At 62.4% G+C, this 56,585-nt stretch carries 51 protein-coding genes (2 of these 51 cut by a window edge); 30 read left to right on the top strand and 21 right to left on the bottom strand.

The genetic code is table 11. From position 1 onward, the window contains the following. On the top strand, window positions 1-763 hold the 3' portion of the coding sequence (locus ABI582_RS14915) for an MOSC domain-containing protein (RefSeq protein WP_442119552.1). It extends 41 nt beyond the left edge of the window; only the last 763 of its 804 coding nucleotides appear in the window; its start codon lies off the left edge, out of view; its stop codon occupies window positions 761-763. Window positions 764-890: 127 nt separating this feature from the next. Here the strand turns inward: ABI582_RS14915 and ABI582_RS14920 are convergent, their stop codons facing one another. Further along, window positions 891-2,816 (bottom strand): transglycosylase SLT domain-containing protein, encoded by a 1,926-nt coding sequence (locus tag ABI582_RS14920; RefSeq protein ID WP_442119553.1) that lies wholly within the window; start codon window positions 2,814-2,816, stop codon window positions 891-893. Between the two features lie 221 nt (window positions 2,817-3,037). On the opposite strand from ABI582_RS14920, the gene ABI582_RS14925 reads away from it, so the two are divergent. Continuing rightward, complete coding sequence (locus ABI582_RS14925) at window positions 3,038-4,966, top strand: ATP-binding cassette domain-containing protein (RefSeq protein WP_442119554.1); 1,929 nt, start codon at window positions 3,038-3,040, stop codon at window positions 4,964-4,966. A gap of 128 nt (window positions 4,967-5,094) precedes the next feature. On the opposite strand, the gene ABI582_RS14930 is transcribed toward ABI582_RS14925, so the two are convergent. After that, window positions 5,095-5,535 (bottom strand): universal stress protein, encoded by a 441-nt coding sequence (locus ABI582_RS14930; protein ID WP_016500748.1) that lies wholly within the window; start codon window positions 5,533-5,535, stop codon window positions 5,095-5,097. A gap of 110 nt (window positions 5,536-5,645) precedes the next feature. Here ABI582_RS14930 and ABI582_RS14935 point away from each other — a divergent pair, with 110 nt between their 5' ends. From ABI582_RS14935 to ABI582_RS14965, 7 genes are all read left to right on the top strand, one after another. Continuing rightward, the gene (locus ABI582_RS14935; RefSeq protein WP_442119555.1) at window positions 5,646-6,083 is read left to right on the top strand and encodes a hypothetical protein; all 438 of its coding nucleotides are present in this window, start codon (window positions 5,646-5,648) and stop codon (window positions 6,081-6,083) included. 622 nt (window positions 6,084-6,705) lie between these two features. Then, a complete protein-coding gene (gene fadB / locus ABI582_RS14940; RefSeq protein ID WP_442119556.1) occupies window positions 6,706-8,853 on the top strand; it encodes a fatty acid oxidation complex subunit alpha FadB in 2,148 nt (715 codons plus the stop codon). A 31-nt stretch (window positions 8,854-8,884) separates the two neighbouring features. Next, window positions 8,885-10,060, top strand: a complete 1,176-nt coding sequence (gene fadA, locus ABI582_RS14945; RefSeq protein WP_012271343.1) for an acetyl-CoA C-acyltransferase FadA — start codon at window positions 8,885-8,887, stop codon at window positions 10,058-10,060. A gap of 75 nt (window positions 10,061-10,135) precedes the next feature. Further along, the gene (locus tag ABI582_RS14950) at window positions 10,136-10,387 is read left to right on the top strand and encodes a DUF1653 domain-containing protein (protein ID WP_016485639.1); all 252 of its coding nucleotides are present in this window, start codon (window positions 10,136-10,138) and stop codon (window positions 10,385-10,387) included. Between the two features lie 100 nt (window positions 10,388-10,487). Further along, a complete protein-coding gene (gene topA / locus ABI582_RS14955) occupies window positions 10,488-13,097 on the top strand; it encodes a type I DNA topoisomerase (RefSeq protein WP_442119557.1) in 2,610 nt (869 codons plus the stop codon). 172 nt (window positions 13,098-13,269) lie between these two features. Further along, entirely contained in the window at window positions 13,270-13,785 is a 516-nt protein-coding gene (locus ABI582_RS14960) for a DUF6586 family protein (RefSeq protein ID WP_442119558.1), read from the top strand. A 50-nt stretch (window positions 13,786-13,835) separates the two neighbouring features. Continuing rightward, on the top strand, window positions 13,836-14,069 hold the full coding sequence (locus tag ABI582_RS14965) for a hypothetical protein (RefSeq protein WP_003248777.1): 234 nt from the start codon (window positions 13,836-13,838) through the stop codon (window positions 14,067-14,069). Between the two features lie 50 nt (window positions 14,070-14,119). Here the strand turns inward: ABI582_RS14965 and sulA are convergent, their stop codons facing one another. Both sulA and lexA read right to left on the bottom strand, forming a co-directional pair. After that, window positions 14,120-14,596, bottom strand: a complete 477-nt coding sequence (sulA, locus tag ABI582_RS14970; RefSeq protein ID WP_063425182.1) for an SOS-induced cell division inhibitor SulA — start codon at window positions 14,594-14,596, stop codon at window positions 14,120-14,122. A 13-nt stretch (window positions 14,597-14,609) separates the two neighbouring features. Next, entirely contained in the window at window positions 14,610-15,218 is a 609-nt protein-coding gene (lexA, locus tag ABI582_RS14975; protein ID WP_016500740.1) for a transcriptional repressor LexA, read from the bottom strand. A 215-nt stretch (window positions 15,219-15,433) separates the two neighbouring features. Between lexA and ABI582_RS14980 the strand changes: the two genes are divergently transcribed. Genes ABI582_RS14980 through nagZ form a run of 3 tightly spaced genes read left to right on the top strand, consistent with a single transcriptional unit; the run spans window position 15,434 to window position 17,727 of the window. After that, window positions 15,434-16,141, top strand: coding sequence for a TetR/AcrR family transcriptional regulator (locus ABI582_RS14980; RefSeq protein ID WP_016500739.1), 708 nt, complete (start codon window positions 15,434-15,436; stop codon window positions 16,139-16,141). 40 nt (window positions 16,142-16,181) lie between these two features. After that, complete coding sequence (locus ABI582_RS14985) at window positions 16,182-16,706, top strand: L,D-transpeptidase family protein (protein ID WP_442119559.1); 525 nt, start codon at window positions 16,182-16,184, stop codon at window positions 16,704-16,706. Window positions 16,707-16,728: 22 nt separating this feature from the next. Continuing rightward, a complete protein-coding gene (nagZ, locus tag ABI582_RS14990) occupies window positions 16,729-17,727 on the top strand; it encodes a beta-N-acetylhexosaminidase (protein WP_197899347.1) in 999 nt (332 codons plus the stop codon). A 196-nt stretch (window positions 17,728-17,923) separates the two neighbouring features. On the opposite strand, the gene ABI582_RS14995 is transcribed toward nagZ, so the two are convergent. Genes ABI582_RS14995 through mfd form a run of 3 tightly spaced genes read right to left on the bottom strand, consistent with a single transcriptional unit; the run spans window position 17,924 to window position 25,277 of the window. Continuing rightward, entirely contained in the window at window positions 17,924-21,241 is a 3,318-nt protein-coding gene (locus tag ABI582_RS14995) for a DEAD/DEAH box helicase (RefSeq protein WP_442119560.1), read from the bottom strand. Between the two features lie 4 nt (window positions 21,242-21,245). Next, window positions 21,246-21,818: a CsiV family protein gene (locus ABI582_RS15000; RefSeq protein ID WP_063425188.1), complete on the bottom strand. Its 573-nt coding sequence runs from the start codon at window positions 21,816-21,818 to the stop codon at window positions 21,246-21,248. A gap of 9 nt (window positions 21,819-21,827) precedes the next feature. Then, entirely contained in the window at window positions 21,828-25,277 is a 3,450-nt protein-coding gene (gene mfd / locus ABI582_RS15005) for a transcription-repair coupling factor (protein ID WP_442119561.1), read from the bottom strand. A gap of 167 nt (window positions 25,278-25,444) precedes the next feature. Here mfd and ABI582_RS15010 point away from each other — a divergent pair, with 167 nt between their 5' ends. The 3 genes from ABI582_RS15010 to sthA all read left to right on the top strand — a co-directional run bounded on the left by ABI582_RS15010 (window position 25,445) and on the right by sthA (window position 29,701). Further along, on the top strand, window positions 25,445-26,908 hold the full coding sequence (locus tag ABI582_RS15010; RefSeq protein WP_442119562.1) for a glyceraldehyde-3-phosphate dehydrogenase: 1,464 nt from the start codon (window positions 25,445-25,447) through the stop codon (window positions 26,906-26,908). 196 nt (window positions 26,909-27,104) lie between these two features. After that, entirely contained in the window at window positions 27,105-28,103 is a 999-nt protein-coding gene (locus ABI582_RS15015) for an FAD:protein FMN transferase (protein WP_442119563.1), read from the top strand. Between the two features lie 203 nt (window positions 28,104-28,306). Then, window positions 28,307-29,701 carry a Si-specific NAD(P)(+) transhydrogenase gene (gene sthA, locus ABI582_RS15020; protein WP_442119564.1) on the top strand — a complete coding sequence of 465 codons (1,395 nt, stop codon included), beginning with the start codon at window positions 28,307-28,309 and terminating at the stop codon, window positions 29,699-29,701. A 48-nt stretch (window positions 29,702-29,749) separates the two neighbouring features. Here the strand turns inward: sthA and ABI582_RS15025 are convergent, their stop codons facing one another. Together ABI582_RS15025 and ABI582_RS15030 are read right to left on the bottom strand one after the other, a co-directional pair. Continuing rightward, complete coding sequence (locus tag ABI582_RS15025) at window positions 29,750-30,466, bottom strand: glycerophosphodiester phosphodiesterase (RefSeq protein WP_016500730.1); 717 nt, start codon at window positions 30,464-30,466, stop codon at window positions 29,750-29,752. A 31-nt stretch (window positions 30,467-30,497) separates the two neighbouring features. Further along, a complete protein-coding gene (locus tag ABI582_RS15030; RefSeq protein WP_041167812.1) occupies window positions 30,498-31,082 on the bottom strand; it encodes a PilZ domain-containing protein in 585 nt (194 codons plus the stop codon). 93 nt (window positions 31,083-31,175) lie between these two features. On the opposite strand from ABI582_RS15030, the gene ABI582_RS15035 reads away from it, so the two are divergent. The 3 genes from ABI582_RS15035 (at window position 31,176) to ABI582_RS15045 (ending at window position 34,420) form a co-directional block, all read left to right on the top strand. Then, window positions 31,176-32,426: a lipoprotein-releasing ABC transporter permease subunit gene (locus ABI582_RS15035; protein WP_016500727.1), complete on the top strand. Its 1,251-nt coding sequence runs from the start codon at window positions 31,176-31,178 to the stop codon at window positions 32,424-32,426. 7 nt (window positions 32,427-32,433) lie between these two features. Next, complete coding sequence (gene lolD, locus ABI582_RS15040; protein ID WP_169725112.1) at window positions 32,434-33,117, top strand: lipoprotein-releasing ABC transporter ATP-binding protein LolD; 684 nt, start codon at window positions 32,434-32,436, stop codon at window positions 33,115-33,117. A gap of 61 nt (window positions 33,118-33,178) precedes the next feature. Next, window positions 33,179-34,420, top strand: coding sequence for a lipoprotein-releasing ABC transporter permease subunit (locus ABI582_RS15045; protein WP_442119565.1), 1,242 nt, complete (start codon window positions 33,179-33,181; stop codon window positions 34,418-34,420). Window positions 34,421-34,561: 141 nt separating this feature from the next. On the opposite strand, the gene ABI582_RS15050 is transcribed toward ABI582_RS15045, so the two are convergent. Beyond that, on the bottom strand, window positions 34,562-35,914 hold the full coding sequence (locus ABI582_RS15050; RefSeq protein ID WP_442119566.1) for a heavy metal sensor histidine kinase: 1,353 nt from the start codon (window positions 35,912-35,914) through the stop codon (window positions 34,562-34,564). Next, complete coding sequence (cinR, locus tag ABI582_RS15055; RefSeq protein ID WP_442119567.1) at window positions 35,911-36,591, bottom strand: two-component system response regulator CinR; 681 nt, start codon at window positions 36,589-36,591, stop codon at window positions 35,911-35,913. The genes ABI582_RS15050 and cinR overlap by 4 nt, the downstream gene beginning before the upstream one ends. A gap of 159 nt (window positions 36,592-36,750) precedes the next feature. Between cinR and ABI582_RS15060 the strand changes: the two genes are divergently transcribed. Together ABI582_RS15060 and queF are read left to right on the top strand one after the other, a co-directional pair. Next, window positions 36,751-37,257: a cupredoxin domain-containing protein gene (locus ABI582_RS15060; RefSeq protein WP_442119568.1), complete on the top strand. Its 507-nt coding sequence runs from the start codon at window positions 36,751-36,753 to the stop codon at window positions 37,255-37,257. Window positions 37,258-37,325: 68 nt separating this feature from the next. Beyond that, the gene (gene queF / locus ABI582_RS15065; RefSeq protein WP_442119569.1) at window positions 37,326-38,156 is read left to right on the top strand and encodes an NADPH-dependent 7-cyano-7-deazaguanine reductase QueF; all 831 of its coding nucleotides are present in this window, start codon (window positions 37,326-37,328) and stop codon (window positions 38,154-38,156) included. Between the two features lie 143 nt (window positions 38,157-38,299). On the opposite strand, the gene ABI582_RS15070 is transcribed toward queF, so the two are convergent. After that, entirely contained in the window at window positions 38,300-38,563 is a 264-nt protein-coding gene (locus tag ABI582_RS15070; RefSeq protein WP_019471256.1) for a DUF4404 family protein, read from the bottom strand. 122 nt (window positions 38,564-38,685) lie between these two features. Further along, entirely contained in the window at window positions 38,686-39,252 is a 567-nt protein-coding gene (locus tag ABI582_RS15075; RefSeq protein ID WP_442119570.1) for a phosphonoacetaldehyde phosphonohydrolase-related protein, read from the bottom strand. A 201-nt stretch (window positions 39,253-39,453) separates the two neighbouring features. Between ABI582_RS15075 and ABI582_RS15080 the strand changes: the two genes are divergently transcribed. Beyond that, a complete protein-coding gene (locus ABI582_RS15080; protein ID WP_258655970.1) occupies window positions 39,454-40,161 on the top strand; it encodes an MlaA family lipoprotein in 708 nt (235 codons plus the stop codon). Window positions 40,162-40,192: 31 nt separating this feature from the next. Here ABI582_RS15080 and ABI582_RS15085 read toward each other — a convergent pair whose 3' ends face one another. After that, on the bottom strand, window positions 40,193-40,492 hold the full coding sequence (locus ABI582_RS15085) for a PilZ domain-containing protein (protein ID WP_049273494.1): 300 nt from the start codon (window positions 40,490-40,492) through the stop codon (window positions 40,193-40,195). A 271-nt stretch (window positions 40,493-40,763) separates the two neighbouring features. On the opposite strand from ABI582_RS15085, the gene rssB reads away from it, so the two are divergent. Next, on the top strand, window positions 40,764-41,945 hold the full coding sequence (gene rssB, locus ABI582_RS15090) for a two-component system response regulator RssB (RefSeq protein ID WP_442119571.1): 1,182 nt from the start codon (window positions 40,764-40,766) through the stop codon (window positions 41,943-41,945). Next, the gene (gene rssC / locus ABI582_RS15095; RefSeq protein WP_013971741.1) at window positions 41,942-42,424 is read left to right on the top strand and encodes an anti-sigma factor antagonist RssC; all 483 of its coding nucleotides are present in this window, start codon (window positions 41,942-41,944) and stop codon (window positions 42,422-42,424) included. The genes rssB and rssC overlap by 4 nt, the downstream gene beginning before the upstream one ends. A gap of 130 nt (window positions 42,425-42,554) precedes the next feature. On the opposite strand, the gene ABI582_RS15100 is transcribed toward rssC, so the two are convergent. The 5 genes from ABI582_RS15100 to ABI582_RS15120 all read right to left on the bottom strand — a co-directional run bounded on the left by ABI582_RS15100 (window position 42,555) and on the right by ABI582_RS15120 (window position 48,391). Then, entirely contained in the window at window positions 42,555-44,399 is a 1,845-nt protein-coding gene (locus ABI582_RS15100; protein ID WP_442119572.1) for an alkaline phosphatase D family protein, read from the bottom strand. Between the two features lie 206 nt (window positions 44,400-44,605). After that, window positions 44,606-45,532, bottom strand: a complete 927-nt coding sequence (tal, locus tag ABI582_RS15105) for a transaldolase (protein WP_442119573.1) — start codon at window positions 45,530-45,532, stop codon at window positions 44,606-44,608. 307 nt (window positions 45,533-45,839) lie between these two features. Then, a complete protein-coding gene (dusA, locus tag ABI582_RS15110) occupies window positions 45,840-46,841 on the bottom strand; it encodes a tRNA dihydrouridine(20/20a) synthase DusA (RefSeq protein WP_442119574.1) in 1,002 nt (333 codons plus the stop codon). 134 nt (window positions 46,842-46,975) lie between these two features. Beyond that, window positions 46,976-47,845 carry an AraC family transcriptional regulator gene (locus ABI582_RS15115; RefSeq protein ID WP_442119575.1) on the bottom strand — a complete coding sequence of 290 codons (870 nt, stop codon included), beginning with the start codon at window positions 47,843-47,845 and terminating at the stop codon, window positions 46,976-46,978. Window positions 47,846-47,989: 144 nt separating this feature from the next. Further along, window positions 47,990-48,391 carry a GFA family protein gene (locus ABI582_RS15120; RefSeq protein ID WP_442119624.1) on the bottom strand — a complete coding sequence of 134 codons (402 nt, stop codon included), beginning with the start codon at window positions 48,389-48,391 and terminating at the stop codon, window positions 47,990-47,992. A 216-nt stretch (window positions 48,392-48,607) separates the two neighbouring features. On the opposite strand from ABI582_RS15120, the gene ABI582_RS15125 reads away from it, so the two are divergent. From ABI582_RS15125 to ABI582_RS15145, 5 genes are all read left to right on the top strand, one after another. Further along, window positions 48,608-49,135: a DUF3455 domain-containing protein gene (locus tag ABI582_RS15125; protein WP_019472809.1), complete on the top strand. Its 528-nt coding sequence runs from the start codon at window positions 48,608-48,610 to the stop codon at window positions 49,133-49,135. Window positions 49,136-49,243: 108 nt separating this feature from the next. Beyond that, on the top strand, window positions 49,244-49,792 hold the full coding sequence (locus ABI582_RS15130) for a sigma-70 family RNA polymerase sigma factor (protein ID WP_442119625.1): 549 nt from the start codon (window positions 49,244-49,246) through the stop codon (window positions 49,790-49,792). Continuing rightward, window positions 49,789-50,496 (top strand): anti-sigma factor, encoded by a 708-nt coding sequence (locus ABI582_RS15135; protein WP_442119576.1) that lies wholly within the window; start codon window positions 49,789-49,791, stop codon window positions 50,494-50,496. Before ABI582_RS15130 ends, ABI582_RS15135 begins: the two co-directional genes overlap by 4 nt. A gap of 94 nt (window positions 50,497-50,590) precedes the next feature. Continuing rightward, window positions 50,591-51,070, top strand: coding sequence for a MerR family transcriptional regulator (locus ABI582_RS15140; protein ID WP_442119577.1), 480 nt, complete (start codon window positions 50,591-50,593; stop codon window positions 51,068-51,070). Window positions 51,071-51,157: 87 nt separating this feature from the next. After that, entirely contained in the window at window positions 51,158-52,387 is a 1,230-nt protein-coding gene (locus ABI582_RS15145) for an NADH:flavin oxidoreductase/NADH oxidase family protein (protein WP_442119578.1), read from the top strand. A 102-nt stretch (window positions 52,388-52,489) separates the two neighbouring features. Here the strand turns inward: ABI582_RS15145 and ABI582_RS15150 are convergent, their stop codons facing one another. Then, window positions 52,490-53,407: a transporter gene (locus ABI582_RS15150; RefSeq protein ID WP_338746661.1), complete on the bottom strand. Its 918-nt coding sequence runs from the start codon at window positions 53,405-53,407 to the stop codon at window positions 52,490-52,492. Window positions 53,408-53,469: 62 nt separating this feature from the next. Beyond that, window positions 53,470-55,425, bottom strand: coding sequence for an alkyl/aryl-sulfatase (locus ABI582_RS15155; protein WP_442119579.1), 1,956 nt, complete (start codon window positions 55,423-55,425; stop codon window positions 53,470-53,472). 259 nt (window positions 55,426-55,684) lie between these two features. Between ABI582_RS15155 and ABI582_RS15160 the strand changes: the two genes are divergently transcribed. Beyond that, window positions 55,685-56,476: a hypothetical protein gene (locus ABI582_RS15160; protein WP_442119580.1), complete on the top strand. Its 792-nt coding sequence runs from the start codon at window positions 55,685-55,687 to the stop codon at window positions 56,474-56,476. Window positions 56,477-56,510: 34 nt separating this feature from the next. After that, on the top strand, window positions 56,511-56,585 hold the 5' end (the start) of the coding sequence (locus ABI582_RS15165) for a DUF1254 domain-containing protein (protein ID WP_442119626.1). Its footprint extends 1,365 nt past the window's final position; the window shows 75 of its 1,440 coding nt (coding positions 1-75); it begins with the start codon at window positions 56,511-56,513; its stop codon lies beyond the right edge, outside the window.

Below are 56,585 nucleotides of genomic sequence, written 5' to 3' on the forward strand. Positions count from 1 at the left end.
CCAGGCGCAAAGCCTGCAGGCATCGAGGGTGGGGTTGTTGGGGTTGCAGGGCGACCGGCGCTGGATGGTGGTCGAGGAAGAAAATGGACGCTTCCTGACCCAGCGGGCCTGGCCGCAACTTGGCCAGTTGCAGGCGTGCGATGATGACAACGGCCAGTTGTTGCTGCAGGCGCCTGGGCGGGTGCCGTTGCGGGTGCCTGTGCCCGCTGCCGATGATGCCCTGCGCGGCGTGACGATCTGGCGCGACACCCTGCGTGTGCCCGACGCCGGCGACGCAGCGGCAGCCTGGTTGAGCGCGTTGCTGGGCAAGGCTGTGCGCCTGGTGCATTGCCCGGAGCAGCGTGCGCGTTATCTGCCCAATGGCTATGGCTACAACAGTGATCGGGCGGCGTTTCCCGACGGTTTTCCTTTGCTGCTGATTGGGCAGGGCTCGCTGGACGAGCTCAACCGGCGTATCGGCCGGCCCATGGAAATGCTGCGCTTTCGACCGAACCTGGTGGTGCAAGGAGCAGAACCGTTTGCCGAGGATGGCTGGAAGCGGGTCCGTATCGGCAACCTGGAATTTCGCGTGCTCAAGCCCAGTGTGCGGTGCATCTTCACAACAATTGACCCAGCAACCGGGGAGCGCAGTGCCGACCGCGAGCCGATGGCAACGCTCAAGACCTTCCGCGAAAAGGAGGGGGATGTGCTGTTCGGGCAGAACCTGGCGGTAGATGGGGATGGGTGGCTTGAGGTGGGGATGCAGGTGGAAGTCCTGGAGTGACAAGGTTGCTGTGCCGGCCTCTTCGCGGGTAAACCCGCTCCCACAGGTAATCCATTCTTCCCAGAAAAAAGGGAATCTTGTGGGAGCGGGTTCACCCGCGAAGAGGCCGGTTCAGGTTCAGCAGGCCTTACATGTCATCGAAATATCGCTCATGCCAATCCACCAGCGGCTGCGGCGAATTCAGCTTCTGCCCGTAGATCACAGAATACGACAGCACGTTCTGCACATATTGGCGCGTTTCGTCGAACGGGATCGATTCCACCCACACATCGAAGCTCAGGTGCTTGGCGCCTTTCAGCCACTGCCGCACGCGCCCGGGCCCGGCGTTGTAGGCCGCCGAGGCCAGCACCCGGTTGCCGTTGAACTGGCCGTGCACCTGGCTGAGGTAGGCCGCGCCCAGCTGGATGTTCTTGTCCGGGTTCAGCACCTGCGCCGGTGATGCCAGCGGGATGCTGAATTTGCGCGCGGTCTCTTTGGCGGTGGCCGGCATCAGCTGCATCAGGCCGCTGGCGCCCACTGGCGAACGCGCATCCTCCATGAATGCACTTTCCTGGCGGGTGATGGCGAATACCCAGCTCGAATGCAGGCCGCGGACCTTGGCTTCGCGCACAAGGGTGTCGCGATGGGCCATCGGGAAGCGGATGTCCAGGTCGTCCCAGTATTGCGCCTGGCTGATGGTGCGGATGGCCGGGAAGTACCAGCGCAGCTCATAGCCCAGGCGTGCCTGTGCAACCATTTCGTCGCGGGTGAAGTGGCGGCTGACGTGGTACCACTCGCGGCGGCCCTCGACGATCTGGCCGCGGGCGTGGAATTCCAGTGCACGCTGGATGCCGGGTGTGGTGCGGACCTTCTTGACCAGTTGCGGGCTCAGCAGCAATGGCTTGTTGTTCAACTGGTACGGCGTCTGTGCCCGGTCGGCGGCGAGGAAGCCGTAGAAGTCGCGTTCACGGGCCACGGTCTTGTACAGCAGCGGGATCTGCGGGTTGTTCGGCTGGGCCAGCTCCAGGCTGCGTGCCTGCCAGTATTTCCAACGGCTGCTGCTGGCCAGGTCCTGGGGCAGGCGCTTGGTCAGCTCGTAGGCGTCTTCCCAGCGGCCCAAGCGCAGCAGCAGGCGCAGGCGCCATTCGCTGACGGTGTTGTCGCGCAGCTCGGGGTCGTAGCGGGTCATCAGGTCGAGTGCGCGCGGGTCATAGCGGCGTGCCAGGGTCAGGCCGATTTCGCGGGCGATGGCCACCTTCTCGTCGCGAGAGAAGTGCATGCGCTGGGCGTAATCGTCGAGCAGTGCCATGGCCCGCTCCGGGTCCTGCCGGGCCAGGCGGCGCAGGCCGAGGCTGACCACATCGGACATGGCTTCGTTGGCCGGGGTAAAGCGCGACGGCTGGTTGAGCAGCTCTGGCTTTTGCGCCACGTCGACCAGCAGGCGCCCCTGAGGGCCGAGGGTGGTCAGGGTCTTGACCAGGTTGTTGGCCAGGGCGTAGTTGCGGGTCTGGGCCGCCAGCTTGGTGCGTTCCCAGCGCTTGGCTTCGGTCAGCTGGCCTTCGGCCGCCCACATGCCGAACAGGGTGTCGCAAGCGGCAGGCTGCGACTTGCCGACGTTCCACAGTTTGTCGGCGGTTGCGTAGCCCTCGGCGCGCAACCCATGGCTGAGCTGATACTGGCCGTTGAGGCAGTCCAGTTCGGTGAAGTTGAGCTTGGGGTCGTAGTATTTGACGAAGGTGTCCCATTCGCCGCGTTCGGCCAGCCAGCGTAGCCAGCGCAGTTTCATCCAGTTGGCTTGCGGCAGGTCGCCATGCTTGGCGAGGAAGCCTTCGATCTCCTGGTTGCTGGCAGTTTTGAGGCGGGCGGTAAGCTCGTCGTAGGCCAGGTAGGGTGTCAGCGGGTAGTCGCTCAGGGCTTGCGCATAGCGCAAGTAGGGGCCTTTGTCGCCCTTGGCCAGCGCGCGCTTGGCCTCGTCGTAGTACTGGCGTTGCTGGGTGAGGTCGGTAGCCTGCGCCGCGCAGGTGGCAGCGGTGAGCAGCAGGCAGGATGCAATGTGTAACAGGCGGCTGCGCATGATACGTCCGGGCAGTTGAACCATGGGGAAGTGACGGCGGAGCCAGCACTGTTGGAAGCAATTGCCTTAGCTTAGCTGTTTGCCGGCGGCGGGTGAAAGCACTGTGCTTGTATCGGGATATTAACTTCGACCGGATGTCGCAAAGCCCCCGTCGGATGGCGAGGCGGATGCTGTCGAGGGCCAAGTCAGGTAGAATGCGCGCCCGATTTATGGAGACCAACATGACCCTGCTCAAATTCAGCGATGTGTCCCTCGCATTCGGCGCCATGCCGCTGCTGGACAAAGTGTCCTGGCAGATCGCTCGTGGTGAGCGGGTGTGCATCATCGGCCGCAACGGTACTGGCAAATCCAGCATGCTGCGCCTGGTCAAGGGCGAGCAGAAGGGCGACGACGGTGAAGTCTGGCGCGCCCCGGGCCTGAAGATCGGCGAGCTGCCGCAGGAACTGCCGGTGGCGGACGAGCGCACGGTGTTCGATGTCGTGGCCGCAGGCCTGGATGGCGTCGGCGAGCTGCTGGCGCAGTTCCATCACCTGAGCATGAATATCCAGAACGACGAAGACCTGGAAAAACTCATGCACGTCCAGCACGAGCTGGAAGCCCGTGATGGCTGGCGCCTGCAGCAAGTGGTGGAGAGCACCCTCAGCCGCCTGCAGTTGCCGGCCGACAAGACCCTGGCCGAACTGTCCGGTGGCTGGCGCCGCCGTGTGCTGCTGGCCCAGGCGCTAGTGTCCGAGCCCGACCTGCTGCTGCTCGACGAGCCGACCAACCACCTGGACATCGGTGCCATCGCCTGGCTCGAAGAGGCCCTGCGCAGTTTCAACGGTGCGGTGCTGTTCATCACCCACGACCGGTCCTTCCTGCAGAACCTGGCCACCCGCATCCTTGAACTGGACCGTGGCGGCCTGATCGACTGGAACGGTGACTACGCCAGCTTCCTGGTACACAAGGAGGCCGCACTGGCCGCCGAAGAAACCGCCAACGCGCTGTTCGACAAGCGCCTGGCCCAGGAAGAAGTGTGGATCCGCCAAGGCATCAAGGCCCGCCGCACCCGTAACGAAGGCCGCGTGCGTGCGCTGAAAGCCTTGCGCGTGGAGCGTGGCGAGCGCCGCGAACGCCAGGGCAAGGCCAACATCCAGATCGAGTCGGCAGAAAAATCCGGCAAGCAGGTGATGGTGCTGGAAAACGTCAGCTTCCATCACGCCGGCGGGCCAATGCTGGTCAAGGACTTTTCCATGGTCCTGCAGCGCCAGGACCGTATCGGCCTGCTGGGCGCCAACGGTACCGGCAAGACCACCTTGCTCAAGCTGATGCTCGGCGGCCTGGAGCCCACTTCGGGCAAGGTCGAGCGCGGCACCAAGCTGGAAGTGGCCTACTTCGACCAGATGCGCCACCAGCTCGAGCTGGAAAAGACCGTGATCGACAACTTGGCCGAAGGCCGTGACTTCATCGAGATCGACGGCCAGAACCGCCACGTGCTGAGCTACCTGGGCGACTTCCTGTTCAGCCCGCAGCGTGCCCGCACGCCGGTCAAGGCACTGTCCGGTGGCGAGCGTGCGCGCCTGCTGCTGGCCAAGCTGTTCAGCAAGCCGGCCAACCTGCTGGTACTCGACGAACCGACCAACGACTTGGACGTGGAAACCCTCGAGCTGCTTGAAGAGGTGTTGTCTAACTACAAGGGCACCGTGCTGATGGTCAGCCACGACCGGGCCTTCCTCGACAACGTCGTCACCAGCACCCTGGTGTTCGAAGGCGAGGGCAAGGTGCGTGAGTACGTCGGCGGCTACGAGGACTGGATTCGCCAGGGTGGCTCGCCAAAGCTGCTGGGCGTGACCGAGAGCAAGGGTGGCAAGTCCGAACTCAACAGCGCGGTGGTGGAGAAGGTCGAGGACAAAGCCGCGCCAGTGGCTGCGCCGGTGGCGGAAGAGGCTTCGAAGAAGAAGCTTAGCTACAAGCTGCAGCGTGAGCTGGAGATGCTGCCAGGGCAGATCGACGAAGTTGAGCAGCGCATGGCTGAGGCTCAGGAAGAAGTGAATGCGGCTGGCTTCTACCAGCGGCCGATTGCGGAAACTTCGGCAGTGCTGGCCAAGATCGAGAAGCTCCAAGGTGAGCTGGATGCGCTGGTAGAGCGCTGGGCCGAGCTGGAAGGCTGATCGGCATTTAACCTGCACCGGCCTCTTCGCGGGGCAAGCCCGCTCCTACAGGTACACAACAGGCTTTGACGCATGTGGTGTACCTGTAGGAGCGGGCTTGCCCCGCGAAGAGGCCAGATCAGGTTAAGTTATTCCTTCTTCTGCAACCGCACCGCCAGAACATCGCACGGCGCACCATGCAGCACGTCATTGGCCGTGGAGCCCAGCAGCAACGCCAAGCCATGGCGGCCATGGCTGCCGACCACGATCAGGTCGCACTTCTGGTCCTTGGCCAGTTGGTGGATTTCCTGACGCGGCTGGCCGTAGGTCAGGTGCGAGTCGCCACGGTTGATTTCAGGATACTTGTTGAACAGGCGGTCCATGCGCTCCTTGGCCTGGTCGAACTGCTGCTGTTGCAGCTGCGACAGGTCCATGGGCACGTCACCGCCGAATGCCATGGCCATCGGCTCGACGATGTGAACCAGGGACACCTTGGCGCCTGAGGGCTCGGCGAGCTTCATGGCACGCTTGATCACCGGGTCGCATTCTTCGGTCAGGTCGACGGCGACCAACAAATGTTCATATTGCATGAGCGGTACTCCTGGCAATCGCGATAGAAGAAGTATGGTCGCTTTCGGGCGGGTCTTCCGTGAAAAATGGCTAACCAGCTCATTTGCAACGCTTTATGGGAACTACTGATATGACGGTATTGCTGGTGGTGTCAATCCTTGCGCTGATTCTCAGCCCGCTTTCCTGGCTGCGCGGCTCGCGCAAGCAGAGCGAGCAGATGAAGCTGCGCCTGGAGGCACGGCGAATGGGGCTGGGTATGCAGCTGGCGCCGCAGCAATGGCCGCACTGGCTCGAAAAGGAGCCGCCAAGCCCTTGCCCGCAGTACCATCGGGCACGGCGTCGGGGGCATGAAGACAGCTTCAGCTTCTGGCAGATCAGCCCGGGGGTGTGGTGGAACCAGTGGCGTGAGCCCTGCGAAGATCCACGTTTCATCGAGCCCCTGGCGCGCTTGCCGGCGAGCGTCTACAAGGTCGAAGCAGATGCGCGGATGATCGCCCTGTACTGGACTGAACGGGGCGATGTGGCTGTGTTGCAGGATGTTGCCTACGTCCTCGAAACCCTGGCTTGAACCCCGCAGGGCCACCTCGTACCTGTAGGAGCAGCCTTGTGCTGCGAAGAGGCCGATACGCCCGGAACAGCCCTATCAGGCATACCGGCCTCTTCGCAGCACAAGGCTGCTCCTACAGGTACGGCGTAGGCCTTCAGGGCTTTAAACGACAAAGCGGCGGCTTGGCGGAACCCTGAAGGGGTGGGGTGCCAAGTCGCCGCTTTGCGTTCTGCTGCGCAGAAAAGGCCAGGCAGGCCGGGTATTCATTCAGCACGTGCCAGTGTAGTCGCCTTGGGTTGCCGCGCAAGCCGAAAGATGCAGCACTGTTCAACCGAGCGTGGTCAATCGCTGACATGAATGGTCGGCGATCACTGTCATCATGTTTTGTACCCGGACGATACAAAGTGACTGGAAAGTCGCGTTTTCGCCGTGCTCGTGAGCATTTGACAACGCCGATCTTTTCGGAGAATGTGTGCACACCCAAATCAAACGGGCGTATGAATTGAGCGTTTGTATGTCATGACGCCAACCCATACTTCCGACTAGCGCGCTGACGGGTGTGCCTGGGGCAGGGCAGCTAGGCCTGCTTCTGCTGCAGCGATCGGCGTGTACAGTTCAGCTTCCATATCGTGGAGATCAGTTGATGATTTACGAAGGTAAAGCCATCACGGTTAAGGCTCTTGAAAGTGGCATCGTCGAGCTCAAGTTCGACCTCAAGGGTGAGTCCGTCAACAAGTTCAACCGCCTGACCCTGAACGAGCTTCGCCAGGCAGTCGACGCCATCCAGGCCGATGCCTCGGTCAAGGGCGTGATCGTCAGCAGTGGCAAGGACGTGTTCATCGTCGGCGCCGACATCACCGAGTTCGTCGACAACTTCAAGCTGCCCGAGGCCGAACTGGTCGCCGGCAACCTGGAAGCCAACCGCATCTTCAGCGCCTTCGAAGACCTCGAAGTGCCGACCGTTGCGGCCATCAACGGCATCGCCCTGGGCGGCGGCCTGGAAATGTGCCTGGCCGCCGACTACCGTGTCATGTCCAGCAGCGCCAAGATCGGCCTGCCGGAAGTCAAGCTGGGTATTTACCCTGGCTTTGGCGGCACCGTGCGCCTGCCGCGCCTGATCGGTTCGGACAACGCGATCGAGTGGATCGCCTCCGGCAAGGAAAACCGTGCCGAAGACGCCCTCAAAGTGGGTGCCGTCGACGCCGTGGTCGCCCCCGAGTTGCTGCAGGCCGGTGCCTTGGACCTGATCAAGCGCGCCATCAGTGGCGAGCTGGACTACAAGGCCAAGCGTCAGCCCAAGCTGGAAAAGCTCAAGCTCAATGCCATCGAGCAGATGATGGCCTTCGAGACCGCCAAGGGCTTCGTTGCCGGCCAGGCCGGCCCGAACTACCCGGCCCCGGTCGAAGCCATCAAGACCATCCAGAAAGCCGCCAACTTCGGCCGCGACAAGGCCCTGGAAGTCGAAGCCGCAGGCTTTGCCAAGCTGGCCAAGACGTCGGTTGCCGAAAGCCTGATCGGCCTGTTCCTGAACGACCAGGAACTCAAGCGCAAGGCCAAGGCGCATGACGAGATCGCCCACGACGTGAAACAGGCCGCCGTGCTCGGTGCCGGCATCATGGGTGGCGGCATCGCTTACCAGTCGGCGGTCAAAGGCACCCCGATCTTGATGAAGGATATCCGCGAGGAAGCCATTCAGCTGGGCCTGAACGAAGCCTCCAAGCTGCTCGGCAACCGCGTCGACAAGGGTCGCCTGACCCCGGCCAAGATGGCCGAGGCGCTCAATGCCATTCGCCCGACCCTGTCCTATGGCGATTTCGCCAATGTCGACATCGTCGTCGAAGCCGTGGTCGAGAACCCGAAAGTGAAGCAGGCCGTGCTGGCTGAAGTGGAAGGCCAGGTGAAAGAGGATGCGATCCTTGCGTCCAACACCTCGACCATCTCCATCAACCTGCTGGCAAAAGCGCTCAAGCGCCCGGAAAACTTCGTCGGCATGCACTTCTTCAACCCAGTGCACATGATGCCGCTGGTGGAAGTCATCCGTGGCGAGAAGTCCAGTGAAGTGGCGGTGGCTACCACCGTGGCTTACGCCAAGAAAATGGGCAAGAACCCGATCGTGGTCAACGATTGCCCGGGCTTCTTGGTCAACCGGGTGTTGTTCCCGTACTTCGGCGGCTTTGCCAAGCTGGTCAGTGCCGGTGTCGACTTCGTGCGCATCGACAAGGTCATGGAAAAGTTCGGCTGGCCGATGGGCCCGGCCTACCTGATGGACGTGGTCGGCATCGACACCGGCCACCACGGCCGCGACGTGATGGCCGAAGGCTTCCCGGACCGCATGAAGGACGAGCGCCGCTCGGCCGTCGACGCGCTGTACGAGGCCAACCGCCTGGGCCAGAAGAACGGCAAGGGCTTCTACGCCTACGAAACCGACAAGCGCGGCAAGCCGAAGAAGGTCTTCGACGCCACCGTGCTCGACGTGCTCAAGCCGATCGTGTTCGAACAGCGTGAAATCACCGACGAAGACATCATCAACTGGATGATGGTCCCGCTGTGCCTGGAGACCGTGCGCTGCCTGGAAGACGGTATTGTCGAAACCGCCGCCGAAGCCGACATGGGCCTGGTGTATGGCATTGGTTTCCCTCCTTTCCGCGGTGGTGCGCTGCGCTACATCGACTCGATCGGTGTGGCCGAATTCGTCGCCCTGGCCGATCAGTACGCCGATCTGGGGCCGCTGTACCACCCGACTGCGAAGCTGCGTGAAATGGCCAAGAACGGCCAGCGCTTCTTCAACTGAGCGGTCAACGAGCTAGAGCGAGAGATTTGATATGAGCCTGAATCCAAGAGACGTGGTGATTGTCGACTTCGGTCGCACGCCAATGGGCCGCTCCAAGGGTGGCATGCACCGCAATACCCGTGCCGAAGACATGTCGGCGCACCTGATCAGCAAGCTGCTGGAGCGCAACGGCAAGGTCGATCCGAAAGAAGTGGAGGACGTGATCTGGGGCTGCGTCAACCAGACCCTGGAGCAGGGCTGGAACATCGCCCGCATGGCGTCGCTGATGACCCAGATCCCGCACACGTCTGCAGCGCAGACCGTCAGCCGCCTGTGCGGCTCTTCGATGAGTGCCTTGCACACCGCTGCCCAGGCAATCATGACCGGTAACGGCGATGTGTTCGTGGTCGGTGGCGTGGAGCACATGGGTCACGTCAGCATGATGCATGGCGTGGACCCTAACCCGCACCTGTCCTTGCATGCTGCCAAGGCTTCCGGGATGATGGGCCTGACTGCAGAAATGCTCGGCAAGATGCACGGAATCACCCGTGAGCAGCAGGACCTGTTCGGCGTGCGTTCGCACCAGCTGGCCCACAAGGCCACGGTCGAAGGCAAGTTCAAGGACGAGATCATCCCGATGCAGGGCTATGACGAGAACGGCTTCCTGAAGGTGTTCGATTTCGACGAAACCATTCGCCCGGAAACCACCCTCGAAGGCCTGGCGTCGCTCAAGCCCGCATTCAACCCGAAGGGCGGTACTGTCACTGCCGGTACATCGTCGCAGATCACCGACGGCGCTTCGTGCATGATCGTCATGTCCGGTCAGCGCGCGATGGACCTGGGTATCCAGCCATTGGCGGTGATCCGTTCGATGGCGGTGGCCGGTGTCGATCCGGCGATCATGGGTTATGGCCCTGTGCCGTCCACCCAGAAAGCGCTCAAGCGCGCCGGGCTGACCATGGCTGACATCGACTTCATCGAGCTCAACGAAGCCTTTGCTGCACAGGCCTTGCCGGTGCTGAAAGATTTGAAAGTGCTCGACAAGATGGATGAGAAGGTTAACCTGCACGGCGGCGCCATCGCTTTGGGTCACCCGTTCGGTTGCTCTGGGGCACGGATTTCGGGCACCCTGCTCAACGTCATGAAGCAGAATGGCGGTACGCTGGGCGTGGCGACCATGTGCGTCGGCCTCGGCCAAGGTATCACCACGGTCTTCGAACGCGTCTGATTGCGTTGCGGGATAGTAACCGGGGCCTTGTGCCCCGGTTTTGTTTTTACAGGTTTATTCAAGAGGGTGGGCAACATGCAGATACAACCAGGCGTATACCGGCATTACAAGGGGCCTGAGTACCGTGTCTTCAGCGTTGCGCGGCACTCCGAGAACGAAGAGTGGATGGTGTTCTACCAATGCCTGTATGGTGATTACAGCTTCTGGGTGCGCCCCCTTTTGATGTTCCAGGAGTCTGTCGAGGTTGACGGCGAGCAGGTGCCACGCTTTGCTTTGGTCAAGGCCGAAGAAGGGCTGCCTGGGTTGCTGGGCAAGTCGCACGAGTGATCACCCGAGCTTGACCTCACACTTTTGCCACTATATATAGCGGTGCCGCGTTTGGTACCTGACGCGTTTTTCATTTTCAGATTCAGGAATACTCCGATCCATGGGCAAATCGCTGGTCATTGTGGAATCCCCGGCCAAGGCCAAGACCATCAACAAGTACCTGGGCAACCAGTACGTGGTGAAGTCGAGTATCGGCCATATCCGAGACCTCCCCACCAGCGGTTCGGCCAGCGCAAGCAAAGAGCCAGCCGCCAAGCGTGGCAAGGCCGCGGGTGAGGCTCCGGCCCTGTCGCCGAAAGAAAAGGCCCGCCGCCAGCTGGTGGCCCGCATGGGCGTTGACCCGGATCACGGCTGGAAGGCCAAGTACGAGATCCTGCCTGGCAAGGAAAAGGTGATCGAAGAACTGCGTCGCCTGGCCAAGGATGCCGACACCATCTATCTCGCAACCGACTTGGATCGCGAAGGGGAAGCCATTGCCTGGCACCTGCGCGAGGCCATCGGTGGTGACGACACCCGCTACAAGCGCGTGGTGTTCAACGAAATTACCAAGAAGGCGATCCAGGAAGCCTTCTCGCAGCCGGGCGAGCTGGACATCGACCGGGTCAACGCCCAGCAGGCGCGGCGCTTCCTCGACCGTGTGGTCGGCTACATGGTTTCGCCGCTGTTGTGGGCCAAGATTGCCCGCGGCCTGTCCGCTGGCCGTGTGCAGTCGGTCGCGGTGAAGCTGGTGGTGGAGCGCGAGCGTGAAATCCGCGCATTCATCCCGGAAGAGTACTGGGAGATCCACGCCGACCTCGGTACTGCCAAGAACGCCAAGGTGCGTTTCGAGGTGGCGCGCGAGAAGGGCGAGGCCTTCAAGCCGCTGAACGAAGCCCAGGCCATGGCTGCGCTGGAGAAGCTCAAGGCTTCCAGCTACAGCGTGGTCAAGCGTGAAGACCGCCCGACCAGCAGCAAGCCGTCGGCGCCGTTCATTACCTCCACCTTGCAGCAGGCAGCCAGTAACCGCCTGGGCTTCGGGGTGAAGAAGACCATGATGATGGCCCAGCGCTTGTACGAAGCTGGCTACATCACTTACATGCGTACCGACTCGACCAACCTGTCGGTCGACGCCCTGGACATGGCGCGCAGCTACATCGAGCGCGAGTTCGGCAAGCAGTACCTGCCGGAGGCGCCGCTGGTATACGGCAGCAAGGAAGGGGCTCAGGAGGCGCACGAAGCGATTCGTCCTTCCGATGTGAATACCCACCCGACCAAGCTCAGTGGCATGGAGCGCGACGCCGAGCGCCTGTACGAGCTGATCTGGCGCCAGTTCCTGGCCTGCCAGATGCCGCCGGCGCAGTACCTGTCCACCAGCGTCACCGTGGCTGCTGGCGACTTCGAGCTGCGTGCCAAGGGCCGTATTCTCAAGTTCGACGGTTATACCCGTGTGTTGCCGCAACAGAGCAAGCCGGGCGAAGACGACGTGCTGCCCGAGATGGTCCAGGGCGAAGCACTGAAGCTGATTCAGATCGACCCGAGCCAGCACTTCACCAAACCACCGGCGCGCTTCACCGAAGCCAGCCTGGTCAAGGAAATGGAAAAGCGCGGTATTGGTCGCCCGTCGACCTATGCGGCGATCATCTCGACCATCCAGGACCGTGGCTATGTGACCCTGCACAACCGCCGCTTCTATTCCGAGAAGATGGGCGACATCGTTACCGAGCGCCTGTCGGAAAGCTTCTCCAACCTGATGGACTACGGTTTTACCGCCGACATGGAGGAGAACCTCGACGACGTGGCCCAGGGCGAGCGTGACTGGAAGAACGTGCTCGACGAGTTCTACGGCGACTTCAGCAAGAAGCTGCAGACGGCCGAGTCCAGCGAAGGCGGCATGCGCGCCAACCAGCCGACCATGACCAACATTCCGTGCAAGGAATGTGGCCGGCCGATGATGATCCGCACCGCTTCCACCGGTGTGTTCCTGGGTTGCTCGGGTTACAGCCTGCCGCCAAAAGAGCGCTGCAAGGCCACCGTCAACCTGGTGCCGGGTGATGAGATTGCCGCTGATGACGAGGGTGAATCGGAATCCCGCGTGCTGCTGGGCAAGCACCGTTGCCCGATCTGCGCCACGGCGATGGACGCCTACCTGCTGGACGAGAAGCACAAGCTGCACATTTGCGGCAACAACCCCGATTGCGTTGGCTACGAGATCGAAGAGGGCAGCTACCGCATCAAGGGTTACGAAGGGCCGAGCCTGGAGTGCGACAAGTGTGGTAGCGAGATGCAGTTGAAGACCGGCCGTTTTGGCAAGTTCTTCGGCTGCACCAATCCAGCCTGCAAGAACACCCGCAAGCTGCTCAAGAGCGGCGAGGCAGCCCCACCGAAGATGGACAAGGTGGACATGCCGGAGCTCAAGTGCGAGAAGGTCGACGACACTTACGTGCTGCGTGACGGCGCTTCGGGGTTGTTCCTGGCCGCCAGCCAGTTCCCGAAAAACCGCGAAACCCGTGCGCCGCTGGTGATGGAAATCGTGCCGCATAAGCACGAGATCGATCCGAAGTACCACTTCCTGTGCGATGCGCCGCAGAAAGACCCGGATGGCCGCCCGACGGTGATCCGCTACAGCCGCAAGACCAAGGAGCAGTACGTGCAGTCCGAGGTCGATGGCAAGCCGACCGGCTGGAAGGCCTTCTACGACGGCAATGCCTGGAAGGTTGAAGACAAGCGCTGATCTGACAGCGTTGTAATTGGGGCCGCTGCGCGCCCCTTCGCGGCACAAGGCCGCTTCTACAAGGAATCGCGTTCTCTTGTAGGAGCGGCCTTGTGCCGCGAAGGGGCGCAAAGCGGCCCCAATCATTTATGATGCATGTATTCGCCTTGCAGCCTGATGGGAGGGCCCAGAAATGGCCCAGGAAACCTACACCCGCACCAACCAGAAACTGTTCTTCGCCGGCCTCGCCCTCGAGTCCATGGCCAAGGCTGAACAAAGCCAGGCCATGAACGCCCAAGGCCTGGTTCAGGCTGAGCGCGAGTCGGCGCTGTTCCACCTGTATGGCGCGCTGCTGGGCCTATGCCATGAAATCGGAGTTTTCTACCGACTGCCGGTTGTCGCCACGGTCGAGCAGGCGCTGGCCGACGATGCGCTCAATGGCATCGCCATACCAGAAGTGGCCGAGCTGCTTGAGCTGGCCCACCAGCGTGAAACCTGGCTGGCGCAAATGCTCAGTGCTTATGCCGATTTGTTCCGACCACCGGTCGCCAGGAAAGCGCCGAAAACCGACGTCACACAGCCACTGATCCAGGCTGTCAATCTCGATGAGCCCGAGCCTGCTGCGCTGTCGCGTGGCGAGCTGGAAAGCTGGCGCAACAACCTCAAGGGCTTGGTGAGACGTTTCCGCGACGCGTTGAGTGAGTGCTGATAGCCGTTACGGCTGGTACAATGCTGGCCTTTCGCGGAGAACTGCCATTTATGTCTACGTCTTTTCTGGAAATTGTCGAGTTGCCTGATGGCCGCATCGAACTGCGTCGCGCCGAGGATGAGGGCTCTCTGGTAACCCTGGATTTCTCGGAAGACGCCAAAGTGTTCCTGCAGGGCCAGCATGTAGAAGTGGCCAAGGCCATGCTCAGTGTTGGCGTGCAGATGGCTGGTCGCCTGATGGATGGCGAGCTTGAGCGTGATGAAGGGCCGCGCGTGCTGCACTGAAGGTGCAGCAGGGCATCAGGTTTTTTCAAATGACAGGCAAAGCCTGAACATCAGCCGAGGCGGATGTTCAGGCTTTGTGCGTTTCCGACACTGGCAGCGCGCAGCAATTGCTGGCGTGCAGTGGCGTTGACGTTGCCCAGCCAGCTGACCACGGTGTGGCTGAGGCCCAGGCGCAAGGCTTCGCAGGCCAGTTGCAGCGGGGTTTGGTTGCCGCGAGGCTGCAGCAGCAGGATGCGTTCACGGTTGAGGCCTGCATCGCGCAGCCAGGCCTGGGTCAGGCTCGACGGCGGGGCGATCAGGGTCAGCCAGCGGGCCTCGTCCTCTTCGCTCAACTCGCGCAGTACCGGTGCCAGCAGGCTTTGGCAGTGCCCGGGGGCGCCGCGCAGCGACAATTCGCTGAACAGTTCTGGCTGGTTGCTCTTGCGCGCCAGTTCGCTGGCTTTCAGGCCCGGTAGTACGGGCTGGGCGAGAAATGCTTCGAACAGGGGCAACTGGGCTTGCTCGGGTGCGTGAATGAACTGCTGCATGACGCCTCCTGGATCAGCGGCGAATGACGCCGACGCTCAAGCCCTCAATCACCAGTTCCTGATCTTTCAGGTCGACTTCGATGGGGGCGAATTCGGGGTTTTCGGCAAGCAGCCAGACTTTGCTGCCTTCGCGCTTGAAGCGCTTGACGGTCACTTCGTCACCGATGCGGGCCACGACTATCTGACCGTTGCGGGCTTCGCGGCAGGTGTGCACCGCCAGCAGGTCGCCGTCGAAGATGCCGACGTCCTTCATGCTCATGCCGTGGACGCGCAGCAAATAGTCGGCCTGGGGGTGGAAGAAGGCAGGGTTGATATTGCAGGATTGCTCAATGTGCTGTTCGGCAAGGATTGGCGCACCGGCAGCAACCCTACCGATGATCGGCAAGCCGCTTTCTTCTGCCTTGGTATCCAGGCCAGGAATGCGGATGCCGCGGGAGGCGCCCGGGGTCATCTCGATCGCGCCCTTGCGGGCGAGGGCCTTGAGGTGCTCCTCGGCGGCGTTGGGCGACTTGAAGCCCAGCTCCTGAGCGATCTCGGCGCGTGTCGGCGGGAAGCCGTTGTCTTCCAGGCAGCGCTTGATGAACGCGAGAATTTCGGCTTGGCGTGGCGTCAGTTTCAACATGGTGAGCGCTCTGTCTTTTTGTACAGTGACTGGGATTATATACAGTACTGGATGCGCTGCAAGCCAAATGGCGCAATAAACCTGAGCGGTGGCGCTTGCAGCCCGCAGCCTGGCGCTTTTTAATGGCGACCGCCCGGTCACCGAGCCTTGACAGAAGCAGGCCTGAAACGTATGTTTCAAACACCTGTTTGTCTGGCGGAGCACGCGGAGTAGTCATGGCCCAATCGGAAACCGTTGAACGCATTCTCGATGCTGCCGAGCAGCTGTTCGCGGAAAGGGGGTTCGCTGAGACCTCGTTGCGGCTGATCACCAGCAAGGCCGGGGTCAACCTGGCGGCGGTCAACTATCACTTCGGCTCCAAGAAGGCACTTATCCAGGCCGTGTTCTCGCGCTTCCTCGGGCCGTTCTGCGCCAGCCTCGAGCGCGAGCTGGAGCGGCGCCAGGCCAAACCGGAGCACAAGCCCAGCCTCGAAGAATTGCTGGAGATGCTGGTGGAACAGGCGTTGGCCGTGCAGCCTCGCAGCAATAACGACCTGTCGATCTTCATGCGCCTGCTGGGCTTGGCCTTCAGCCAGAGCCAGGGCCACCTGCGGCGTTACCTGGAAGACATGTACGGCAAAGTGTTCCGCCGCTACATGCTGCTGGTCAACGAGGCCGCGCCTCGTATTCCGCCTCTGGAACTGTTCTGGCGCGTGCACTTCATGCTGGGTGCCGCCGCCTTCAGCATGTCCGGTATCAAGGCGCTGCGGGCAATTGCCGAGACCGACTTTGGCATCAACACCTCGATCGAGCAGGTGATGCGCCTGATGGTGCCGTTCCTGGCCGCAGGCATGCGTGCCGACAGCGGCGTCACCGACGAGGCCATGGCCACGGCGCAGCTGCGACCACGCAGCAAGACTACCGCTATCACCGCCAAGGCCTGAAGGCTGGGCGGGGCAGGGCGCTTCGGCTAAGCTAGCGCCCATGCCCGATCTCGATCTACTGCACATTTCCCTTGCCGACCAATGCCTGTACGGCTTTGCCCGTGACCAGCTGCTCGTGCGCCTGCCGGTTTCCACGGCGCGCAACGGTGCCGGCGAGCGCAATGGCTCGGGCTGTACGCCGCGTGGCTTGCACCAGGTGCGGGCGAAGATCGGCGCGGGCCTGCCGCTTAATGCGGTGCTGGCCGGGCGGCGCTGGACGGGTGAGGTGTGGTCGCCGGCGTTGCACGCGCAATACCCCGGCCGCGACTGGATACTGACTCGCATCCTCTGGCTCAGCGGCTGCGAACCTGGCGTCAATCGCCTGGGCGCGGTCGACACCTTCCGCCGCTTTATCTACCTGCACGGCACCCCGGATACGGAACCCATGGGAGTAGCGCTGTCCCATGGCTGCATACGCCTGCGCAACACTGACTTGCTTGGCCTGTTCGACCGTATCGGGGTGCATTGCCCGGTGCAGGTCGCAGAGGCCGCATGCCCTGATTGGGCTTCTCTCGTTCTGCAATGAAGGATTACCTATGACCGTCAGCCTGCAAGGCTCCCTGATGGTGGATATCGCCGGTAAATGGCTGACCGCCGAAGACCGTCACTTGCTGCGCCAACCCGAAGTGGCCGGCCTGATCATCTTTGCCCGCAACATCGACAGCCCACGTCAGGTGCGTGAGCTGTGCGCGTCGATCCGTGCCATCCGCCCCGACCTGATTCTGGCGGTGGACCAGGAGGGTGGTCGCGTGCAGCGCCTGCGTCAGGGTTTCGTGCGCCTGCCGGCCATGCGTGCGCTGGCCGACAATGACAACGCCGAATACCTGGCGGAGCAGTGCGGTTGGCTGATGGCGACCGAGGTGCTGGCGGTTGGCCTGGACCTCAGCTTTGCCCCGGTGCTTGACCTGGACCACCAGCGTAGCGCCGTGGTCGGCAGCCGTGCCTTCGAGGGTGACCCGCTGCGTGCCACGCAACTGGCGGGGGCGTTCATTCGCGGTATGAACGCCGCGGGCATGGCCGCCTGTGGCAAGCACTTCCCGGGGCATGGCTGGGCCGAGGCTGACTCGCATGTGGCCATTCCTACCGATGAGCGCAGCCTTGAGCAATTGCGCCAGGCCGACCTGGTGCCATTTTCGCGCCTGAGCGGGCAGCTGGCGGCGGTGATGCCGGCGCATGTCATCTACCCGCAGGTCGACAACCAGCCAGCCGGTTTCTCCCGGCGTTGGCTGCAGGACATCCTGCGCGGTGAACTGGGCTTTGACGGGGTGATCTTCAGTGATGACCTGTCGATGGCCGGTGCACATGTGGTGGGTGATGCGGCCAGCCGTATCGAGGCGGCGTTGAGCGCGGGTTGTGACATGGGCCTGGTGTGCAATGACCGGGCTGCAGCGGAACTGGCACTGAGCGCGGCGCAGCGTATGAAGGTCAAGCCATCGCCGCGGATTGCGCGGATGCGCGGGCAAGGGTTTGCGCGCACCGATTATCGCCAGCAGCCGCGCTGGCTGGAGGCGTTGGGGGCGTTGAAGGACGCTCAGCTGGTTGATTGACTGCGCCGGCCTCTTCGCGGGCATGCCCGCTCCCACAGGTACGATTCCGGTTTTGAGGTCGGTGTTGTGCCTGTGCTGGCCTCTTCGCGGGTGAACCCGCTCCCACAGGTACTGCGTAGCCCTCGGCAGCGGTGCGGTCCTTGTGGGAGCGGGTTTACCCGCGAAGAGGCCAGTACAGGCAGTACAACATGCTGAATTACCGCCCGCGCTTGCCTGGCAAAGGCGCAAACAGTGCCTCGATTTCTTCATCGCCCATGCGCCATTGCCCGGCCTGCCCGCCATCCAGCAAGCTGGCCGCCAGCGCCGCTTTTTCCTGCTGCAACAACTGGATCTTCTCTTCCACCGTACCCCGGGTAATCAGCTTGAACACGAACACCGGCTTGTCCTGGCCAATGCGGTACGCGCGGTCGGTGGCCTGGTTTTCGCTGGCCGGGTTCCACCAGGGGTCGAAGTGGATCACCGTGTCCGCGGCCGTCAGGTTCAAACCCACCCCACCGGCCTTGAGGCTGATCAGGAACACTTCGCTGTCACCCTGCTGGAACTGCTGCACTGGCGTGCGCCGGTCCCGCGTGTCACCAGTCAGCAGGCTGTAGCGGATCTTGCGTTTCTCCAGCTCTTGCTGGATCAGAGCCAGCATCGAGGTGAACTGCGAGAACAGCAGTACCCGCCGCCCTTCGCTGAGCAGCTCATCGAGCATTTCCAGCAGTGCGCCCAGCTTGCCCTTGTCGGCCTGGTTGCCTTTGCTTTCTACCCCTTTTACCAGGCGCAGGTCGCAGCACACCTGGCGCAGTTTGAGCAGCGCGTCGAGGATGACGATCTGGCTGCGTGCGGCACCATTGCGGGCGATCTCGTCGCGGACTTTCTTGTCCATGGCCACCCGCACCGCCTCGTAGGTATCGCGCTGGGCGTCGCTGAGCTCGACCCAGTGCACCATCTCGGTCTTGGCCGGCAACTCGGTGGCCACCTGCTCCTTGGTGCGGCGCAGCAGGAACGGGCGGATGCGCGTGACCAGATGGCCCAGCCGCTCGGCGTCGCCATGGCGTTCGATCGGGGTGCGGTAGTCCTGGTTGAAGCGTTTGACATCGCCCAGCCAGCCGGGCATGAGGAAGTGGAAGATCGACCACAGCTCGCCCAGGTTGTTTTCCATCGGCGTGCCGGTCAGGCACAGGCGCTGGCCGGCCTGTAGCTCGCAGACGGCGAGGGCGGCCTTGCTGGTGCTGCTCTTGATGTTCTGTGCCTCGTCCAGTACCAGCACATGCCAGGCCTGGGCGCGCAGGTGTTCGAGGTCGCGTGGCGCCAGGGCATAGGTGGTCAGGACCAGGTCGTATTCATGCAGCTTGGCAAAATGCTTGCTGCGACCCGGCCCATGCAGTGCCAGCACGCGCAGGTCGGGGGCAAAGCGCTGGGCTTCGTCCAGCCAGTTGGGTATCAGGCTGGTGGGCATGACCGCCAGGGCTGGTGCTTCCAGGCGCCCGGACTCTTTCTCCAGCAGCAGGTGTGCCAGGGCCTGCAGGGTCTTGCCCAGGCCCATGTCGTCACCGAGGATGCCCCCGGTGCCCATCTCCCGCAGTGCCTGCAGCCAGTTCAGGCCCTGCTGCTGATAGGGGCGCAAGCTGGCCTGCAGCCCGGCGGGTGGGGCCACTTGCAGGTCGCGGGCATCACGCAGGCGGCGGCCCAGGTCGCGCACGTGCTGGCCACCTTCCCAGTGCAGGGGCAGGCCTTCGATTTCGTTGAGGCGCGCGGCGTCGGCGCGTTCCATGCGCAGCGCCGGGCCCGCTGTGTCTTCGTGCAGGTACAGCTCACCCAGGGTGCCCATCACGGCCTTGATGCGGCCGTAGGGCAGGGCGACGCGCAACGCAGGGGCATCCAGGCGGCCGCGGTTGAGGTCGATCAGCAGGTGTTCATCGTCACTGCGCCGGGCCAATTCGTTGGGGCGCAGCAGTTCGGGGCTGCTGCGCAGCAGTTGCAGCACGATTGGCAGCAGGCTGTGGCGCTGGCCATCGACCACAATGCCCAGCTCCAGGTCGAACCATTCATGGCCGGGTGCCTCGTCGATGCTCGCATACCAGTCGTCCACTTCCTGCAGGTTGAAGGCGAAGTCGCGGTGTATGTCGATGTCCCAGCCGGCTTCGCGCAGCTGCGGCAGGCCTTGGCGTGCAAAGCGCAGCCAGGCTTCGTCGTCGGGCAACTGATACATTTCGCCGGCACTGTCGGGCAGGGCCTTGCTCTGCCGAGTGGCGGGTTTGAAGCCCAGGTCGCGTAACGCCTTGCGCAGGGCCAGCTCGGCTTGCGGCTGTCGGCGAATTCGCTGGCTAGTGCTGCCCGCCAGTCGGGTCAGCGGTTTCTCGTCGGTGCCGCTGGCCTGCAAACCGTCATAGGCGAATGCCAATGCGGCGCGATGTTGCATTTGCCGTTGCATGCGACCGGTTTTCGGCATGTAGGCGGTGTATTCGAGGCTGCCGAGCGCAAGAAGGGGCTTGGGCTGGATGTGATCGAGCAACTGTTCCTGCACTGGCGTCGGCGTCGGCACCTTGTGGCTGAGGGCATTGAGCTTATGGCTGAGGGGTACGACCAGGTGCTCGGGTACATCGGGGGCAATAGTCAGCTGCACGGCGACATGCGGATCCAGGCTGTGCTCGACCTTGCCCACTTCACTGGTCAGCAGATCGAAGTAGTAAAGTGGCAGCAGCGGGATGACGCAGCGCAGCATTTCTTCGCCGCTGTACCACAGTCCCCGGTAGTTTCCGTTGTCCAGGCGTACCCAGCGAAACTCGGCATGGCGCACCGGGCCTTGATGAAGCGGTGGGAAGCCGACATCGTAAAACATGCGCCCGGTTTCGAGTGCGCGCTGGAACAACTCGCCACCTTCCTGGCCCTTCAGTTTATAGCCGCGGTCCTGGCCGCCACCCTGGTTCAGGGCCGAGAGCAGGCGCAAAATGCGGGTGTCTTCTTCCGTCACGAAGCGCGGTGGCTCGTAGAGAAAGTCGTAAAGTGACTGGACGCGGCTGAAGCGTATGCCGTCCTCGGTTCGCGTGCCCTTGCGCACCAGCAGGGCGCAGCCGGTATCATCGGTGAGATCGAGCTGGTAGCACACCATGCGTCCGCGTTTGTCTTCGGTTGCGTTGGGCTTGGGCGGGGCCTGCTCCAGGCCGCTCAACCAGTGCTGCAGTTCGGCGGACAACGTTGCCGGGTCGGCTTGCGTGGCCTCATGATTGGACCAAGGGTCGCTTATGCAGAACAGTGCAGCGGCGCAATGCTTGCAGTTTTGCCCTACAGGGCAATCGCATTCACCGTGCACATGGCAACGGCCGCCGGCTACGTGCAACTCGATGCTTTGCCGATAGTGGTTGTCGCCACTCCCTTGGCAATTGGCCGTGATGGTCGGCCCATAGAAGCCTTCCAGTTCGACCCTGCCTTCCTCGGCATAGCGCTCACCGCGTTGCAGGGCAGCTTTGCTGAACGATTGGGTCCAGTTCGGATAAGCGTTCACCATCTCGGCGGCATCTTGCTTCATCGGATTACTGCTCCATCATCTCCGGGTCCATCACCGGCATTTTCGGCGTACCCGGTGGTGTCACCTTCAACAGCACCGCTAGGTGACCGCCGTCGAGGAAGGTCAGCTGGCCGCCCTTGACGTTGCTGTTGCTCTGCTTGAACTGCTCGCTTTGCAGGACGCTGCCGTTGCCGTCCAGCTGGTTGACCCAGAAGTTGGCCTCGACCGCGATAAAGCGGCCTTCAGCGATGCTCAGGTTGCCTTCGATGGGGAAGTGGCCGAACTGTTCGGTGCCTTCACCCAGGGCGATGCGGCTGGGTTCGCTGCCCACCTGCTGCTGCCAGGCCTTGTGCATCAATACGGTGTAGTCGGCAGTGGCTTCCAGGCGGGTGGCTTCGTCTTCCAGCGCCAGGCGGCGCTCGGCGTCCTTCGCCAGGCGTGGGGCGCCGGCGCTCCAGTCTTCCGGGGCAAACGGGCTGGTGAAGGCAGGCACGCTGTTCTGCCGCACCAGAATCATTTCTACCTGATACAGGCCTTCGGCGAAGGCGGCTGGCGCGAACAGCGCCAGCAGCAGGGTCAGGCAACGGATGGCACGCATGGATCTTCCTTAGGCAGGCTGTGGTGTCAGGCGCTCGAACAGCGCCTCCAGGGTATTGAAGCGTTCGTCGGGGCGTTCCATCGGCACCAGGAAGCGGAACTGGGTGGCGCCTTCGAACTTGTAGCGTTTGGGCTGGCCCTGGATCAGCTTGATCAGGGTCAGCGGGTCGACCGGGGTTTCGGCCTCGAACTCCAGCTTGCCGCCATTGGGGCCGGCATCGACTTTCTTGATGCCGAGCTTTTCTGCGTGCAGCTTGAGCGAGGTCAGGCGCATCAGGTTCTTGGTCGGCTCTGGCAGCAGGCCGAAGCGGTCGATCATTTCCACTTGCAGGTCTTTGAGGCCTTCTTCGTCAGCGGCCGAGGCAATGCGCTTGTACAGGATCAGCCGCGCATGCACGTCGGGCAGGTAGCTCTCGGGGATCAGCGCTGGCAGGCGCAGGTTGATCTCCGGGCCGCCGCCCAGCGGCTGCTCCAGATTTGGCTGGGTACCCTTGCGGATCGCCTTGACCGCGCGCTCGAGCATTTCCATGTACAGGGTGAAGCCCACCGCCTGGATCTGCCCGCTCTGGCCTTCGCCCAGCAGCTCGCCGGCACCGCGGATTTCCAGGTCGTTGGTGGCCAGCACGAAGCCGGCGCCCAGGTCCTGGGTGTTGGCGATGGCCTCCAGGCGTTTTTCGGCGTCGGCGCTGACCTTTTGCCGGGTTGGGGTGAGCAGGTAGGCGTAGGCCTGGTGGTGGCTACGGCCGACCCGGCCACGCAGCTGGTGCAGCTGGGCCAGGCCGAACTTGTCGGCGCGCTCGATGACGATGGTGTTGGCGCTGGGCACGTCAATGCCGGTTTCGATGATGGTCGACGCCACCAGCACGTTGAAGCGCTTGTGGTAGAAATCGCTCATCACCTGTTCCAGCTCGCGCTCGCGCATTTGCCCGTGGCCGATGCCGATACGTGCCTCGGGCACCAGTTCGGCAAGGTCGGCGGCGCATTTTTCGATGGTTTTCACATCGTTGTGCAGGTAGTACACCTGGCCACCGCGCAGCAGCTCACGCAGCAGCGCCTCCTTGACCGTGCTCTTGTTCTGCTCCATGACAAAGGTGCGCACCGACAGGCGGCGCGCCGGCGGCGTGGCGATGATCGATAGGTCGCGCATACCAGCCACTGCCATGTTCAGCGTGCGCGGAATCGGCGTGGCGGTCAGGGTGAGGATGTCGACCTCGCTGCGCAGGGCCTTCAGCTGCTCCTTCTGGCGCACGCCAAAGCGGTGCTCTTCGTCGATGATGGCCAGGCCCAGGTCCTTGAAACGCACATCGTCCTGCAGCAGCTTGTGGGTGCCGATGAGGATGTCGATCTTGCCTTCGGCCAGGTCGGCGGCGGCGGCGGCCACCTCTTTGGCAGACTTGAAGCGGCTCATCACCTCCACGGTCACCGGCCAGTCGGCAAAGCGGTCGCGGAAGCTGTTGTAGTGTTGCTGGGCGAGCAGGGTAGTGGGCACCAGCACGGCTACCTGGCGGCCACTGTGCACGGCGATGAACGCCGCGCGCATGGCCACTTCGGTCTTGCCGAAGCCGACGTCGCCGCACACCAGGCGGTCCATCGGCTTGGGCGCCAGCATGTCGGCCCGCACCGCCTCGATGGCGGTTTGCTGGTCCGGGGTTTCTTCGAACGGGAAGCCGGCGCTGAAGGTGGCGTAGTCGGCGGACGGGTCGGCAAACGCATAACCCTTGCGCGCGGCGCGGCGGGCATAGATGTCGAGCAGTTCGGCGGCCACGTCGCGCACCTGTTCGGCGGCCTTGCGCTTGGCTTTCTGCCAGGCCTCGGAGCCCAGCCGGTGCAACGGTGCCAGGGCATCGTCGCTGCCGGTGTAGCGGGCAATCAGGTGCAGGTTGGCCACCGGCACGTACAGCTTGGCGTTCTCGGCGTATTCCAGGGTGAGGAACTCGGCAGCCTGGCCGTCGATCTCCAGGGTGGCCAGGCCCAGGTAGCGGCCCACGCCATGGTCGATGTGCACCACTGGCGCGCCTTCGCGCAGCTCGGTGAGGTTCTTGATGACCGCGTCATTGGCGGTTTCGCCGCGCTTGTCGCGGCGGCGGCGCTGCATCACTCGCTGGCCGAACAACGGGCTTTCCGCGACCAGGGCCAGGCCTGGGTCGTCCAGCAGCAAGCCGTCATCCAGCGGGGCAATGGTGATTGCCAGGCGCTCGCTCCCGGTGATGAAGTCGGCCCAGCCGTCGACGGTGTGCGGGCGCAGTTTCAGCCGCTCCAGCAACTCCAGCAGCACTTCGCGGCGGCCGGCCGATTCGGCGGTGAACAGCACGCGGCCGGGGAACTGGTCGAGGAAGTTGGCCAGTTCGGCCAGCGGCTGGTTGGCCTTGGCCTCGATGGCCAGGTTGGGCAGGGCGCGGGCCGGGAAGCGCTCGCGACCCACGCCCGGTTCGATGTCCTCGCTGCTGACCACCACCCGCGGCCATTGCTTGAGCCGGGCGAAGCAGTCTTCCACCGGCATGAACAGCTCGGCGGGCGGCAGCAGCGGGCGGCTGAGGTCGCCGCGGCGGTCTTCATAACGGCCACGCACGTCGTTCCAGAAGTGTTCGGCGGCCTGTTCCACACCGGGCAGCGAAAACACCTGGGTGTCGGCCGGCAGGTAGTCGAACAGGGTGGAGGTTTCTTCGAAGAACAACGGCAGGTAGTACTCGATGCCCGCAGGGATGATGCCGCTGGCCAGGTCTTGGAAGATTGCGCTGCGGCGGAAGTCGACGTCGAAGCGTTCACGGAAGCGTGCTTTGAAGCGGGTCACTTCCTCTTTCTGCATCGGAAATTCGCGTGCCGGCAGCAGGCGCACCGAATCCACCTTGTCGATCGAACGCTGGGTCTCGGGGTCGAAGGTGCGCAGTGTCTCGATCTCGTCGTCGAACAGGTCGATGCGGTAGGGCAGCTTGCTGCCCATCGGGTACAGGTCGATCAGTGCGCCGCGCACGGCGAACTCGCCATGCTCGTAGACGGTGTCGACGCAACGATAGCCACTGGCTTCAAGGCGCGTGCGCATCTGTTCCACGTCTATGGTCTGGCCCACGTCCAGCACCAGGCTGCTGCCCAGCAAAAAGCGCGTGGGCGCCAGGCGGTGCAGGGCGGTGGTGACCGGCACTACAAGGATGCCGTGGCTCAGCTCCGGCAGGCGGTACAGGCTGGCGATGCGCTGGGAAATGATGTCCTGGTGGGGCGAGAACAGGTCGTAGGGCAGGGTTTCCCAGTCGGGGAACGGCAGCACTGGCAGGTCGGGGGCGAAGAAGCGCAGCTCCTGCTCCAGACGGTCGGCGGCCTGGCTGTCGGTGGTCAGCAGCAGGGTGAAGCGGCCAGCGTTGCTGGCAGCCTCGGCGATGGCAAGGCTGAGGGCGGCACCGGGCAGGTTACCCCAGGTTTGTTTGCCGGCCGTGGCCGACATGTGCGGTAGGCGCAGAACTGACACGGGAGATTGCACTCCAAGCGTTGCGGCAAAGACACCGATTGTACCGGTGAGCGTGCCGGCTGTCAGGCTCGAAAGGGCGTGAACGCTGGCTTGCATCGCTACGACAGGCGCTCATTGCCGGTTCCGCGTCGGGGCGTCATAATGTAGCCCCTTTTTTCTGTCCCTACATGTGGAAGGTTCCCGTGACTCAGAAGCCCGACCAGTGTCTTGGTGAGTGGATTGATCGTGAAGCTCTGGCTGAAGCGATGATCCCGCTTATCGGTCAGCTCTACCGCAACAACAACGTGGTGAGCTCGATTTATGGCCGTAGCCTGATCAACCGTTCGGTTATCTCGATCCTCAAGGCGCACCGCTTTGCGCGTCATCGTCAAACCGACGAAACCGAACTGTCCGTCCACGAGACATTCCCCCTGCTCAAGGCCATGAGCGAGCTGAAACTGGGCGCCGCTTCGGTCGACCTGGGCAAGCTGGCCAACAAGTTCAAGCAGGAAGGCAATGGCCGCACTGCCGAGCAGTTCGTCCGTGAAGAGCTGGCCGACGTGGTTGGCCAGCAGAACGCTTCGGCGCGCAAAGGCACCGACGTTGTCCTGTACGGCTTCGGCCGCATCGGCCGCCTGCTGGCGCGCATCCTGATCGAGAAGACCGGTGGTGGCGACGGCCTGCGCCTGCGCGCCATCGTCGTGCGCAAAGGCGCCGAGAACGACCTGGTCAAGCGTGCCAGCCTGCTGCGCCGTGACTCGGTGCACGGCCCGTTCGATGGCACCATCACCATCGACGAAGCCAACAACACCATCACCGCCAACGGCAACCTGATCCAGGTTATCTACGCCAAGAGCCCGAGCGAAGTCGACTACACCCAGTACGGCATCGACAACGCGCTGATCGTCGACAACACCGGCGTATGGCGTGATGCCGACGGCCTGGGCCAGCACCTGGCTTGCCCGGGCGCTGCCCGCGTGATCCTCACCGCACCTGGCAAGGGCGCGCTGAAGAACATCGTGCACGGCATCAACCACGGTGACATCGCTGCTGATGACAAGATCATCTCGGCGGCCTCTTGCACCACCAACGCCATCGTGCCGGTGCTCAAGGCGGTCAACGACAAGTACGGCATCGTCAACGGCCACGTCGAAACCGTTCACTCGTTCACCAACGACCAGAACCTGATCGACAACTTCCACAAGGGCAGCCGCCGTGGTCGTGCCGCGCCGCTGAACATGGTCATCACCGAAACCGGCGCCGCCACTGCAGCTGCCAAGGCGCTGCCAGTGCTGAAGGGCAAGCTGACCGGCAACGCCATTCGCGTACCGACGCCGAACGTTTCGATGGCCATCCTGAACCTGAACCTGGAAAAGGCCACCAACCGCGACGAAATCAACGAGTACCTGCGCCAGACGGCCATGCACTCGGAACTGCACAAGCAGATCGACTACGTCAGCTCGCAGGAAGTGGTCTCGACCGACTTCGTTGGCTCGCGCCACGCCGGTGTGGTTGACGCAGAAGCCACCATCGCCAACGACAACCGCGTTGTCCTGTACGTCTGGTACGACAACGAATTCGGTTACAGCTGCCAGGTGGTTCGCGTGATGGAAGACATGGCCGGTGTGAACCCGCCAGCGTTTCCACGCTGATTCGCTTGTAAGGCAATGAAAAAACGGGAACCTTCGGGTTCCCGTTTTTTTATTCAGAATTTGTGTTGCCTGCACTGGCCTCTTCGCGGGTAAACCCGCTCCCACAGGATTATCGCCTCCCTCAAGAGCTGTGGTATCCCTGTGGGAGCGGGTTTACCCGCGAAGAGGCCGGCACAGGCAACCGAGAGCCCGAACCTTGCGCACAGCCTTACTGTTCATCCTCCTACTGCTCACCGCCTGCAACCAGGGCCCCACCCTGGAGCGCCTGGGCGGCCCGACCATGGGCAGCAGCTACAGCATCCAATACGTGCGCGAGCCCGGTGGCCCGGCGCCGGCCCAGGTACAGGCGGCGGTCGAAACCATCCTTGGCGACATCGACCGGCACTATTCGACCTACCGCAGCGACTCCACCGTCAGCCGTTTCAACCAGCTGCCCGCCAACCAGTGCCTGGCCCTGCCGCCCGACATGCTCGAACTGGTTGCCCTCGGCCAGCACCTGGCCGAGCAAAGTGATGGCGCCTTCGACCTCACCGTCGAGCCCTTGCTCGACCTCTGGGGCTTCGGCCCCCAGGCCCGCCACGAGCAGGTGCCCGACCCGCAAGCACTGGCCCAGGTTCGTCAGCGCGTGGGCTATCGGCACTTGCATGTCGAAGGCCACGCCCTGTGCAAGGATGCCCCGGTGCAGCTCGACTTCAACAGCATCGCCGCCGGCCATGCTGTCGACCTGATTGCTGCACGCTTGCAGGCGATGGGCGTAGCCAGCTTTGTCGCCGAAGCTACCGGCGAGCTGAAGGCGGTTGGCCGCAAGCCCGACGGCACCCCCTGGCGCATCGCCCTGGAATTGCCCCGCGAAGACCGTCAGATCGCCCGGCAGATCATTGCGGTCAATGGCCTTTCAGTCTCAACCTCGGGTGACTATCGGCACTATTTCGAGGAGAATGGCCGGCGCTATTCGCACACCTTCGATGCCCGCCTCGGGCACCCTGTGCAGCACGACCTGGCCGCAGCCACCGTGCTGGATGTCTCGGCGTTGCAGGCCGACGGCTACTCGACACTGCTGCTGATCCTTGGCCCTGAGCGTGGCTGGGATTATGCCGTGGCGCATGGCTTGGCCGCGGTGTTGGTGACTCGGGCCGAGGGTGGCTTCGTCTCTCGAGCTACGCCCGCATTCGAACGGGCAGTGAAAGGCGATTGAAAGCGCAGGCAGGGATGATTGCCGCCAAGGAATGGGTGAAGCATATGTAGTGCGGGCAAAATTGGCCTACGACGCGACCAAGGGTTAATGTGCGCGGCGTTCACGCTTGATTAGACTGCACCCGAATTTTCTCATGACGCCCCGGCGGCATGATCGCGCCCCGCGAGCGACCGTGGCTTGCGGGCAGTTCTGAAGGAGTACGCATGGCTGTCTACAACTACGACGTAGTGGTGCTGGGTTCTGGCCCGGCCGGTGAAGGCGCGGCAATGAACGCCGCCAAAGCAGGGCGCAAGGTAGCGATGGTCGATGACCGTCGCCAAGTCGGTGGCAACTGCACGCACCTGGGTACCATCCCGTCCAAGGCACTGCGTCACTCGGTGCGGCAGATCATGCAGTTCAACACCAACCCGATGTTCCGGGCGATCGGTGAGCCGCGCTGGTTCTCGTTCCCGGACGTGCTGAAAAGCGCCGAGAAGGTGATTTCCAAGCAAGTGGCATCGCGCACCGGCTACTACGCCCGCAACCGTGTCGATGTGTTCTTCGGCACCGGCAGCTTCGCCGACGAGCAAACCGTTGAAGTGGTGTGCCCGAACGGTGTGGTGGAAAAGCTCAACGCCAAGCACATCATCATTGCCACCGGCTCGCGCCCGTACCGCCCGGCCGACATCGACTTCCACCACCCGCGCGTCTACGACAGCGACACCATCCTCAGCCTCAGCCACACCCCGCGCAAGCTGATCGTGTACGGCGCTGGCGTGATCGGTTGCGAATACGCGTCGATCTTCAGCGGCCTGGGCGTGCTGGTAGAGCTGGTGGACAACCGTGGCCAGTTGTTGAGCTTCCTGGATTCGGAAATTTCCCAGGCATTGAGCTACCACTTCAGCAACAACAACATCACCGTGCGCCACAACGAAGAGTATGAGCGCGTCGAAGGCCTGGACAACGGGGTGATCCTGCACCTGAAATCGGGCAAGAAGATCAAGGCCGACGCCTTGCTGTGGTGCAACGGCCGTACCGGCAACACCGACAAGCTGGGCCTGGAAAACATCGGCATCAAGGTCAACAGCCGTGGCCAGATCGAGGTTGACCAGGCTTACCGCACCACCGTGCCGAACATCTACGGCGCCGGTGACGTGATCGGCTGGCCGAGCCTGGCCAGTGCTGCGCACGACCAGGGGCGCTCTGCGGCGGGCAGCATCGTCGACAATGGCAGCTGGCGCTTCGTCAATGACGTACCGACCGGTATCTACACCATTCCGGAAATCAGCTCGATCGGCAAGAACGAGCAGGAACTGACCCAGTCCAAGGTGCCGTACGAAGTGGGCAAGGCCTTCTTCAAGAGCATGGCGCGTGCGCAGATCGCCGGCGAGCCGCAGGGCATGCTGAAGATTCTGTTCCACCGTGAAACCCTGGAAATCCTCGGCGTGCACTGCTTCGGCTACCAGGCTTCGGAAATCGTCCACATTGGCCAGGCGATCATGAATCAGCCGGGTGAGCTGAACAACCTGAAGTACTTCGTCAACACCACGTTCAACTACCCGACCATGGCCGAAGCCTACCGGGTAGCTGCCTACGACGGCCTGAACCGGCTTTTTTGAGCGGCTCCGACCGGTGGCCTGAGCCGGTCGGAGAGACCGATTTCAACCCTACCCGAGGGTGGTCTTGGCCAAACCGGGAAAGTCTGTAATCAGGCTGTCCACGCCAAAGTCAGCGAGCCGGCGCATCAGTGCCGGTTCGTTGACCGTCCACACCGACACGTGCAAACCCTGGCCCTGTGCTTTCAGCAGGCGCTCGGGGGTGCACAGCGTCCAGTTCAATGCCAGCAGCTCGCAACCGTAGTTCTGTGCCACCTTCAGTGGGTCGAGCCAGGCGTACTCGGCGACCAGCCCGCGTTTCACGTCCGGCACCAACTCCACGGCCGCGCCCAGCACTTCGCGTGAGCTGGAGGTGATGGTGACCTTGTCCAGCAGGCCGTACTGCTGGGCCAGTTCGCGAATCGCCAGCACGGTAGTGGCGGCGCGGGTGCGCGAAGCGCTTTTCACTTCCAGTTGCCAGTGCTCGAACGGGCATTTCTCGAACAGCTCTTCCAGTTTCGGGATAGGGCAGGGCTGCACATGGCCTGGGCCGCCGTTGCGCGCATCGATCTTCACCAGGTCGGCGGCAGGGTGATCGACCACCTTGCCGCGTCGGCCGGTGGTGCGCTTGAGGGTTGGATCGTGGATCACCATCAGCTCGTTGTCGGCCGACAGGTGCAGGTCCAGCTCGCAGCGGGTGACGCCGTGGGACAGGCACTGGCGGAAGCTGTGCAGGGTATTCTCGGGCGCTTCGCCCTTGGCGCCGCGATGGCCGTAGATCAGGGTCACGTTCGTTCCTTCAAATCAGAGAAAAACAGGGTCATGAGGCGGGATCGTTCTGTTCCAGCTGCTGGCGCCGTTGTTGTTGCTGGCGCTGCAGGATGTAGCGAGCCAGCAGTTGGCGCTGGGCGTCGGTCATGTCGATGAACTCGGTGCCGACCTCGAAGCCGCCCTCGGGGCAGGGGTCGCAATGGGTGACCTTGCCGCGCAGCAGCAAGCCATGGGCGCGCGGCATCAGCACCATCTTCACTTTCACCCGGGTGCCCGGGGCAATGTGCGTCGCCTGCGCGAATTCGATACCGCCTTCGGAAAGGACCACCGGCAGAGGCTGGCCTACTTCGCCGAGCAGGGTCTGGGCAACGACTGCGCTAAGCAGGTCGAGGCGTTTGTTCTGTGCCCGCAGGAAGGCCGCCAGGGTGCGGTCCTTGTCGCTCAACTGACGCAGCAGGTGCTGCGACTCGAAGTCGGACAAGTGCAACTCGCTGAGCAGGTTGAACAGCGGAGAATCATCTTGCAATACATCTGGCTCAAGGGCTTCGGCCGCGCTGAGGGGGCTGATTTGAAGTGCGATCCGATCTTCGATGCGGTAGTATTCGCGGCGATCTTCTTCGTCTAATGTCGTCATGGCGAACCCAAGGTAGCGGCGGTGGTCCGAGTGTAAAGCCGCCGTAGGCGCCTCGCCACAAGGACGTTCCCTTTCATCCGAACAAGCCCCGACATGTTCAGACCTCTTTTCGCATTCATAGGCACGCGTTATACCCGTGCCAAACGCCGTAATCACTTCGTCTCGTTCATTTCCCTGACCTCGATGATCGGCCTCGCCCTGGGCGTGGTGGTGATGATCGTGGTGCTGTCGGTGATGAACGGTTTCGACCACGAGATGCGCACCCGCGTGCTGGGCATGATCCCCCATGCCACGCTGGAGAGCGGCCAGCCCATTGCCGACTGGCCTGCCCTTGCCCAACAAGTAAAGCAGAATCCGCAGGTGGTGGCGGTTGCGCCGTTCACCCAGATGCAGGGCCTTCTGACCCATGACGGCAAGGTGCAGAAGGTGCTGCTCAACGGCATCGACCCGGCCCGCGAGCGTGAGGTGTCGATCATCGACAACTTTGTCCTGCAAGGCCGCCTCGACCAGTTGGCGCCGGGTGAGTGGGGCATCATGATCGGCGACAAGGCTGCGGCCAAGCTGGGTGTGGCCATCGGCGACAAACTCACCTTCGTCGCCCCCGAGGTCAGCGTGACGCCGGCCGGCATGTTCCCGCGCATGAAGCGCTTCACCGTGGTTGGCACCTTCCACGTGGGCGCGGGCGAGATCGACGGTTACCTGGGGCTGACCAACATCAGCGACCTTTCCCGCCTGCACCGCTGGAAGCCCGACCAGGTGCAGGGCTTGCGCCTGAAGTTCGACGACCTGTTCCAGGCGCCACGCGTGGCCTGGAGCATCGCCCAACAGCTGGGCGACCAGGAGTTCTACAGCCGTGACTGGACCCGCACCCACGGCAACCTGTACCAGGCCATCCGCATGGAAAAGGCCATGATCGGCCTGCTGTTGCTGCTGATCGTGGCGGTGGCGGCGTTCAACATCATTTCCACCCTGGTGATGGTGGTCAACGACAAGCGCGGCGACATTGCCATCTTGCGCACGCTGGGCGCCACGCCCGGGCAGATCATGCTCATCTTCATGGTCCAGGGCACGGTGATCGGGGTGATCGGTACCCTGATCGGCGCCGTGGTCGGGATCGTTGCCGCGCTGAACGTGAGCGCAGCCATTGCAGGCATCGAGAAGCTGATCGGGCACAAGTTCCTCAATGCCGACGTGTACTTCATCGATTACCTGCCGTCGCAGATCCAGTCCCAGGACGTATACATGGTCTGCGGTGCGGCGCTGGTCCTGAGTTTCTTCGCCACCCTGTACCCGGCCTGGCGTGCGGCCCGCACCCAGCCTGCAGAGGCGCTACGTTATGAGTGAGTCGCGCATGAGTGATAAAGCCGTTCTGAGTTGCCGCAACCTGGGCAAGTCTTACGACGAAGGCCCGGAATCGGTGAAGGTGCTGTCCGGGCTCAACCTTGAGCTGCATGCCGGTGAGCGGGTGGCCATTGTCGGTAGCTCCGGCTCGGGCAAGAGTACCTTGCTCAACCTGCTGGGCGGCCTTGATCGGCCGACCCAAGGCAGTGTCTGGCTGGCTGGCGAAGAGCTGTCGGCGCTGGGTGAACGTGCCCGTGGCCTGCTGCGCAACCGTGAGCTGGGCTTTGTCTACCAGTTCCACCACCTGTTGCCGGAATTCACCGCCATCGAGAACGTGTGCATGCCGCTGCTGATCGGCCGCACGCCCATCCCCGAGGCCCGGGAGCGTGCCGAAGCGCTGCTCAAGCGTGTGGGCCTGGGTCACCGCTTGAGCCACAAGCCGGCCGAGCTGTCTGGTGGTGAGCGCCAGCGTGTGGCGATTGCCCGGGCACTGGTCAACCGCCCCGGCCTGGTGATGCTCGACGAGCCTACCGGCAACCTCGACCACCATACCGCCCAAGGTATCCAGGAACTGATGCAGGAGCTGTCCAGCTCGTCGCGCACGGCGTTCCTGGTGGTGACCCACGACCTCAACCTGGCGCGGCAGATGGACCGTGTATTGAAGCTCGACGACGGCCACCTGGTGGCGATCTGATCGACTGCTCGGGGTGGCAGGTGCCGCCCCGTTTTCCTGTTTTCATTGGGTGATTTCGTACATGTTCAGACCCTTGCCCATCTTCATCGGCGCGCGCTACACCCGAGCCAAGCGCCGCAACCACTTCATCTCGTTCATCTCGATGACCTCGATGATCGGCCTGTCGCTGGGCGTGCTGGCGATGATCGTGGTGCTGTCGGTGATGAACGGCTTCCAGCGCGAAATGAGCTCGCGCATTCTCGGCCTGGTACCGCATGCCGCCATCCTCGGAGTGCAGCCGCTGGACGACTGGCACAAGGTGGCCGACGCAGCCCTGCGGAACCCGGCGGTGATGGCGGCTGCGCCGATTACCGAAATGGAGGGCATGCTCTCGTACAAGGGTGCGATGCAGCCGATCCAGGTGGGCGGTATCGACCCGGCCGAAGAGGGCAAAGTCTCGATCGTTGGTCAGCACATTGTCCAGGGCCGCCTGCAGGACCTGCAGCCGGGTGAGTTTGGTGTGGTCATCGGTGAATTGACCGCGCGGCGCTTCCGCCTGAACACCGGCGACAAACTGACCCTGATCGTGCCGGAAATCAGCAAGGAGCCGGGTGGTATCACCCCGCGCATGCAGCGCCTGACGGTGGTCGGCATCTTCAAGGTCGGCGCCGAGCTGGATGGTTCGCAGGCCTATATCCACGTGGCCGATGCCGGCGAGATGCAACGCTGGGCACCGGGCCAGGTGCAGGGCGTGCGCCTGAAACTGCAGGACCTGTATGCCGCGCCGCAGGTGTCAAAGGCGATTGCGGCCGGGCTGGGTGACGCCTACCGCGCCGATGACTGGTCGCACACCCAGGGCAGCCTGTTCAGCGCCATGAAGATGGAAAAGACCATGATCGGCCTGCTGCTGATGATGATCATCGCCGTGGCGGCATTCAACATCATTGCCACCTTGGTGATGGTGGTGAACGACAAGGGGCCGGACATTGCCATTCTGCGTACCTTGGGTGCCACGCCCGCGCAGATCATGGGCACGTTCATGGTCCAGGGTAGCCTGATTGGTGTGGTCGGGACGTTGATCGGCGGCGTGCTGGGCGTGATTGCAGCGTTCAATGTCAGCCAGATCGTGGGTTGGCTGGAGCGGGTGAGCGGGCAGCACATCTTTACGTCGGACGTGTACTTCGTCAGCAGCTTGCCGTCGCAATTGCAGTGGGGCGATGTGGTGATGATCTGCACGGCCGGGTTGGTGATGAGCTTCCTGGCGACCATTTACCCGGCTTATCGGGCGTCGCAGGTGCAGCCGGCGATTGGCCTGGCGGTTTGATGTTGGCCTGAGGCACTGGGGGCGCTTTGCGCCCCTTTCGCGACACAAGGCCGCTCCTACATGGATAGTGTCCGTCGGCGAATACGCGGTTTCTTGTAGGAGCGGCCTTGTGTCGCGATGGGCTGCGAAGCAGCCCCAATTTCACCGATCTTGAGTGAACTCGATCACAAACCGTGTCCACCCATCTTCACATTCCGCCCGAATGCCCCCGCCATGGGCCTGCACGATCGACCGGGTAATCGCCAAGCCCAACCCTGCATGCTCGCTACTGCCTTCGCGCCGCGCCGGGTCCACACGGTAAAAGCGGTCGAACAAGCGCGGCAAAGCAGCAGGCTCGATGGCCGGCCCGGTATTGGCCACGCTGATTCTCGGCCCTGGCGCCAGCGTCACCCTTACCTGCCCACCCGCCGGGGTAAAGCGCATGGCATTATCCAGCAGGTTGGACAGCGCCCGGCGCAGCATATGCCGGTCACCGTGCAGCACGGCCTCACCCTCGCGCAGCATCTGCACGTTGTTGTCTTCGGCCAGCGGCGCGTAGTACTCCAGCAGCGCATCGACCTCGTCATGCAACGCCAATGGCGCTTGCCCCGGTACCAGCAAACCGTGGTCGGCCTTGGCCAGAAACAACATGTCGTTGATCATCTGCGCCATCCACTGCAGTTCTTCCAGGTTGCCATGCAGCGCTTCGCGGTACTCCTCGAGGCTGCGCGGGCGGGTGAGGGTAACCTGGGTATGGGTCAGCAGGTTGGACAGCGGCGTGCGCAGCTCATGGGCAATGTCGGCAGAAAATGCCGACAAGCGTTGGAAGGCATCGTCCAGGCGCTGCAGCATGGCGTTCATGCTGGTGGCCAGTTCGGCCAGCTCTTCGGACATCTGCGCCACCGGCAGGCGTGTGGTGAGCGAGCGTGCCGACACGCTGGCGGCCACCTGGCCCATCTGCCGTAACGGGCGCAGGCCGCTGCGGACCGCCCAGGCGCCGAGCAGCGCGGTGGCCAGCGCTGAAAGGCCGACAGTCAGCCAGATCAGGCGTTGCATGCCCTGCAGGAAATGCTGGTGGTGGGTGATGTCGAGGTACAGGGCCAGTTGTGGCGACTGCACGGCGCCCTGCGCCAGGGGCACAGCCAGGCTGCGGTAATCGGTGCCTTGTGCATGCAGGGTGGCCAGCCCGGCGGGCAGCGGTGCCTGCGGTAGCCCGGTGCGGCTTTCGAACCAGGTGGTGCCGTCGCTGCCGCTGATGCGCAGGGCCAGGTCGGCCTGGTGGCTCAGCTCATCGCGCAGGGCCGGCAGGCGTGCCTGCAGCTCGGTTGGGGTGGCGATGCCAGCCAGTTGCGTACGGAACACTGACAGGCGCGAGTCCAGAAGTTGCTGGTCGAGTTCGACGAAGTGCTGCTCGCTGGCCCGGCTGAACAACACGCCAGCGCCCAGCGAAACCGCGGCGGTGCAGGCGGCGAATAACAGTGCCAGACGGCTGCCGAGAGAGACCCTGCGCATCATTCCGTGCGCTCTTCCAGTACATAGCCCATGCCGCGTACGGTGTGGATCAGCTTGTTGGGGTGCGGGTCGTCGATTTTCAGGCGCAGGCGGCGTATCGCCACTTCGATGACGTTGGTGTCGCTGTCGAAATTCATGTCCCACACCTGCGAGGCGATCAGCGATTTTGGCAATACCTCGCCCTGGCGGCGCAGCAGCAGTTCGAGCAGGGAAAATTCCTTGGCGGTCAGGTCAATGCGCTGTCCGGCGCGCTCGGCGCGGCGGCGGATCAGGTCCAGGCGCAGGTCGGCCAGACTCAGGGTAGTGTCCTGGCTGGGGCTGTTGCCACGGCGCAGCAGGCTGCGCACCCGGGCCAGCAGTTCGGAAAAGGCGAACGGCTTGACCAGATAGTCGTCGGCGCCCAGCTCAAGGCCATGCACGCGGTCCTCGACGGCGTCACGGGCGGTGAGGAACAGTACCGGCGTATCCAGACCGGCCTGGCGCACAGCTTGCAGAATCTGCCAGCCGTCACGGCCGGGCAGCATCACGTCGAGGATCAAAAGGTCGTGGTCGCCGGTCAGGGCCAGGAACTGGCCGGTTTCGCCATCGGTGGCCAGCTCGGTGGCGAAGCCGGCCTCGCTCAAGCCCTGGCTCAGGTACTGGCCGGTGCGGGCCTGGTCTTCGACGATCAGCAGTTTCATTCGGTGGCTTGCCTCCAGCAGGGGCCGGGTGATGCTGAAATGATACGTGACGAAGCGCAGGCACGCCCAAGCTGACAAAGTTGTAATCTCCCTGTCAGGTAGCTGCCAGTCGCCCGTGACTAAGGTGGCCTCATCCTGTTGTACATTTTCGGAGTCATCATGAAACGCCTGTTCATCGCCGCCCTTGCCCTGGCCAGCCTGCCGACCTTTGCCGGCGAGCCGCAAATTTTCGCCTTTGGCGAGCCGGCCCCGGCGAACAAAGCCACCCGCACGGTCAACGTGGTGCTCAAGGACATCGCCTTCGAGCCCAAAAACCTGCAGGTAAAAGCCGGCGAGACGGTGCGCTTCGTACTGGTCAACGAGGGTAAGCTGCCGCATGAATTCAACTTGGGTGACAAGGCCATGCATGCCGAGCACCAGAAGGAAATGGTCGCCATGCAAGGCAAGATGTTCACCGAGGCCATGAACCACGAAGGCATGGACCACGGCCAGATGATGGAACACGGCGGCGGCCATGGCCACGGTGGCGGCAACACGGTGCTGGTCATGCCAGGCCAGCGCGCCGAGCTGACCTGGGCCTTCCGCAAGTCGGCGCCTATAGAGTTTGCCTGCAACGTGCCAGGGCATTATCAGGCTGGCATGGTCGGGGCGTTGACCATCGAGTGACTTGCGCTCCAAGGCAGGGTGCAAAACCGGTAGACTAGGGGCAATTTCGAACCTCTAGGTCAGTTTCCATGCATCCTGCTGCCGAACACTCGCCGCTGGGCAAGTCCAGCGAATACATCGCCACCTACTCCCCGGAGCAGCTGTTCCCGATCCCGCGTACTGCCAAGTGGGCCGAGCTGGGCGTCACCGCGCAGACCTTGCCCTGGCAGGGCGTGGATTACTGGAACTGCTTTGAGCTGAGCTGGCTGCTGCCGTCGGGCAAACCGGTGGTGGCGATCGGCGAGTTCGCCATCCCGGCCGACTCGCCGAACATCATCGAGTCCAAGTCGTTCAAGCTGTACCTCAACTCGCTGAACCAGACGGTGTTTGCCTCGCTGGGCGAATTGCAGGCCTGCCTGGAGAAGGACCTGTCTGCCGCGGCCGGCAAGCCGGTGGGCGTGAAGGTACGTACCTTGGCTGAAGTCGAGGCCCAAGGCGTGGAGGCCTTGCCGGGGCTGTGCATCGATGCGCTGGACGTTGCCATCAGCAACTACGAGCAGCCGCAGCCAGAGCTGCTGCGCTGCAACCCGGAGCACGTGGTGCAAGAAACCTTGCACAGCCACCTGCTGAAGTCCAACTGCCCGGTAACCGGCCAGCCGGACTGGGGCAGCGTGGTGGTCGAGTACAAAGGCAGGGCGCTGGACCACGCCAGCCTGCTGACCTATCTGATCAGCTTCCGCCAGCATGCCGACTTCCATGAACAGTGCGTCGAGCGCATTTACCTGGATTTGAAGAATCTGCTGCAGCCGGAGCACCTGACGGTTTATGCGCGGTATGTGCGCCGGGGTGGGCTGGATATCAACCCGTACCGTAGCACTGGGGCGATCAGCCCGGATAACAAGCGGCTGGTTCGGCAGTAAGGCTCAAGTACGTTGGGGGCGCTCTGCGCCCCTTTCGCGACACAAGGCCGCTCCCACAGGTTCAGCGCATGATCAGGGTTTTGCGCTGAACCTGTGGGAGCAGCCTTGTGCTGCGAATGGGCTGCCGAGCAGCCCCAGCTGCTTCAGATCCCCATGCTGTGCAGCGAGTTGGCAATGCTGCGCAGGGTGGCGGTGAGGTCGGGATGATCGGCCTCGAAGCGTTCGATGGCCAGGTTCACGCCATCCACCAGGTTGTTGTCTGGCGTGGCTTCCTCAAGTTTCAGTTGCGCCTCGATCTGGCGAGCTTCTTCGTGCAGCGCGGCCAGTTCGTCTTCCGAAAGCGGTACATTGCGGTCCAGTTGCTCGCGCAAGCTGTTCAGGCGCTCTTGCAATTCGCGGGCAGGCATTGGTAGTTCTCCATCAAGGGCTTGGCAAACCATGGACCTCAGCGAAGCGGCAAAGGTTCTGGCCTGTCTTCAGCGTAATCCACCTGCCGCCGCTTTGCATGATCCGCGTCAAAGGTGCTGTATCAGGGTTTTTCACCTTTGCGCCGGCGCTGGGCGATGTCTTCTAGGCAGGTGTCCAGCGCTTCCAGATGGTCGATGACCGAGTGCACGCCCAAGCCGAACAGTTCCAGCGTCGCCTTGCCGCGGGCCACGTCCTGTTGCTGCGAGGTCATGGCCTGCCATTGCCGCGAGCTGCGATCGCAGAACGGGCTGCAGGCGGCCAGGCCCACCGTCCACAAGCCCGCGTTAAGCCCGGACTGCAGCAGGCGCGGGTCGCCGCTGACCAGTACACAGCCATCCAGGCGTTCACTGTCCAGGGTCATCAGTGCCTGCCAACAGGCGTTGGGCGCCGGCCAGCGTACGCCGTTTACCGAATGCCCCGGCAGCCAGCCGGGCAGTACGTGGGCCAGGCGCTTGCTTTGGGTGGCGCCGAGGTCATCCAGCCAGATGCACGGCACTTGGTGCTGGCGCAGCTTGGCGAGGGTCGCCAAGGCGCCGGGGGCGGGCGAGGGGGCGCCACCATTGGCGGCCTGTACCAGGCAGCCGCGCAAGCCGAACAGTACGGCAGTGAAGGTGGGTGCAGCGTCCATGGCAACTTCCCCCAAATAGTCCGCAGGCTATTCGGTGATTGTTACCACCCTGTGACATCGGCCCTTTTGCAACAGTTGTTCACAAAATATTGAGCAAACATGTGTAAAGCTGTTTATCAGCCCGCAAGCCTCTATACTGCCGCCTTACCAGCAGCGCGACCCGTTGCGCTTGCGGCCGAGAAATTCGATGGAGAGACATCTATGCGTAGGATCGGTGCCAGTGTGATCGAACGAGTCACCCAGGCCTGTGTCTGCGCCAGCATGCTGCTGGCGCCCGTGGCAGCCACCCAGGCAGCCACCGAGGAAGATCCCTGGGAAGCGGTCAACCGGCCGATCTTCCGCTTCAACGATACCCTCGACACCTATGCCCTCAAGCCGTTGGCCAAGGGCTACCAGGCGGTCACTCCGCAGTTCCTTGAAGATGGCATCCACAACATCTTCCGCAACCTGGGTGACGTGACCAACCTGGCCAACAACGTGCTGCAGCTCAAGCCCCATGCGGCGGGGGTGGATACTGCGCGGCTGATCGTCAACACCACCTTCGGCCTGGGCGGTTTCTTCGACGTGGGCACCAAGATGGGCCTGCAGCGCAATGACGAAGACTTTGGCCAGACCCTGGGCTACTGGGGGGTGCCGAGCGGCCCGTATGTGGTCATCCCGCTGCTGGGGCCAAGCACGGTGCGTGACGGCGTGGCCAAGTACCCGGACAGCTACACCAAGCCTTACCGCTACATCGACCATGTGCCGACGCGCAATTCGATCTTTGCCCTGGACGTGATCGACACGCGTGCCGACCTGCTGTCGGCCGAGAAGCTGATTCAGGGTGACAAGTATATCTTCATTCGTAACGCCTACCTGCAGAACCGCGAGTTCAAGGTCAAGGATGGCGAAGTCGAAGACGACTTCTGATCTGTGAACAGGGGCCGCAACAGGCCCCTTTTCAATGCATGGCCAGCACGCGCAGCCCGAACTTCTGCTGCCCACCCGGCTGGTCGGCAATCCATACCACTTCGGTGCTGGCATGCAGCCCTTTGAGCGCCGGGTGGTCGGAATCGATCCGCACCTCGATATGATCCCCCACCTGGAAGCGTTGCGGCGCCTGCACTTGCATGCCGCTGCTGGACAGGTCCAGGCACACGGCTGCGATCACCTGGCCCTCATGCAGCAGGCTGACCGCGGTATCGATGCGCATGCGGATGAAATCGCGTTTTTCGCTGTGGCTGGAGGGCGTGTGGGGCATGCTGCATCCTTCCCATCGGGGTACGCTGGTCGACTTTCTTATAACTCCCAGTGATTTGCCCTGTAAAGAGCGGCGAGGTCGACCCTTGCATGCTTGAAACGCCTGCCGGATGGGAGTACCGTCTGCGCCTTACAAGGTACCTCTGAACAGTTGCCGGGCAGGTGTTCTTGTCCTACAACTCAAGTAGAGTGTGACCACAAAGAATTCCCGTAGCTGGCCGTCTGCTTTGCCGACACCGCTGCACCCACCCAAATCGGCGCCGTTCGCCCACATGCAGAAAACCAGTGCAACGCTGCTGATTATCGATGACGACGACGTGGTCCGTGCGAGCCTCGCCGCCTATCTTGAAGACAGTGGCTTCAGCGTCCTCCAGGCCGGTAATGGCCAGCAGGGGCTTCAGGTCTTCGAAGAACACCAGCCCGACCTCGTAATCTGCGATCTGCGCATGCCGCAGATGGGCGGCCTCGAACTGATCCGTCAGGTGAGCGAGCGTGCGCCGCAGTTGCCGGTGATCGTGGTGTCTGGTGCCGGTGTCATGAGTGATGCGGTGGAAGCCTTGCGCCTGGGCGCCGCCGACTACCTGATCAAGCCGCTGGAAGACCTGGCCGTACTTGAGCATTCGGTGCGCCGTGCACTCGACCGCTCGCGCCTGGTGCTGGAAAACCAGCGCTACCGCGACAAGCTCGAAGCGGCCAACCGCGAGCTGGAGGCCAGCCTGCACCTGCTGCAGGAGGACCAGACCGCTGGTCGCCAGGTGCAGATGAACATGCTGCCGGAAAGCCCCTGGGTAGCTGGCGAGTTCGCCTTCGAGCATCAAATCATCCCGTCGTTGTACCTGTCGGGTGATTTTGTAGACTACTTCCGCGTGGACGAGCGGCGCATTGCCTTCTACCTCGCGGATGTTTCCGGGCATGGAGCGTCGTCGGCCTTTGTCACCGTGCTGTTGAAATTCATGACCACGCGGCTCATGTTTGAGCTAAAGCGCAGCAGGATGCGCGAGTTCAAGCCGTCCGAAGTGCTCAGTCACATCAACCGCGGCCTGATCAACAGCAAGCTGGGCAAGCACGTCACCATGGTTGGCGGGGTGATCGATGAAGAGTCTGGTCTGTTGACCTACGCCGTGGGTGGCCACTTGCCTCTGCCTGTGCTGCATACCCCTGTGAACACCCGTTACCTGGAAGGCCGTGGCCTGCCGGTGGGGCTGTTCGACGAGGCCACCTATCAGGACCTGGTCGTGGAGCTGCCACCGCAGTTCAGCCTCAGCCTGATGTCCGATGGCATTCTGGACCTTTTGCCGGGTGACACGCTCAAAGATAAAGAAGCCGCCTTGCCGGAGATCGTCAGGGCAGCAGGTGGCAGCCTGGATGGGCTGCGTCAACGATTCGGATTAGCTACGCTTGGGGAGATGCCGGATGATATCGCCCTATTGGTGTTAAGCAGGAACCTTCAATGAGTACCGGTAGAATCCAGTTCGCCGAGCAGAGCGGTACCTTCGTACTGAAATTCGTCGGTGAAGTGCGCCTGACCCTGTGTTCGGCGCTGGATGCGACGATCGAGAAGATATTCACGGCGTTGAACTTCTCGGCGATTGTCATCGACCTGACCGAAACCGAGAGTATCGACAGCACCACATTGGGCCTGCTGGCCAAGCTGTCGATCCTGTCGCGGCAGAAGGTAGGCCTATTGCCGACCGTGGTCACCACCAACCCGGACATTTCCCGGTTGTTGCAGTCGATGGGTTTCGATCAGGTGTTCAACATCGTCGATCGCCCGATTCCGTGCCCTGAGTGCTTGACCGACCTGCCGTCGCAGGACCAGAACGAAGACGTGGTGCGCTCCAAGGTATTGGAGGCGCACAAGATTCTCATGGGCCTGAACGACTCCAACCGCGAAGCCTTCCATGACCTGGTCAATGCGCTGGAGCGGACCTGATCGTTAACCTGTGCCGGCCCTTTCGCGGGTAAACCCGCTGCCACAGGGATCTGCACAGGTCTGAAAGGCCCACGATCCCTGTGGGAGCGGGTTTACCCGCGAAGAGGCCAGCACAAGCTGAATACTCGACTCAGCCAACAAACTCGGTAGCCTCACCCCCACCCGCATCCAGCTGATACACCCGTGCCGGCCGCCCCTGCTCATCAAAGAACACCTGCCCCAACCCCGCACCGTTCCACAAGCGCTCCCCGGCCTTACTGTGGCTGGGCGTACGCGGCACCACCTCCATCTCCCGGCGTTTGGTAAACCAGTTCAGGGGCGAGCGCGGCGCATACAGCCAGCGGTTGAGTCGGTCGAGTACATCCAGCAAGCGCCGGGGGAACTCGTTCTTGATCCCGCTGCTGGTCACCTGCCACAAATGCGGGCTGCGCTGGCGGTGGCGGATCAGCACTTCATAGACGAACGAGTAGTGCACATCCCCGGACAGCACCACGTAGTGCCCCGGCGTGCGCGAGTGGCGGAAGATGTTGAGGATGACCTGCGCCGCACCCCGGTGGGCCATCCAGTTTTCGGCATCCACCAAAAGCGGGTAGCCCAGCCAGCTGAATACTTTCTGCACGGTCTCGATCAGCTTCACGCCAAAAATCGGCGCAGGCGAGACGATGACCGCTGACGGGTGGTCGAGTAGCGCCTGCTGCAACTCGCTCAGCGCTTCCCAGTCGAGCAGGCCGGACGGCTTGGCCAGGTTGCTTTCGCTGCGCCAGCGGCGGGTACGGGTGTCCAGTACCAGCAAGGGAGGGTTTGTCGGCAAGCTGAATTGCCAGCCCTGAAAGCGCAGCAGTTCGCCGATCAGTTCATCGCGGGCCTCGCTGCACAATGCCTGGCATTGCCTGACCAGTGCCTTGCAGCTGTCCGGATCGTTACCCCAGGCCTGACACAGCAGGTAGCCAAGCAGTGCGTTGCCAATGATCCGCCGCGAGAAGGGGTGGCCGTAGGCGGTTTCTTCCCACTGTGCCGAGAGGTTCCAGTCGTCGGTGATGTCGTGGTCGTCGAAGATCATCAGGCAGGGTAGGTGGGCCATCACCCGCGCCACCTGACCGAGGTTTTCGGCAAACGCCTGGATCAGCGGCAGCTCCTGTCGATAACGGGCCTGGCGCTGCTCGGTCAGCCCGCTGGGCATCGCCATGTCCACCAACTGCCAAGGCACGGGTGACCACACCAGCAGGTACATGGCCATGACCTCGGCGAAGGTCACCAGGTGGTTGTCGGCGTTGCTGGACGAAAAGATCGGCTTGCGCTTGCCGCCAAAAAACCGCTCGCGCAAGGTATCGTTGGTTTCCTGCGCCGGCAGCAGGTCGGCGCGGTGGTAGTAGCTGGCCGGGTGCTGGTACAGCGCCTGGCTGTCGGCAACCACGGCGCCATCCAGCTGCTCGTCGAACAGGCCCAGGCGCTCGATCAGGCTATGGATAGCACGCAGCATCGGGCCGGCGACATCGTCGGCGTACACTTGGTCGCCGGTCATCAGCAGCACGGCGGGGCGATCTTCAGGCTGCTCGCAGGCCTGCAGCAGGCGGTCAGCGCACAGCAAGCCATCGGCAGCGGGGTGGTGCGGCTTGCGGCAGGAACCGTGCAGCAAGTGGTCGAGACGGTCGCGCAGCACCAGGCTCGGGCGCTGGGTACCGGGGTAGAGCAGGTGCGGCGCCCAGCCCGCGATGCCCTGGCCATTGATGAGCAGGTCGTAGTCGAGCTGCTGGTTGCAGGGCAGGGGTTTGGCGAAGTGGATTTCCAGCAGGTGAATGAAAGCGTGCTGGCCGACCGGGACGACCTGGCAATCCACCTTGGCCTCGCTTGCCGGGAGGATGAATGCGGGTTGCAGCGGTTGGGTTGCGACCAGCCAGATGGCCAGGCGCTGGGGTTCCAGGCGGCGCAGTACCGGGCCGGTGAGTACGAGAGGCAAGGGGGTAGAGGAGGTCATCGACAGCTCGGGTGGCTTATCGGGCCTCTTCGCGGGTAAACCCGCTCCCACAAGTACAGCGCCAATTTCAGGCCTGTGGGTATGCGTGTGGGAGCGGGTTTACCCGCGAAGAGGCCCTGGAATTCAATTCACAACTAAAGCTTGGCAAAACAAAACGGGCGGAAAATGCTGAACACTTCCCGCCCGTCAGGCAAATCCGATATGTGTCAGGCCTTTTCAGCCATCAACTTCTCCAGTTTCTCCTGGTCCCGCGCAAACTGGCGAATCCCCTCGGCCAGCTTCTCGGTGCCCATGGCATCCTCGTTCATTGCCCAGCGGAACTGGCTTTCATTCAGCTGCTGCTTGGCCTCGCCGGCACTGCCCGGCTTGAGCACACGCGGCAGTTCACCTTGGTCATCGCTCAACTGCTGCAACAGTTCAGGGCTGATGGTCAGGCGGTCACAGCCGGCCAGCTGCTCGATCTGGCTGATATTGCGGAAGCTGGCGCCCATGACCACCGTGTTGTAGCCATTGGCCTTGTAGTAGTTGTAAATGCGCGTCACCGATTGCACGCCAGGGTCGTCGGCGCCCACGTAATCCGTGCCGGTGCTCTTTTTGTACCAGTCGTAGATACGGCCCACGAACGGCGAAATCAGGAACACACCGGCATCGGCGCAGGCCTGGGCCTGGGCGAAGGAGAACAGTAGCGTGAGGTTGGTCTGGATGCCTTCTTTTTCCAGCTGCTCGGCAGCACGGATGCCTTCCCAGGTGGAGGCCAGCTTGATCAGCACGCGGTCTTTGGAAACCCCGGCTGCGTCATACAGCCCGATCAGCTGGCGGGCCTTGTTCAGCAGCGCCGGTTCATCGAACGACAGGCGGGCATCCACCTCGGTGGAGATACGCCCCGGAATGACCTTGAGAATGCCCGAGCCCACGGCCACCGCGAACTTGTCACAGGCCAGGTCGACATTGCCCTTGGCGTCGGCCTTCACCTGCTTGAGCAAGTCGGCGTAGCCCGGGATGGCAGCGGCCTTGAGCAGCAGGGACGGGTTGGTGGTGGCATCGACCGGCTTCAGGCGGGTGATGGCGTCCAGGTCCCCGGTGTCGGCGACCACGGTGGTGAACTGCTTCAGTTGTTCCAGCTTGGAAGTCATGGGCGTGCTCTGTCCTGTGCATTTACTCGACATTACCCGAGCCCCGACAGCCGCTCAAGGGCCTGTAGAAGCGGGCTTGCCCACGAAGGGCCGTACGTAAGGTGAAGATTCGAGTGCCCGGCTGCCTTGAGGTTCCACATACTGCAATTCTCAAGCTCGCACGATCGTCTGTAGGAGCGGCCTTGTGCCGCGATAGGGCTGCAAAGCAGCCCCAGGGTTTCCGCGCAGATGCCTATATTGCTGGGGCTGCTTTGCAGCCCTGTCGCGGCACAAGGCCGCTCCTACAACGGCCCTGTCGCGTGTAGTATCACCGCCCTTGCAACAACTCCACCGCCTGGTCAAACACGGCCAGCGGCTGCGCCGCCTTGTGAATGTCTGCCGACAGCAACTGACGGAAGCGCCGCGCCCCCTTGAACCCTTGGGCCAGCCCCAGAATATGCCGGGTAACGTGGTGCATCGCGCCGCCACTGCCCATGTGCGCCACAATATAAGGCCGCAATTGCGCCAGCACTTCGCTACGGCTGACCACCGGCGCTTCGCTGCCAAACAGCCGCTGGTCCACCTCGGCCAGCAAGTAAGGGTTGTGATACGCCTCACGCCCCAGCATCACACCATCGAAAGTTTCAAGGTGTGCCTGGCATTCGTCCAGGGTCTTGATCCCGCCGTTGAGCACGATCTCCAGGTCCGGGAAGTCCGCCTTCAGCTGCGCCGCTACCTCATAGCGCAGGGGCGGCACCTCGCGGTTTTCCTTCGGCGACAACCCCTCCAGAATCGCGATGCGCGCATGCACGGTAAAACTCCGGCACCCAGCCTCGCGCACCTGCCCGACGAAGTCGCACAGCTCGGCATAGCTGTCGCGGCCATTGATGCCGATGCGGTGCTTGACCGTCACCGGTGTCGACACCGCATCCCGCATGGCCTTCACGCAATCGGCCACCAGCGCCGGGTGAGCCATCAGGCAGGCACCGATCATGTTGTTCTGCACCCGGTCGCTCGGGCAGCCGACATTGAGGTTGACCTCGTCATAGCCCGCGTCCTCGGCCAGGCGTGCGCAGGCTGCCAAATCGGCGGGCACGCTACCGCCCAGTTGCAGGGCCAGCGGGTGCTCGGAGGCATCGTGGCGCAGGAAACGGTGGGCGTCGTTGTGCAGCAGGGCACCGGTGGTGACCATTTCGGTGTAGAGCAGGGTTTGCCTGGAGAGCAGGCGCAGGAAGAACCGGCAGTGGCGGTCTGTCCAGTCCATCATAGGCGCAACGGAAAACCGGCGTGTCGGTTCCGCACGTTGAATTACAGCTGATTCTTGGGGCATCTGGGGCACGTATCTGATACCCGGCTCGGTTGCCCGGCGCCGGGTGGATTTGGGGAATGGACATAGTCTACCAACTTGGCCAGCCATACGTCTGGGCCGGTGATGGTTGGCTCACCCTTCTGCCATGGGCCGGGCTACCTCAGCGGCACATAGATATCCGTTTCCCACTGCTCCAGCGGCGTCTCCGGATACACGCTCAAATAATGGAAAAACAACGGATGGTCGCGCAGTTCTTCATTGCTCGACGGCAGCCAGTCCCGGTAAAGCGGGTAGATCGTTTCGCCAATGTAGTCAGGCGAGCCGGTATGCCGAATCACGGCACAACGGCCCGCCGGTATGACCCGTTCATGCACACCGAATTCATTGGCCTGCACAGCCTCGTCCATCTCCCCACAAACGGCGAAGCGAAAGGCGTCGGGCGGGGTGGTGTCGGGGTTGTCGTAGGGGATGCCGAAGGTGCGACTACTGGCCACCGGCGACTGGCCGCTGTTTATGCGCCATTGGCGAAAACGCGCGACGCTTTCACCGACCAGGCTGGGCGCCCCTTGGTGTTCTAGTACGGCTACGCGGGTTTCGGCGAACTCCACGATACGGATCTGCATGGTGATACTCCTGCAAAGGTGTGGAACAACGAATACCGCACTCCAGGCCTGCCAGTTCGGCGCCTTGGCGAACACGCTCGGTGCCATGCCGAAGGCACGCCTGAACGCCCTGGAAAAGGCTTCGGGGCTTTCGAAGCCGGCGCCGAAAGCGGCTTCCAGCACGGGCGTTGCGGGCGATGCGGCCAGTTGGTGCGCCGCGCGTCGAAGCCTCATCAGTTGCACGTATCGTGAAACCGGAACGCCCAGGTATGCCGTGAACTGCCGATGGAAGTGAAACGCCGAAAAGTTGGCGATGCGGCTCAAGGCATTCACCGACAGGTCACCTTCGAGGTGGCTGTCGATGTAGGCAAGCACGGCTTCGAACCGTTTTGCATAGGCAGGGCTGGGTTGTGAGTCAGTCAACGAGCGATGTCTCCGGAAGGTGCGGTGAGCGCTAGCATCCGTTGTTCAGGCATCGAGGTGCCTAGCCGTGATTGCTCTGTTGCGGATTATCCTGAAGCTGCCGGGGATGGCAGCACCGTTGCATTGAACTCAGCGGTCAACTGATCAGCTCTTGCAATCAGAGGGGATGAACGGAAAGTACCAAGGGGCAGCCGACTCGACGTGCAGATGTTGCTGCTTCTTGGGCAGGAACGGTGTATCAAGCGTGCCCAGGGCTATCGAAACCCAGTCGGCAAACTCACCTTCTGAGCGTGACCAGAACAAGGTCGAGCCGCACTCTACGCAAAATTCCCGCACCACCGTCGGCGAAGACGCATAGGTCTTGATACTGGTGGCGCCACGAAGGATGCGCAGCATGCTGCGCGGAACGCTGCCGTATGAAGCGAATGCTGCCCCGTGCCCTTTGCGGCACTGGCTGCAATGGCAGTGGCTTACGGCCTTGGGTGGGGTAAGCAGCAGGTAACTGACCGCTGCGCACAAGCAGCTTCCTTGGTATGCCTCTTTCACTGGCGCTTCCGTGCAGGTGGAAAACGCCAGCGTAACCGCCCCGGCGTGATCAGTCGACCGTGGCACGCCTGCACACCTGCTTCGGTGTCAGCACGGTATCAATAACGAGCATGCAAAATTATTTTTGAGCCGGTGCATCCAGAACGGCACCCGATGGGTAGTTCTTATCAGGCAGTCGGTGATTGCCTGACCCATGATCCCCACGGAGTTCGCCCCATGATCATCAAGCCCGCTTTCTCCCTGCTCGCCGCCTGCCTTGTACTCGCGTCTGCACCCGCCCATGCCCAGTCGGGCGTCCCGGAGGCGGTCAAGGTTCCCGATGGCCACGCCATCATGCTGGAAACCGTCGGTGTCGGTGAGATCACCTACGAATGCCGCGACAAGGCCAATGCGCCAGGCCAGACAGAGTGGTTTTTCGTCGGCCCCAAGGCGGTGCTCAACGACCGCAGCGGCAAGCCTGTGGGTGACTATTTTGGTCCTCCGGCCACCTGGCAGGCCAAGGACGGTTCGAAAGTGACCGGCACCCAGCTTGCAGTCGCCCCGGCGGCCAAAGGCGATATCCCGTATCAACTGGTCAAGGCCAACCCTGCCGAGGGCAAGGGCGCAATGCAGGGGGTCAGCTACATCCAGCGCCTGGCTACGCGCGGTGGGGTAGCGCCTTCCATGGACTGCACGGCACAGAGCAAAGGGGCGCAGCAGACAGTCAAGTACCAGGCGGATTACGTGTTCTGGTCAGCCAAGTGAGGAGGGCTTGAGCAGCACACCAGCGATTGATCATCTACGCTGCTGGACGTGCCCCAGGCCGGTAAGCCAGGGCACCGTCCAGGTTTCATGATGAAGGAACGCCCCATTTTGAATTCGCCCGTTGTTCCATTTGATTTCGAGGGCTGTCTTGCCGCTTGCGCCCAAGGAGACCGCCACGCCTTGCAGGCGCTCTATGAACATGAGGGGGCACGTTTGCTGGGCGTCGCACGGCGCATCGCGCGCGACCAGGCGAGCGCGGAGGACATTGTTCACGATGCCTTTGTCCGTATCTGGACACGTGCTGCCAGCTATGACCCAGCGCGCGGTTCAGCACGGGGCTGGGTGTACAGCATCACCCGTCACCTGGCGCTGAACCTCGTGCGTGACAGCCGCTGGGAAGCCGAGCTGGACGAGCCTGGCATGGGCGCGGCTGTCACACTGGCCCCGGAGCTGGACGACCTGCAACTGTGGTCAGGCTCGGCGAAAATCTATCGCTGCCTTGAGCAACTGCAACCCGCTCCCCAGCGTTGCATCCTGCATGCGTATGTGGACGGTTGCAGCAATGCCGAAATCGCAACCCTGCTGGGTGCGCCGTTGGGCACTGTCAAGGCATGGATCAAGCGAAGCCTGAAGGCCCTGCGGGAGTGCATGACATGAAGCGTACCCCAGGTGATGACAGCGCCGAGGACCTGGACGACCTGGCGGCCGAGTATGTGCTGGGTACCTTGAGTGGCGAGCAGCGTGCTGCCATACAGGACCGTTTGAAAACGGAGCCGGCCGTACGAGCCGCGGTTGATGCCTGGGAGGCGCGACTGCTCGAACTGACCACGCAGGTTGAACCCATCACGCCAAGCCACCGCTTGTGGGGACGAATCGAGCGCAGCCTTGAAGAGGCTTACCCGCCAGGGCATCCACGAGCTGGGTGGTGGCAGCGGCTTGGACTCTGGCAGGGCTTGAGCGCTGCGGGGCTTGCAGCGAGCTTGCTCCTGGCCTTTGCGCTGTTGACCAAGGCGCCGCCTGTGACCACCTACATGGTGGTGCTCGTAGCGCCGTCGGGCCAGGCCCCAGGGTGGGTAGTGCAAGCCAACGATGCGAGCATGATCGAACTGATCCCGCTTGGCGTGGACGATGTGCCCGAAGGCATGACCTTGCAGTTCTGGACCAAGGGCGAGCAGTGGCGCGCACCTGTTTCGTTGGGGTTGGTCAAACCGGGCGAACAGTACCGCGTGCCGCTGACGCGCTTGCCTGCGCTTGAGCCCAATCAGTTGTTCGAGCTGACCCTTGAGAAAGCGGGGGGCTCTCCCACGGGTGCGCCAACGGGCCCGGTGAAGTTCATCGGCCGCGCAGTGAAAGTAATATGACGTAGGTGGGCCCAGGCAATACTGATTTGCTTTGCCGACCGAGGACTCCAGCTTTAAAGTCAACTCAGGGGCGATAGCATTTTCAGGGTGGGTTATGAGAATAGGTGAACTGGCGAAGATCAGCGGGTTGGCGCCATCACGCATCCGCTTCTACGAGGCCAGCGGCTTGATCGGATCTGTCGAGCGCAAAGCAAATGGCTACAGGGACTACGCGCCTGATACCCAGTGGGTTCTGCAGATCATCACCGGGGCGCAGGCGGCGGGGTTTTCATTGGAAGAAATCCGCCAACTGATGCCGATGAATGCCAGCGGCTGGCAGCACGATGAGTTGCTCAGTGGCCTCAAGCAGAAGGTTGAGGAAATCGGCGTTCTACAGCAACGGCTGGCCCAGAACAAAGCGCAACTTCTGCTCGTCATCGAGGGTATTGAGGGTAAACCTCAAGGTATGGCGTGTGCGGAAAATGCGCAACTGTTGATGAATCGTTTACGTGAAGAAGGGGTTGGCCAAGCTTCAGGCAAGCGTTCGGTGAGGCCTTCCTTGAGAAAAAACGCTCGCCAAGGTTCCGAGGCCTGACAGGCTGCCCCCCCCCAACAAAAAGGTCTTGACCTTAAAGTTCACTTTAATCTTATGGTGGCCTCATACCCAGTTGAGGACTGCTCCATGAATGTGTTCGACACCCTGATACTTCCCAACGGTTCGACCATCAAGAATCGAATCGCCAAAGCTGCCATGGAAGAGAACATGGCGGACGCCGATCAGGCACCTTCCGAAGCGCTGATGCGCCTTTATCAAGCATGGGCCGACGGCGGTGCCGGCCTGATCATCACCGGCAACGTGATGGTCGACGGCCGCGCGATGACCGGGCCGGGTGGCGTGGTGTTGCAGGACGATCAGCAACTGGACAAGTTCAAGCGCTGGGCGCGTGTGGGGCGATCCGGCGGTGCGCAGTTCTGGTTGCAGATCAATCACCCAGGCCGGCAGATGCAGGCCAACCTTGGGCAAAAAACCTGGGCACCCTCAGCCGTGCCGCTGGAGCTTGGCAAGCTTTCCAAACGTTTTGTCACGCCGTATGCAATGACCCCTGGCGTGATCGAAGAGGTTATCCAGCGCTTTGCGAATACCGCACGCCTCGGCGAGCGCGCAGGGTTCACAGGCGTGGAAATCCACGCTGCACATGGCTATTTACTGAGCCAGTTCCTGTCGCCGTTGACCAACCAGAGGACGGACGAGTGGGGCGGGGCTCTGGAAAACCGGGCGCGCTTGTTGCTCGAAATCGTCAAGGCGGTCAGGGCTGTGGTTTCTGCGGATTTTGCAGTGGCGGTCAAGCTCAACTCTGCAGACTTCCAGCGCGGAGGCTTCACCGCCGATGACGCGAAAAGGGTAGTTGGTTGGCTCAACGACCTGGGCGTGGATATGGTGGAGTTGTCGGGAGGCAGTTACGAAGTACCGGCCATGCAAGGTGAAGCGCGCGATGGCCGGACCCTGGCTCGCGAAGCATATTTCGTCGAGTTTGCCCGTGATATCCAGACCGTCGCCAGGATGCCGGTGATGGTCACCGGCGGTATACGTCGCCGCCCGGTGGCCGAAAGTGTCGTGCAGCGTGGTGTGGACATGGTGGGCATCGGAACCGCGTTGGCCATCGACCCGCATTTGCCTCGTGACTGGCTTCAGGGCAAGGACAATGCCCCGCAGTTGCCGCCGATAACCTGGAAAAACAAAGCCCTTGCCGCCTTGGCGAACATGGCAGTAGTGAAGTATCAATTGCGCAAACTCAGCCGAGCCAAAAAGCCCGACCCCAGCGTTTCACCGTTACGCGCGCTGATCCTTCAACAACTCGCCATGGCCTTTCGCACTCGTCAGTATCGGAGATGGATAGAAAAGCTTCAGTAGTTTGCCGCGCACGGTATGTCACATTCGCGGTGCATGACTCGAGCATTTGACTGCTCCCTCGACCCGTTTCACTCGCGTCGCCTGCGCTGGCTGATTAAACCTTCACCACACATACTGCAAGCGCAACGTCCAGGTATTCACATCCGGTGACCCTGTGCGCTCGGAGACAGTATCCGAATAGGCAATCAACCCGCCGAACTGGGGCGATAGCATGAAGCCCAGGCTGGCACCCAGCAGTGTGTTCTCTTGCTGGTTGTCCTGGTTCACGCCATTGATTCTGGTTTCCCCGCCTTTGTTGTAGGTGGCGTCGAGAGAGGCCCACAGCGCACGGTTGAAGCTGTAGCTGTAGTGCCCTTCGACGGCATACAGCGGCTTCTGCTCAAGCTTGTTGTCGCCCAGGTAATCCTCATTGTCGCCATACAGCGACACGTAGGTGTTCACCTCCAGCCAGGTCGGCCCGATGGGCGTGCCAAATGCCAGCTCCGGTTTGAACACCCAGCGGTTGGCGCCAATATTGATGATGCGCTTCTTGTCGTAGTCGCCGGTGGGGGCCGTGACCCACAAGGCCCCGGTCAGGAACGTCTCGGGCTGCCAGGTGGCGAACTCTTCCTGGGTCAGCGCCGGCCCGCCGAACAGGTTGTGCACGAAAACCAGCTGCACATCACCCATGCCGCCATTGTGCTTGGTACCGTCGAAAAAACGCGCATCGTCGAATGATGCGCTGACATCGGCATACGGCTGAATTACCTGTATCGCAGAGTTGCGCCCGTCGATGCCGAAGGACCGCGCGTAGCGCAGGATGTACAGGTCGGCGTTCAGCGACAGCCCGTCGATCGGCAATGAAGTGTCGATTGGCGTGTTGGTGTCGATGAGGTTGTAGTAGCCGAAGATCATGTTCAGGTCGGTTGGCAGGTTTTGCCAGTCGCGAGCGTTGTCTGCGTGAGCGTTAACGGAGCAAAGGGAAGCGGCAACGCTGATACCCAACAGGGTTGTGCCGGTACACCACGAGCGTAGAAGCATGTAGGGTCCTCACTGTTCATCCATGGAGTGGCCCCGGCCAGTTGCCGGGGCTTGCGGCAGGGTCAAGGCGTGACGATGTCGAACATGGTCGGGAAGGTATCGAGCAGCCCCAGCAGCTCGTTGACCTTGGCGACGTCGCCCTCCACCTTGGCCTTGCCTGCGGCAACTTCCTTGTCCAGGTCCACGCCGCCCATCATTAGCCCGGCGAAGCCGAGCTTGTCGACCGTCAAGGTGGCATCGGCCTTGTCCAGCACCTTGCCTTCGGTATAGATGATCACGCCGTTGCGTAGCTCAACCGCATAATTGCCGCCATCGGGCTGTTTCCAGTTCAGCAGCACATGCTTGCCAATGGCTTTAGGGCCATTGATCCGCACACCCAGGTAGTCGAGCAGCAGGTCGGGGCTCATCGCCGCCACCATGTCCGGACTCGAGGTGCTGATACCCGGCACCTTCGGTACGCCGTTACGCAGTTCGTATGCGCCCATCAGGTACTCGTTGCGCCAGGTCGGGTTTTCCGTCTGGTAGCCCAGTTGCTCAAAGGCATCGGCTTGCAGGTTGCGCGCCTGCTGATTGGCCGGGTCGGCGAATACCACATGCTTGAGCACCTCGGCGGCCCAGCGGTAGTCGCCCTTGTCGATCGAGGCCTTGGCCTTGGTCATGACCGCTTCGGCACCGCCCATGAATTCGACGTACTTCTGGCCCGCCTCGGTGGGTGGCAGCGGGTGCAGGTTGGCCGGGTTGCTGTCGTACCAGCCCAGGTAGCGCTGGTAGATGGCCTTGGCGTCATGGTTGACCGAGCCGTAGTAACCGCGGTTGTGCCATTTTTTGCCGGTGCTGTCGGGCAGCTGCAGTTGTTCGGCAATCTCGACCATGGTGTAGCCCTTGTTCGCCAGGTTCAGCGACTGGTCATGGATGTACTTGAACATGTCCCGCTGGTCGGCAATGAAGTCGACGATGCGTTGCTGGCCCCACATCGGCCAGTGGTGCTGGGCGATGACCACTTCGACTTCGCTGCCATGGGCGTTGATTGCCTGGTTGAGGGTCTTCCACCAGTTGGCCGCGTTGCGCACCTGGGCGCCGCGCAGGGTGTACAGGTTGTGCAGGGTGTGAGTGGCATCCTCGGCGGTATTGAGCAGTTTGAATTGCGGGAACCAGATGAGCATTTCCGATGGCGCTTCGGTGCCTGGCGCCATCTGGAATTCCATCTCGACGCCGTCGATGTTGCGCTTCTCACCGGTCTTGGTGATGGTGTCGGTCGGCGCAATCAGGGTAAAGGTACCGAACGAGGTGGTTTTGCCGAGCCCGGCGTCCAGCTGCCCACGGGCGCTGCGCGGCAACAATGCGCCGTACTGGTAGAGGGTGCGTCGGCTCATCGCATTGCCCGCCAGCACGTTCTCGCTCACGGCTTCTTCGAGGAAGCCTTCCGGGGCAATGATCTTGACCTTGCCGGCCTTCACATCCTCTTCGTTGGTCACCCCTTTCACGCCGCCGTAGTGGTCGGCATGGCTGTGGGTGTAGATCACCGCCACCACCGGCTTTTTCGGGCGGTTCTTGTAGTACAGGTCCAGGCCCGCCTTGGCCACTTCGGTGGTAACCAGCGGGTCGATGATGATCAGGCCATTGTCGGTTTCGATGATGGTCATGTTGGACAGGTCGAAACCGCGGATCTGGTAGACCCTGTCGGTGACCTTGAACAGGCCGTTGTTCAGGTTCAGTTCGGCGATGCGCCAGAGGCTCGGGTTGACCGTATCGGGCGCCTCGTCCTTGATGAAATCGTAACTGGTCAGGTCCCAGGATGTTTCGCCTTTGGCGTCCCGAATGGTCATCGGCACCAGGGTTTCGATAAAGCCCTTCTTGGCGTCTTCGAAGTCCTGCTTGTCTGCAAAGGGCAGCTCTTTTAGCACGGCGGCATTGGCCTGACGCGTCTGCTCACTGGCGTCCTTTGGCTCTACCTGGGCCAAGGCCCAGACGCTGTTCAGGCCAATTGCCGCAGCCAGCACATGTTTGCAAAATTTCATCGAGTGTTCCCGTCCATGTTTCGATTCAGTCAATGGCCTGTTCGTGCAACAAATGCCTGCGGGGCCCCTTTCGGCTACACGCGATTGGCTATTGAGCATAGACACAAACTGAAAGCCCGCTTGATTCCTCATGGCTTAACTGACCGGTACATAACGGCGCCTGCTAGCACAATAAAGAACCTCTGCTAACTTTGAGTCGACCTATTAATCGATTCGGGTCGGCTGCAGATGCCGATCGCCAGATCAGGGAAGATTACGCATGCGTAGAGGTCAACTTTTACGATTGTGGGTATTGGCAGTTTTATGTTCGTCACCGTTCGACGCTTTTGCGGACAATGCCGAAACAGCCAACAAAAGTAACAACCCGCTCAACCTTGCCCCGGGTCTGAACTTCCAGGATTACTACACGCCGTCGCTGTATGACACCAACGCGCACACCAACGACCTGCTGGTGCGCGGCACGTTGCCAATCGCGCCGGGGGACTTCATCGGTGTACCGCAACTGCTGCGCGCCACGGTGCCCATCAGTACCCGCCCGGACCCGCACGGCGGTTACAGCACCGGCTTGGGCGACTTGAACCTGTTCGACATCTTTCTGCTCAAGACCGAGGGCGTGCAGCTGGGCATCGGCCCGCAGATCACGGCCCCCACTGCCGAGCATGATGAACTGGGCACCGGGAAATGGCAGGGCGGCCTTGCCGCCGTGGCCATCGATGCCTCCCCACGCGGCCTGCTGGGTGCCCTGGTGCAGTACCAGTCATCTTTTGCCGGTGATGATGACCGGCCCCATGTCGAGACCGCGACCTTTCAGCCTTTCATCATTCACAACCTGCCCAAGGGCTGGTACCTGCGCTCCACCGGCACCTGGACCTTCGACCTTAAAAACGACACGCATTACATCCCCGTAGGCCTGGGTATCGGCAAGGCCAGCAAGGTGGGCAGCAACATCTACAACTGGTTCGTCGAGCCGCAGTGGACGGTGGACCACAAGGGCCCGGGCGTGCCGCAGTTCACGTTGTTCGCGGGTCTGAACATCACGTTGGGGAAGTAACGGACAAGGAGATGACCGCATGAGAAAAGGTGCAATGATGGCCCACCTGGCGCTGGCAACCAGCGCGCTGCTGATCAGTGCCGCAGTGCAGGCAAACGATCAGCCGGCA

This window comes from Pseudomonas sp. SAS7, from assembly GCF_052112345.1.
Lineage (GTDB): Bacteria > Pseudomonadota > Gammaproteobacteria > Pseudomonadales > Pseudomonadaceae > Aquipseudomonas > Aquipseudomonas putida_Q.

What these genes read in the sequence shown, in the direction of transcription:
- ABI582_RS14925 (WP_442119554.1), top strand. Translation starts at nt 3,038, where the DNA reads ATGACCCTGCTCAAATTCAGCGATGTGTCCCTCGCATTCGGCGCCATG.
- ABI582_RS15140 (WP_442119577.1), top strand. Translation starts at nt 50,591, where the DNA reads ATGAGAATAGGTGAACTGGCGAAGATCAGCGGGTTGGCGCCATCACGC.
- ABI582_RS14920 (WP_442119553.1), bottom strand. Translation starts at nt 2,816, where the DNA reads ATGCGCAGCCGCCTGTTACACATTGCATCCTGCCTGCTGCTCACCGCT.
- dusA (WP_442119574.1), bottom strand. Translation starts at nt 46,841, where the DNA reads ATGCCCCAAGAATCAGCTGTAATTCAACGTGCGGAACCGACACGCCGG.
- ABI582_RS15085 (WP_049273494.1), bottom strand. Translation starts at nt 40,492, where the DNA reads ATGCCCCACACGCCCTCCAGCCACAGCGAAAAACGCGATTTCATCCGC.
- ABI582_RS15000 (WP_063425188.1), bottom strand. Translation starts at nt 21,818, where the DNA reads ATGCGTGCCATCCGTTGCCTGACCCTGCTGCTGGCGCTGTTCGCGCCA.
- fadB (WP_442119556.1), top strand. Translation starts at nt 6,706, where the DNA reads ATGATTTACGAAGGTAAAGCCATCACGGTTAAGGCTCTTGAAAGTGGC.
- ABI582_RS15010 (WP_442119562.1), top strand. Translation starts at nt 25,445, where the DNA reads ATGTGGAAGGTTCCCGTGACTCAGAAGCCCGACCAGTGTCTTGGTGAG.
- queF (WP_442119569.1), top strand. Translation starts at nt 37,326, where the DNA reads ATGCATCCTGCTGCCGAACACTCGCCGCTGGGCAAGTCCAGCGAATAC.
- sthA (WP_442119564.1), top strand. Translation starts at nt 28,307, where the DNA reads ATGGCTGTCTACAACTACGACGTAGTGGTGCTGGGTTCTGGCCCGGCC.
- fadA (WP_012271343.1), top strand. Translation starts at nt 8,885, where the DNA reads ATGAGCCTGAATCCAAGAGACGTGGTGATTGTCGACTTCGGTCGCACG.
- ABI582_RS15060 (WP_442119568.1), top strand. Translation starts at nt 36,751, where the DNA reads ATGAAACGCCTGTTCATCGCCGCCCTTGCCCTGGCCAGCCTGCCGACC.
- ABI582_RS15075 (WP_442119570.1), bottom strand. Translation starts at nt 39,252, where the DNA reads ATGGACGCTGCACCCACCTTCACTGCCGTACTGTTCGGCTTGCGCGGC.
- ABI582_RS15045 (WP_442119565.1), top strand. Translation starts at nt 33,179, where the DNA reads ATGTTCAGACCCTTGCCCATCTTCATCGGCGCGCGCTACACCCGAGCC.
- ABI582_RS15100 (WP_442119572.1), bottom strand. Translation starts at nt 44,399, where the DNA reads ATGACCTCCTCTACCCCCTTGCCTCTCGTACTCACCGGCCCGGTACTG.
- ABI582_RS14965 (WP_003248777.1), top strand. Translation starts at nt 13,836, where the DNA reads ATGTCTACGTCTTTTCTGGAAATTGTCGAGTTGCCTGATGGCCGCATC.
- ABI582_RS14930 (WP_016500748.1), bottom strand. Translation starts at nt 5,535, where the DNA reads ATGCAATATGAACATTTGTTGGTCGCCGTCGACCTGACCGAAGAATGC.
- topA (WP_442119557.1), top strand. Translation starts at nt 10,488, where the DNA reads ATGGGCAAATCGCTGGTCATTGTGGAATCCCCGGCCAAGGCCAAGACC.
- ABI582_RS15070 (WP_019471256.1), bottom strand. Translation starts at nt 38,563, where the DNA reads ATGCCTGCCCGCGAATTGCAAGAGCGCCTGAACAGCTTGCGCGAGCAA.
- ABI582_RS15050 (WP_442119566.1), bottom strand. Translation starts at nt 35,914, where the DNA reads ATGATGCGCAGGGTCTCTCTCGGCAGCCGTCTGGCACTGTTATTCGCC.
- ABI582_RS14980 (WP_016500739.1), top strand. Translation starts at nt 15,434, where the DNA reads ATGGCCCAATCGGAAACCGTTGAACGCATTCTCGATGCTGCCGAGCAG.
- rssB (WP_442119571.1), top strand. Translation starts at nt 40,764, where the DNA reads ATGCAGAAAACCAGTGCAACGCTGCTGATTATCGATGACGACGACGTG.
- ABI582_RS14935 (WP_442119555.1), top strand. Translation starts at nt 5,646, where the DNA reads ATGACGGTATTGCTGGTGGTGTCAATCCTTGCGCTGATTCTCAGCCCG.
- sulA (WP_063425182.1), bottom strand. Translation starts at nt 14,596, where the DNA reads ATGCAGCAGTTCATTCACGCACCCGAGCAAGCCCAGTTGCCCCTGTTC.
- ABI582_RS15135 (WP_442119576.1), top strand. Translation starts at nt 49,789, where the DNA reads ATGAAGCGTACCCCAGGTGATGACAGCGCCGAGGACCTGGACGACCTG.
- ABI582_RS15125 (WP_019472809.1), top strand. Translation starts at nt 48,608, where the DNA reads ATGATCATCAAGCCCGCTTTCTCCCTGCTCGCCGCCTGCCTTGTACTC.
- cinR (WP_442119567.1), bottom strand. Translation starts at nt 36,591, where the DNA reads ATGAAACTGCTGATCGTCGAAGACCAGGCCCGCACCGGCCAGTACCTG.
- ABI582_RS15030 (WP_041167812.1), bottom strand. Translation starts at nt 31,082, where the DNA reads ATGACGACATTAGACGAAGAAGATCGCCGCGAATACTACCGCATCGAA.
- ABI582_RS15150 (WP_338746661.1), bottom strand. Translation starts at nt 53,407, where the DNA reads ATGCTTCTACGCTCGTGGTGTACCGGCACAACCCTGTTGGGTATCAGC.
- rssC (WP_013971741.1), top strand. Translation starts at nt 41,942, where the DNA reads ATGAGTACCGGTAGAATCCAGTTCGCCGAGCAGAGCGGTACCTTCGTA.
- ABI582_RS14960 (WP_442119558.1), top strand. Translation starts at nt 13,270, where the DNA reads ATGGCCCAGGAAACCTACACCCGCACCAACCAGAAACTGTTCTTCGCC.
- tal (WP_442119573.1), bottom strand. Translation starts at nt 45,532, where the DNA reads ATGACTTCCAAGCTGGAACAACTGAAGCAGTTCACCACCGTGGTCGCC.
- ABI582_RS15035 (WP_016500727.1), top strand. Translation starts at nt 31,176, where the DNA reads ATGTTCAGACCTCTTTTCGCATTCATAGGCACGCGTTATACCCGTGCC.
- lexA (WP_016500740.1), bottom strand. Translation starts at nt 15,218, where the DNA reads ATGTTGAAACTGACGCCACGCCAAGCCGAAATTCTCGCGTTCATCAAG.
- ABI582_RS14950 (WP_016485639.1), top strand. Translation starts at nt 10,136, where the DNA reads ATGCAGATACAACCAGGCGTATACCGGCATTACAAGGGGCCTGAGTAC.
- lolD (WP_169725112.1), top strand. Translation starts at nt 32,434, where the DNA reads ATGAGTGATAAAGCCGTTCTGAGTTGCCGCAACCTGGGCAAGTCTTAC.
- ABI582_RS15160 (WP_442119580.1), top strand. Translation starts at nt 55,685, where the DNA reads ATGCGTAGAGGTCAACTTTTACGATTGTGGGTATTGGCAGTTTTATGT.
- ABI582_RS14985 (WP_442119559.1), top strand. Translation starts at nt 16,182, where the DNA reads ATGCCCGATCTCGATCTACTGCACATTTCCCTTGCCGACCAATGCCTG.
- ABI582_RS15145 (WP_442119578.1), top strand. Translation starts at nt 51,158, where the DNA reads ATGAATGTGTTCGACACCCTGATACTTCCCAACGGTTCGACCATCAAG.
- ABI582_RS15155 (WP_442119579.1), bottom strand. Translation starts at nt 55,425, where the DNA reads ATGAAATTTTGCAAACATGTGCTGGCTGCGGCAATTGGCCTGAACAGC.
- ABI582_RS14995 (WP_442119560.1), bottom strand. Translation starts at nt 21,241, where the DNA reads ATGAAGCAAGATGCCGCCGAGATGGTGAACGCTTATCCGAACTGGACC.
- ABI582_RS15080 (WP_258655970.1), top strand. Translation starts at nt 39,454, where the DNA reads ATGCGTAGGATCGGTGCCAGTGTGATCGAACGAGTCACCCAGGCCTGT.